52 protein-coding genes and 1 pseudogene (1 of these 53 only partly in view) are annotated in these 57,078 nt (G+C 59.6%); 29 read left to right on the forward strand and 24 right to left on the reverse strand.

The annotated features are described in order from the left end of the window. Window positions 1-140 precede the first annotated feature (140 nt). The 5 genes and pseudogenes from ACPF7Z_RS06825 to ACPF7Z_RS06845 form a co-directional block, all read right to left on the reverse strand. Window positions 141-314 (reverse strand): hypothetical protein, encoded by a 174-nt coding sequence (locus tag ACPF7Z_RS06825; RefSeq protein ID WP_425192488.1) that lies wholly within the window; start codon window positions 312-314, stop codon window positions 141-143. After that, a pseudogene (locus ACPF7Z_RS06830) lies at window positions 302-478 on the reverse strand (ISAs1 family transposase); the annotation flags it as partial. The gene ACPF7Z_RS06825 and the pseudogene ACPF7Z_RS06830, both read right to left, overlap by 13 nt. Window positions 479-595: 117 nt before the next feature. Next, on the reverse strand, window positions 596-859 hold the full coding sequence (locus ACPF7Z_RS06835) for a DUF2442 domain-containing protein (RefSeq protein ID WP_425192489.1): 264 nt from the start codon (window positions 857-859) through the stop codon (window positions 596-598). Window positions 860-1,889: 1,030 nt separating this feature from the next. Then, window positions 1,890-2,141, reverse strand: a complete 252-nt coding sequence (locus ACPF7Z_RS06840; RefSeq protein WP_425192490.1) for a hypothetical protein — start codon at window positions 2,139-2,141, stop codon at window positions 1,890-1,892. Between the two features lie 744 nt (window positions 2,142-2,885). Continuing rightward, window positions 2,886-3,263: a histone-like nucleoid-structuring protein, MvaT/MvaU family gene (locus ACPF7Z_RS06845; RefSeq protein WP_425192491.1), complete on the reverse strand. Its 378-nt coding sequence runs from the start codon at window positions 3,261-3,263 to the stop codon at window positions 2,886-2,888. 445 nt (window positions 3,264-3,708) lie between these two features. Between ACPF7Z_RS06845 and ACPF7Z_RS06850 the strand changes: the two genes are divergently transcribed. The 4 genes from ACPF7Z_RS06850 to ACPF7Z_RS06865 all read left to right on the forward strand — a co-directional run bounded on the left by ACPF7Z_RS06850 (window position 3,709) and on the right by ACPF7Z_RS06865 (window position 8,069). Then, window positions 3,709-4,908: a CaiB/BaiF CoA transferase family protein gene (locus tag ACPF7Z_RS06850; RefSeq protein WP_425192492.1), complete on the forward strand. Its 1,200-nt coding sequence runs from the start codon at window positions 3,709-3,711 to the stop codon at window positions 4,906-4,908. Between the two features lie 13 nt (window positions 4,909-4,921). Continuing rightward, the gene (locus ACPF7Z_RS06855; protein ID WP_425192493.1) at window positions 4,922-6,226 is read left to right on the forward strand and encodes a TRAP transporter large permease; all 1,305 of its coding nucleotides are present in this window, start codon (window positions 4,922-4,924) and stop codon (window positions 6,224-6,226) included. A gap of 278 nt (window positions 6,227-6,504) precedes the next feature. Beyond that, window positions 6,505-7,554: a TRAP transporter substrate-binding protein gene (locus tag ACPF7Z_RS06860; RefSeq protein WP_425192495.1), complete on the forward strand. Its 1,050-nt coding sequence runs from the start codon at window positions 6,505-6,507 to the stop codon at window positions 7,552-7,554. After that, entirely contained in the window at window positions 7,551-8,069 is a 519-nt protein-coding gene (locus ACPF7Z_RS06865; protein ID WP_425192497.1) for a TRAP transporter small permease subunit, read from the forward strand. Before ACPF7Z_RS06860 ends, ACPF7Z_RS06865 begins: the two co-directional genes overlap by 4 nt. 100 nt (window positions 8,070-8,169) lie before the next feature. Here ACPF7Z_RS06865 and ACPF7Z_RS06870 read toward each other — a convergent pair whose 3' ends face one another. Beyond that, entirely contained in the window at window positions 8,170-9,180 is a 1,011-nt protein-coding gene (locus ACPF7Z_RS06870) for an Rpn family recombination-promoting nuclease/putative transposase (protein WP_425192499.1), read from the reverse strand. 276 nt (window positions 9,181-9,456) lie between these two features. Here ACPF7Z_RS06870 and ACPF7Z_RS06875 point away from each other — a divergent pair, with 276 nt between their 5' ends. From ACPF7Z_RS06875 to ACPF7Z_RS06900, 6 genes are all read left to right on the forward strand, one after another. Further along, window positions 9,457-10,410, forward strand: a complete 954-nt coding sequence (locus ACPF7Z_RS06875; RefSeq protein WP_425192501.1) for a hydroxymethylglutaryl-CoA lyase — start codon at window positions 9,457-9,459, stop codon at window positions 10,408-10,410. A 38-nt stretch (window positions 10,411-10,448) separates the two neighbouring features. Continuing rightward, on the forward strand, window positions 10,449-11,456 hold the full coding sequence (gene dctP, locus ACPF7Z_RS06880) for a TRAP transporter substrate-binding protein DctP (RefSeq protein ID WP_425192503.1): 1,008 nt from the start codon (window positions 10,449-10,451) through the stop codon (window positions 11,454-11,456). Beyond that, the gene (locus tag ACPF7Z_RS06885) at window positions 11,453-12,013 is read left to right on the forward strand and encodes a TRAP transporter small permease (protein ID WP_425192504.1); all 561 of its coding nucleotides are present in this window, start codon (window positions 11,453-11,455) and stop codon (window positions 12,011-12,013) included. The genes dctP (ACPF7Z_RS06880) and ACPF7Z_RS06885 overlap by 4 nt, the downstream gene beginning before the upstream one ends. After that, entirely contained in the window at window positions 12,010-13,287 is a 1,278-nt protein-coding gene (locus ACPF7Z_RS06890) for a TRAP transporter large permease (protein WP_425192506.1), read from the forward strand. Before ACPF7Z_RS06885 ends, ACPF7Z_RS06890 begins: the two co-directional genes overlap by 4 nt. A 96-nt stretch (window positions 13,288-13,383) precedes the next feature. After that, window positions 13,384-13,920, forward strand: a complete 537-nt coding sequence (gene abiEi, locus ACPF7Z_RS06895; RefSeq protein WP_425192508.1) for a type IV toxin-antitoxin system AbiEi family antitoxin — start codon at window positions 13,384-13,386, stop codon at window positions 13,918-13,920. Continuing rightward, window positions 13,910-14,839, forward strand: coding sequence for a nucleotidyl transferase AbiEii/AbiGii toxin family protein (locus tag ACPF7Z_RS06900; protein WP_425192510.1), 930 nt, complete (start codon window positions 13,910-13,912; stop codon window positions 14,837-14,839). Before abiEi ends, ACPF7Z_RS06900 begins: the two co-directional genes overlap by 11 nt. Before the next feature lie 9 nt (window positions 14,840-14,848). Here the strand turns inward: ACPF7Z_RS06900 and ACPF7Z_RS06905 are convergent, their stop codons facing one another. The 9 genes from ACPF7Z_RS06905 to ACPF7Z_RS06945 form a co-directional block, all read right to left on the reverse strand. Continuing rightward, on the reverse strand, window positions 14,849-16,195 hold the full coding sequence (locus tag ACPF7Z_RS06905) for a Na+/H+ antiporter family protein (protein WP_425192512.1): 1,347 nt from the start codon (window positions 16,193-16,195) through the stop codon (window positions 14,849-14,851). Between the two features lie 335 nt (window positions 16,196-16,530). Next, window positions 16,531-17,469, reverse strand: a complete 939-nt coding sequence (locus tag ACPF7Z_RS06910) for a branched-chain amino acid transaminase (RefSeq protein ID WP_425192514.1) — start codon at window positions 17,467-17,469, stop codon at window positions 16,531-16,533. A 269-nt stretch (window positions 17,470-17,738) separates the two neighbouring features. Further along, window positions 17,739-18,929: a class II histone deacetylase gene (locus tag ACPF7Z_RS06915; RefSeq protein WP_425192516.1), complete on the reverse strand. Its 1,191-nt coding sequence runs from the start codon at window positions 18,927-18,929 to the stop codon at window positions 17,739-17,741. Beyond that, window positions 18,926-19,135: a Rid family hydrolase gene (locus ACPF7Z_RS06920; protein WP_425192517.1), complete on the reverse strand. Its 210-nt coding sequence runs from the start codon at window positions 19,133-19,135 to the stop codon at window positions 18,926-18,928. Before ACPF7Z_RS06920 ends, ACPF7Z_RS06915 begins: the two co-directional genes overlap by 4 nt. 25 nt (window positions 19,136-19,160) lie before the next feature. Beyond that, entirely contained in the window at window positions 19,161-20,195 is a 1,035-nt protein-coding gene (locus ACPF7Z_RS06925) for a histone deacetylase family protein (protein ID WP_425192518.1), read from the reverse strand. A 35-nt stretch (window positions 20,196-20,230) separates the two neighbouring features. Beyond that, the gene (locus tag ACPF7Z_RS06930) at window positions 20,231-21,508 is read right to left on the reverse strand and encodes a TRAP transporter large permease (protein ID WP_425192519.1); all 1,278 of its coding nucleotides are present in this window, start codon (window positions 21,506-21,508) and stop codon (window positions 20,231-20,233) included. Then, window positions 21,505-22,050 carry a TRAP transporter small permease gene (locus ACPF7Z_RS06935; protein WP_425192520.1) on the reverse strand — a complete coding sequence of 182 codons (546 nt, stop codon included), beginning with the start codon at window positions 22,048-22,050 and terminating at the stop codon, window positions 21,505-21,507. Before ACPF7Z_RS06935 ends, ACPF7Z_RS06930 begins: the two co-directional genes overlap by 4 nt. Before the next feature lie 7 nt (window positions 22,051-22,057). Next, window positions 22,058-23,137 carry a TRAP transporter substrate-binding protein DctP gene (gene dctP / locus ACPF7Z_RS06940; protein ID WP_425192521.1) on the reverse strand — a complete coding sequence of 360 codons (1,080 nt, stop codon included), beginning with the start codon at window positions 23,135-23,137 and terminating at the stop codon, window positions 22,058-22,060. Between the two features lie 227 nt (window positions 23,138-23,364). Next, window positions 23,365-23,535, reverse strand: coding sequence for a hypothetical protein (locus ACPF7Z_RS06945; protein ID WP_425192522.1), 171 nt, complete (start codon window positions 23,533-23,535; stop codon window positions 23,365-23,367). A gap of 255 nt (window positions 23,536-23,790) precedes the next feature. Between ACPF7Z_RS06945 and ACPF7Z_RS06950 the strand changes: the two genes are divergently transcribed. From ACPF7Z_RS06950 to ACPF7Z_RS06980, 7 genes are all read left to right on the forward strand, one after another. After that, on the forward strand, window positions 23,791-25,146 hold the full coding sequence (locus ACPF7Z_RS06950; protein ID WP_425192523.1) for an 8-oxoguanine deaminase: 1,356 nt from the start codon (window positions 23,791-23,793) through the stop codon (window positions 25,144-25,146). 56 nt (window positions 25,147-25,202) lie between these two features. Further along, window positions 25,203-26,561, forward strand: a complete 1,359-nt coding sequence (locus ACPF7Z_RS06955) for a uracil-xanthine permease family protein (protein WP_425192524.1) — start codon at window positions 25,203-25,205, stop codon at window positions 26,559-26,561. A 235-nt stretch (window positions 26,562-26,796) separates the two neighbouring features. Then, window positions 26,797-27,966 (forward strand): isovaleryl-CoA dehydrogenase, encoded by a 1,170-nt coding sequence (locus ACPF7Z_RS06960; RefSeq protein ID WP_425192525.1) that lies wholly within the window; start codon window positions 26,797-26,799, stop codon window positions 27,964-27,966. Window positions 27,967-28,083: 117 nt separating this feature from the next. After that, entirely contained in the window at window positions 28,084-29,691 is a 1,608-nt protein-coding gene (locus ACPF7Z_RS06965; RefSeq protein WP_425192526.1) for a carboxyl transferase domain-containing protein, read from the forward strand. A gap of 9 nt (window positions 29,692-29,700) precedes the next feature. Continuing rightward, window positions 29,701-30,555, forward strand: coding sequence for an enoyl-CoA hydratase-related protein (locus tag ACPF7Z_RS06970; RefSeq protein ID WP_425192527.1), 855 nt, complete (start codon window positions 29,701-29,703; stop codon window positions 30,553-30,555). Then, entirely contained in the window at window positions 30,552-32,606 is a 2,055-nt protein-coding gene (locus ACPF7Z_RS06975) for an acetyl/propionyl/methylcrotonyl-CoA carboxylase subunit alpha (RefSeq protein ID WP_425192528.1), read from the forward strand. Before ACPF7Z_RS06970 ends, ACPF7Z_RS06975 begins: the two co-directional genes overlap by 4 nt. A gap of 157 nt (window positions 32,607-32,763) precedes the next feature. Next, complete coding sequence (locus tag ACPF7Z_RS06980; protein ID WP_425192529.1) at window positions 32,764-33,663, forward strand: hydroxymethylglutaryl-CoA lyase; 900 nt, start codon at window positions 32,764-32,766, stop codon at window positions 33,661-33,663. Window positions 33,664-33,759: 96 nt separating this feature from the next. On the opposite strand, the gene ACPF7Z_RS06985 is transcribed toward ACPF7Z_RS06980, so the two are convergent. The 7 genes from ACPF7Z_RS06985 to ACPF7Z_RS07015 all read right to left on the reverse strand — a co-directional run bounded on the left by ACPF7Z_RS06985 (window position 33,760) and on the right by ACPF7Z_RS07015 (window position 42,500). After that, window positions 33,760-34,368, reverse strand: a complete 609-nt coding sequence (locus ACPF7Z_RS06985) for a class I SAM-dependent methyltransferase (RefSeq protein WP_425192530.1) — start codon at window positions 34,366-34,368, stop codon at window positions 33,760-33,762. An 87-nt stretch (window positions 34,369-34,455) separates the two neighbouring features. Continuing rightward, complete coding sequence (locus ACPF7Z_RS06990; protein ID WP_425192531.1) at window positions 34,456-36,969, reverse strand: CoA transferase; 2,514 nt, start codon at window positions 36,967-36,969, stop codon at window positions 34,456-34,458. A 14-nt stretch (window positions 36,970-36,983) separates the two neighbouring features. Then, window positions 36,984-38,672 carry a GMC family oxidoreductase gene (locus ACPF7Z_RS06995; RefSeq protein WP_425192532.1) on the reverse strand — a complete coding sequence of 563 codons (1,689 nt, stop codon included), beginning with the start codon at window positions 38,670-38,672 and terminating at the stop codon, window positions 36,984-36,986. Window positions 38,673-38,760: 88 nt separating this feature from the next. Further along, a complete protein-coding gene (locus ACPF7Z_RS07000) occupies window positions 38,761-40,950 on the reverse strand; it encodes an OsmC domain/YcaO domain-containing protein (RefSeq protein ID WP_425192533.1) in 2,190 nt (729 codons plus the stop codon). Window positions 40,951-41,131: 181 nt separating this feature from the next. Further along, window positions 41,132-41,434 carry a type II toxin-antitoxin system RelE/ParE family toxin gene (locus ACPF7Z_RS07005; RefSeq protein WP_425192534.1) on the reverse strand — a complete coding sequence of 101 codons (303 nt, stop codon included), beginning with the start codon at window positions 41,432-41,434 and terminating at the stop codon, window positions 41,132-41,134. After that, window positions 41,422-41,679: a type II toxin-antitoxin system Phd/YefM family antitoxin gene (locus tag ACPF7Z_RS07010; RefSeq protein ID WP_425192535.1), complete on the reverse strand. Its 258-nt coding sequence runs from the start codon at window positions 41,677-41,679 to the stop codon at window positions 41,422-41,424. Before ACPF7Z_RS07010 ends, ACPF7Z_RS07005 begins: the two co-directional genes overlap by 13 nt. A gap of 293 nt (window positions 41,680-41,972) precedes the next feature. Then, the gene (locus ACPF7Z_RS07015) at window positions 41,973-42,500 is read right to left on the reverse strand and encodes an O-acetyl-ADP-ribose deacetylase (RefSeq protein WP_425192536.1); all 528 of its coding nucleotides are present in this window, start codon (window positions 42,498-42,500) and stop codon (window positions 41,973-41,975) included. A 183-nt stretch (window positions 42,501-42,683) separates the two neighbouring features. On the opposite strand from ACPF7Z_RS07015, the gene ACPF7Z_RS07020 reads away from it, so the two are divergent. The 12 genes from ACPF7Z_RS07020 to ACPF7Z_RS07075 all read left to right on the forward strand — a co-directional run bounded on the left by ACPF7Z_RS07020 (window position 42,684) and on the right by ACPF7Z_RS07075 (window position 56,230). Beyond that, entirely contained in the window at window positions 42,684-43,589 is a 906-nt protein-coding gene (locus ACPF7Z_RS07020; RefSeq protein ID WP_425192537.1) for a cation diffusion facilitator family transporter, read from the forward strand. A gap of 70 nt (window positions 43,590-43,659) precedes the next feature. Beyond that, window positions 43,660-45,468, forward strand: coding sequence for an ABC transporter transmembrane domain-containing protein (locus ACPF7Z_RS07025; RefSeq protein WP_425192538.1), 1,809 nt, complete (start codon window positions 43,660-43,662; stop codon window positions 45,466-45,468). Further along, a complete protein-coding gene (locus tag ACPF7Z_RS07030) occupies window positions 45,465-46,361 on the forward strand; it encodes an NAD(P)-dependent oxidoreductase (RefSeq protein WP_425192539.1) in 897 nt (298 codons plus the stop codon). Before ACPF7Z_RS07025 ends, ACPF7Z_RS07030 begins: the two co-directional genes overlap by 4 nt. Before the next feature lie 216 nt (window positions 46,362-46,577). After that, window positions 46,578-47,402 carry a GGDEF domain-containing protein gene (locus tag ACPF7Z_RS07035; RefSeq protein ID WP_425192540.1) on the forward strand — a complete coding sequence of 275 codons (825 nt, stop codon included), beginning with the start codon at window positions 46,578-46,580 and terminating at the stop codon, window positions 47,400-47,402. A gap of 75 nt (window positions 47,403-47,477) precedes the next feature. Further along, window positions 47,478-48,335, forward strand: coding sequence for an AAA family ATPase (locus ACPF7Z_RS07040; RefSeq protein ID WP_425192541.1), 858 nt, complete (start codon window positions 47,478-47,480; stop codon window positions 48,333-48,335). A gap of 3 nt (window positions 48,336-48,338) precedes the next feature. Beyond that, entirely contained in the window at window positions 48,339-49,514 is a 1,176-nt protein-coding gene (locus ACPF7Z_RS07045; RefSeq protein ID WP_425192542.1) for a vWA domain-containing protein, read from the forward strand. A gap of 217 nt (window positions 49,515-49,731) precedes the next feature. Further along, entirely contained in the window at window positions 49,732-50,373 is a 642-nt protein-coding gene (locus ACPF7Z_RS07050; protein ID WP_425192543.1) for a hypothetical protein, read from the forward strand. An 11-nt stretch (window positions 50,374-50,384) separates the two neighbouring features. Then, window positions 50,385-51,122 (forward strand): DUF3307 domain-containing protein, encoded by a 738-nt coding sequence (locus tag ACPF7Z_RS07055; RefSeq protein WP_425192545.1) that lies wholly within the window; start codon window positions 50,385-50,387, stop codon window positions 51,120-51,122. A 68-nt stretch (window positions 51,123-51,190) separates the two neighbouring features. Then, complete coding sequence (locus ACPF7Z_RS07060) at window positions 51,191-52,060, forward strand: N-acetylmuramoyl-L-alanine amidase (protein WP_425192547.1); 870 nt, start codon at window positions 51,191-51,193, stop codon at window positions 52,058-52,060. Window positions 52,061-52,239: 179 nt separating this feature from the next. Continuing rightward, a complete protein-coding gene (locus ACPF7Z_RS07065) occupies window positions 52,240-53,961 on the forward strand; it encodes a proline--tRNA ligase (RefSeq protein ID WP_425192549.1) in 1,722 nt (573 codons plus the stop codon). Window positions 53,962-54,016: 55 nt separating this feature from the next. Further along, a complete protein-coding gene (locus ACPF7Z_RS07070) occupies window positions 54,017-54,565 on the forward strand; it encodes a lytic transglycosylase domain-containing protein (protein WP_425192551.1) in 549 nt (182 codons plus the stop codon). Window positions 54,566-54,718: 153 nt separating this feature from the next. Next, on the forward strand, window positions 54,719-56,230 hold the full coding sequence (locus ACPF7Z_RS07075) for a putative bifunctional diguanylate cyclase/phosphodiesterase (protein ID WP_425192553.1): 1,512 nt from the start codon (window positions 54,719-54,721) through the stop codon (window positions 56,228-56,230). Between the two features lie 103 nt (window positions 56,231-56,333). On the opposite strand, the gene ccoM is transcribed toward ACPF7Z_RS07075, so the two are convergent. Both ccoM and ACPF7Z_RS07085 read right to left on the reverse strand, forming a co-directional pair. Beyond that, entirely contained in the window at window positions 56,334-56,450 is a 117-nt protein-coding gene (gene ccoM, locus ACPF7Z_RS07080) for a cytochrome c oxidase subunit CcoM (RefSeq protein WP_425192555.1), read from the reverse strand. 130 nt (window positions 56,451-56,580) lie between these two features. Further along, window positions 56,581-57,078: the 3' portion of an FKBP-type peptidyl-prolyl cis-trans isomerase gene (locus ACPF7Z_RS07085; RefSeq protein WP_425192557.1), read on the reverse strand. It continues 12 nt past the right edge of the window; 498 of the gene's 510 nt are visible here — the last part of the coding sequence; the start codon falls outside the window, past its right edge; the stop codon is at window positions 56,581-56,583.

The following is a 57,078-nucleotide window of genomic DNA, read 5'->3' on the forward strand; positions in this document are numbered from 1 at the left end:
GGCTAAGTCGACCAGTGAAATTTCGTCATCCTGGTACCGAGTCGTCGGCGTATTTTGCTGGTTCATTGAATATCCATTGCAAAGAATTGAGGCTCAGTGTGCTTCTGGCACGCTACCGCTGGGAAAACGCATGAAAAGTTTCACATCGCGAGAATGTCTGCCAAATAGGTCTCATCCAGCGCGGCTTTCTTCTGCTTGCGCAGGATTCCTCCTTTGAAACGCTTCTCCCTTTTCAGATAATTCAAGGCGATATAACGGACCCTGGCGAGGTTTTCCGCCACCTGTCCGCGGTGATGGTGGTCTTCTCCTGGCAACCCATCGCATCGATCATCACCAGACAGCCTTGGAGATTGAGAAGCTTGAGCAGTTCGGGAATCGCCGTGATTTCGTTCGACTTCTCCGCCGTCTTGACCTGCCCCAGCACCACGCCATTCGCGCGGCAGTAGGAACCGCGCAGCGTCTTGCTATCTATGAGTAAAAACTTACTACGAACCCCGTCGTAGGGCGGTTTTTCATGCGTTTACCCTGGCCCATTATCAGCGAGATCGCCGGCGATTCGTTCTCAGTGAGCATTCGTGCCTTTCTCGCCGTGATTCTAAGTCGACTGCCGCGGGGAGCGGGCACCTTGGAGCAGCCCCTCAGTGCTTAGGTCTTCGTCAATATCAGGCCAATAGATGCCGTACCCAGCCCCGGCAATCTCCCAATGTTCACGCTGCGCCTGAGTAGCGTTGGCAAGGCGGGGGTACCATGCCAGCGGCACAACAACCACCCGTCCGTCCATCAGTTCAACCGCTAGGCGGTCATCGCCGATGCTGACGCTCATGACTCGGAGGTCGGTTTCAGGTACCAAAGAATGCATTCCACGTCTCCTCTAGCGATTGCTGAGTGTTCGGTCGTCCGGAGCGCCTAATTCATTGAATGATCAATGGAGAGGAAGCCGGCTAGCGTCTCAGGCAAGCACTTCGACCTCTAAATTGGTGTACGGCTTGAAGCGCCAGTTTCATTATTCTGGTATCGCGGCGCCGAGGTATCTTGCTGATTCATTGAATATCCATTGCAAAGGCTTAATGTTCAGTGTGGTGCAGGCACGCTACCGCCCGAGGATTGTTCCGGGCGCCTTCCCTGTCCCTGCGCTCGATCTCTATCGCTTCACAAGACCATGTAAAGCAAGATGTAAGCAAATGACGAAATGGTAGCATTTACCTACTACCATTGCTTCCACAGCAGGCTCACCGCACCGATGGGAGGGGTATGAGCAATGCCGTTTTTGTTGCACGCTTGTTATTTTCTGAGGTGGGTATTCTAGTGGACCGGTTCCGTGGCCTCTAGATGTCAGTCGTATGAATTTGTGTTGGATGTGTCGCTGATGACCGACAGATCGTCAAATCCTGAAGAGGGTCAAGAGCGATTGCCTGGTATCTTGCAAAGTGCATAAAAAAACTGCGTACCTATCTGTTTTGCGCAAAAAAAATTTGTTACGCGTAAAAAACTTGATAATTTGGGGAAACAAGCACGATAAGAGGTCTTTCATGACCCGCGTTGGCTATAGCCGTCTCGCAGCGCATCCCTCTATCAGCGCCTTTGAGCCCCGGGTGGTAGCAGAGGCTCGATCGGTTACAGCGATTTTCATATTCCAGCACTCAATGTAACTTGGATAACGGGATATATCCTCGAGGCTGAAAGGGAAATCGTTTCAGGTTAAGAATCCACCTGTAAATAATATTCATCTTAAGCGGTATCTTCCGGAAAGCGATAACCACCTGACCGCAGCAAGCCTGGCCAACTGTAGCGCCGGATGATCGATAGGACGAGGCACTGAACCAGCAGATCCAAGTCACCTCCTCGAGAACTATCATCGAGCCCTGAGGTTCATCAATATGTCGGTACGCTTAGGCAATCTTGCCCAGCTCCACCAAGGTACGCAGCAGCGTATCGACGCTGGTATCGCTTTGGCGGAAATCGCTCATCAGCGAGCGCAGGCGCTGCTCGAACTCGCGCTGGGCATCCTGATCACGCTCGAGCTGCTGGCGCTTGCTGGAGCCATCCATGTCTTTCAAGGCTTGGGCAAACGCATCATCAAGTTCGCGGAACTTGCGCAGCTTCTCTCTTTCATCCATTTGACGGGGTTTATTGGATTTCATGAGGTTAGTATCAATACCATAAACGAAGTTAGAAAAATGCTAGATAAGACCTTATTAAAACGCCGACAAGTAAATGTACAAAGACATCAGATATCTGAGTACTTCAGCATGAACATAGTAGCCGGCGTGACTGAATTACGTTTTGTGTCGCACTGCGCGGCATTTTGGCACACCCTTTAGCGACCACATTTGGACATACCGGTGCATCTGGCAATTTTGACTGCCTCCCGGATCAGTAGCCTACAACGTAGCCACGAAGAGCCTAGCGTTACAAATGATTCGTTTTCTAATGATGGTGTCGATGACTATTTAGCGTTTAGAAAAAGCGCATATGTATATATCGATCAGACACCTTGCCCGCTAGCCGTCCGGGCCTGGACCTAGGCAGCCATGATGACAAAGTTATGTACGTTCACGCAACAAAAAAAGCCCGATAAAGCAGACGGCATTAAATTTAACGCAGTCTATTTTAGCGGGCATCAAGAAACACAGGGAATATCTCGCCCCCAATGGACAGGATATTGACGATCAGCATACATTACATTTAGTTACTAAAATATATAAAACAGATACTCTCATTCTATTTTATTATCACATTAATACCAATAACGCTTGGTAGTCATAAAAAAGCCTTGCTGGAGGCATGATAATTTTTATTTAGTACATATATGATCGCCCAAGCACGCTGACGATGCCGGGTTAGGCTTCCATCAAAGCCTGAAAGCCTAACCTTGGCCGCGAGCCTCAACCTTCAGTGCGTACCAACCAGGATTCGACGGTATCGGTACCGTACTGATCTTTCCAGGCCTTGAGCGTTTTCTGGTTACCGCCCCGGGTTTCGACTACTTCACCGGTATTGGGGTTCTTGTAGATCTTCAGCTTGCGCTTACGCCGATTACTTCCGGTAGCAACGCTTTTAGCGGCACTAGAAGACTGATCCTTGGGTTGAAGAAGGTCGATGACATCGCCAGCGCTCTTACCAAACTCCTGCATCAGCGCTTCCAGGCGCTCCTTGAACTCGAGTTCGGACTTTAAACGTTGGTCACCTTCCATCTGTTCGAGCTCTTGCTGAATCTGCTTGAGCATTTGCTCTTTCATCATATATTCACTAAGCAGTGACATACGTTTTTGACCCTTATATTAAAAGTTAGCGTTTACGGTGCAATTATTAACGTTTTTAAGCCTTGTGCCAAGAGTTGTGGTATTTTTTTCTTGCAATCTAGAGTATTTAGCGCGTCACACCCTATGCTTTCGATAGGTGTAATCGTTAATGCTATCTATTTCAGCCTACTTTGCTCTTTGCGTTTTGTAGAGACCCCATCGAAGTTGCAGTTAGCATTATGCCAAGATGAGCGGGTTCTCTTTGCGTAGGGATAGGTACTATGCGGCACCTCCTAGCGAGAATCGGTGATCTCGACTCCATCACGTCCAGAGTGCGTTCACTTGAAACAAATTCGCGACGACAAAAGATCATGAGGAGTTGAGCTGACCTCCACTTTCAGGTCAAAGTGTCGGATAGTGACTGATCCGTCGCTTCATATCACCTGCCTCGAGGAACACAATAACAATGCTTCCCGACATACCACTTGACGATTTGAAGGTGCTCGAACTCGGTCAGCTGATTGCCGGCCCTTATTGTGGGCAGGTATTGGCGGATTTCGGTGCCAGCGTCATCAAGATCGAACCCCCCGGCAAGGGGGATGCCATGCGCCAGTGGGGCGAGGTCGATGCGAATGGCGAACCGCTGTGGTGGAACGTCATCGGGCGAAACAAGCAATCTGTGACGCTGGACCTGCGCCAGCCCAAGGGCCAGGAAATCCTGCGTGACCTGGCATCTCAAGCGGATATCCTGATCGAGAACTTTCGCCCCGGCACCATGGAGAAATGGGGCCTGGGCTATGAGGCGCTGGCGGCGGTCAATCCCGGGCTGATTATGGTGCGGGTGACCGGCTTTGGCCAGGATGGCCCCTATGCCTCGCGGGCCGGGTTTGCCTCGGTGTGCGAGGCGATGGGCGGGCTGCGCTATCTGAGCGGTTATCCGGATCGTGCGCCGGTACGCGTGGGCATTTCGCTGGGCGATACACTGGCCGGCCTGCATGGCGCCCTGGGCGCATTGGTGGCCTTGCATCAACGCGAGCGAACCGGCTACGGCCAGGTGGTGGACAGTGCGATCTTCGAATCGGTGCTGGGCATGATGGAGTGTCTGATTCCCGAGTACGCGCGTACCGGCAAGGTGCGTGAACGCAGCGGGAGTTTTCTGCCCCGCATCGCCCCGTCCAATGCCTACCCGAGCCGCGACGGTCGCGATGTGATCATCGGTGGCAATCAGGACACGGTCTTTCGGCGCCTATGTGCAGTGATGGGCCAACCCACCCTGGCCGATCATCCGGATTACGCCACCCATCGCGCCCGGGGTGACAATCAAGAGGCCATCGATGATCTGGTCGCTGCCTGGACCGCCCAGCACGATGCCCAGGATATCGTCGATTGGCTGGCGGAAGCCGGCGTGCCCGCGGGGCTGGTCTATCGTGCCCCGGAGATGCTCGACGATCCGCACTTCAAGGCCCGGGAGGCGATCGTCGAGGTTCCCGATCGTCGCGGCCAACCCCTTCCCATGCAGAACGTCTTTCCACGGCTTTCGAAAACCCCCGGCCGGGTACGTCATGTGGGGCCTGAACTGGGCGAACATACCGAGGCGATTCTCAGCGACTGGCTGGGGATGGACGAGGCTACTCTAGCCGAATTGCGCGATGTTGGCGTGATCTGAGCGGAGTAGCCTCATGTTATCGCCCATGCTCGATCCGATTCTCGTAGTGATCGCCCTGCTCGCGTTGATCGGCGTTGGTTTGCCGATCTTCCTGGCGCTGGGGCTTTCGGGTTTGTTGGGTCTTTACATGGCACGGGGCTCGATGGCGTTCTTCTTTGCGCCTTCATCGCTGTTCGGTCAACTCAACAGCTTCGAATTAATCGCTCTGCCGCTGTTCATTCTGATGGGTAATCTGCTCGGCGCTACGCCGGTGGGGGCGAGCCTTTTTCAGGCGGCGGTGCGCTGGCTCAACTGGTTGCGCGGCAGCCTAGCCATATCGTCGGTGGGCGCCTCGGCGATGTTCGGCGCGGTATCCGGGGTGAGTCTGGCCGGCGTTGCCGCGGTGGGCTCGATTGCCGTGCCGCAGATGCTGGAACGCGGCTATAGCCGCTCCCTGGCCGCAGGCTCGGTGGTGTGTGCCGGGGCCTTGGCGATGCTGATTCCGCCTAGCGTGCCGTTCATCATCTATGGGGCGGTCTCCAGCGTTTCGGTAGCGGATCTATTCATCGGCGGAATCGTGCCCGGCATCGTTCTGGCGTTGGCTCTGTCGCTATACATCTATATCCGCGTGCGCCTGCATCCAGAGGAAGCACCAGCCGCGCCGGAGCGATTCACCTGGCGGCAGCGCTTTGTCAGCCTGGCCAATATCTGGCATGCGGCCCTGTTGGTGGTGGCGGTGCTGGGCTCAATCTATTCGGGATTGGCCACGCCCAGCGAGGCGGCGGGAATAGGCGCGTTTGGGGCCTTTCTTATCGCGACGGTAGTCTTTCGTGCGCTGAGCTTGCGTAAATGCTGCGAGATCTTCGGGACTACTGCACGCATCAGCGGTGCCATCCTGCTGATCATCGGCTGTGCCAAGATCTTCGGCGATTATCTCAACATGGTGCGCGTGCCCCAGACCCTGACCGAGTTGCTGACCGCCAGCAGCTTGCCGGCCTGGGCCATCCTGCTGGCGATCATGCTGCTGTTGATCCTGCTCGGCATGATCGTTGATGCGGTGTCGTTGATCGTGGTGACCACCCCGGTGCTGCTGCCGCTGATCGAGGCGCTGGGTTACGACCCGCTGTGGTTCGGTATCGTGCTGGTGCTGAATCTGGAAATCGCCGTGGTCACACCGCCGGTGGGCCTCAATCTATATGCCCTGCGTGGGGTCTGTCCCGAACTCTCGATCGAGGAGATCATTCGTAGCGCCCTGCCCTTCGTGGGCGTGCAGTTTCTGGTGCTGATGCTGTTCGTGCTGTTTCCCAGTATCAGCCTGTGGTTGCCAAACCAGATGTAAAAAAGCAGAAAAGCAATATATGTGAGTAGGAACATGCTGAAAAACTCGTCGAGCGATGGTCAGGCAAGGCAAAAATTGACGACAAATCGGCAGGATAGCCGATTTGGGCAGCTCGGCTGCTCGAAGAGCAAGCGACATGGATGTCGCGAGTCCAAGACGGAGTTTACATGTTGTAAATGAGTACTTTGATCGGACTCGCGCACGAGTCGATTTTTAACGCCGCATGACCGAAGCGCAGACAGTTTTAACTGAAACAAGAACAAGCAAGGAGAAGCGACATGTCCATGACCCGTCGAGAACTACTCAAATACGGCACCTTCGCCAGCGCTAGCGCCGCCCTGCTCGGTGGGCAGAGTCTGTTTGCGCGCCGCGCCCAGGCCGCGACCACCCTGACCGGGGTGAACTACATCACGCCCTCCTACGAGGCGCTGAGCTATGGCTCCAACGGCTTCATCGACTATCTCAAGCAGCATGGCGGCGATGCGGTCAACGTCGACTACTACCACTCCGGTCAGTTGCTCAAGGCGGATGAGCAGTTACCGGCGTTGCGAGCCGGCAACATCGACTTCATGTTCCACACCACCTCTTACATCACCCGCTCGCTGCCGATTCTGGGCATCACCGGTCTGCCGGGTGTCGTCGGCGAGTTGTATCGAAACCCCGAACGCCTCGATCAGGGCAGCCCGTTACTGGCGTTGATCAACGAGGAGTTGGCCAAGGACAACCTGTACATGCTCACCGCCGGCGGCGGCATTCTCGAGCCGGAGTATATCTGGAGCGGCGATGCCAAGCCGGTGCGCTCCCTCGAGGATCTTCGCGGTGAAAAAGTGCGAGTGGTCAGCTTCGAGGCGACCAAGGCCCTCGAGCCTTACGGCATCGCGGCGGTGCGCATTCCTTCCTCGGAGACCTATATGGCATTGCAGCGCGGCACCGTGGACGCCGGTGTCTTCAATATCTCCACGATCATCGGGCGCAGCCTGCAGGAACAGCTCGCTTATTGCTACAAGCTGCCGACCACCGGCTTTACCGTTGCGCCCTTCATGCTGCGGGATCGCTGGGAGGCCCTGGAGGATGACATCAAAAAAGCACTGCAAGGAGCCGCCGACTGGTATGACGACAACTTCGCCAGTTACTGCAATGACACCATCTATCCTGAACAGTACTGGCCCAAGGTCGAATCCGCCGGTATCGAGGTTATCCAACCTTCCGAGGAGGACATCGCCACCTTCAACGAGGCCACCCAGTCTGTATGGGAGCACTGGAAGGGTGAGGTCGGCCAGGAGGTCGGTGAACGGGCCATTGCCCTGGCGATGGGCGAATCGCAATGATCTCGTTTGCCCTGCGCGGTTGGGACGGTCTCTTGGCCGTCCTGCGCTGGACCTCCATGGCGGTGTTGGCCTTCATGATGCTGACCATCTGCTACGACGCCACCATGCGCTATGTGTTCACCGCGCCGACCAGTTGGAGCCTGGAGATCAACTCCTTTCTGATCGTCTATCTGGCGGTGATCGCGGCAGCGGAGGCTCAGCGTCACGACGCGCATATTCGCATCACCTTCTTCCAGAACAAACTGCCGCAACGACTACAGGCGCTGATCGCCATCGCCACCGGCTTGCTGGGTGCGCTGTTCTGCGCGATTCTGGTGTGGCGAGGGGGGTTGTTGGCTTTGCAGGCCTTCGAGTACGGCGAGCGGGTGTCGAGCGCCTTCGGCACACCGATGGTGCTGCCCTATGCATTGATACCGGTGGGCTTCACCGCCCTGGGCTTGCAGTTTTTGATCGATGCGCTGAACGCGGGCCAGCGCTTGATTCATCCCGCTGCGGAGGAATCATCTCATGGGTGATCATGGCCATCGGGGTGGAAAGAGCCCGATTTATCGGGCGATTGCTAGCGGCGTTCGGGCTGTGCCGCTGAGCCGACAGGTGTACCCCCGCTTCCCCCATTTACTCTGAAAAAAGCTCGTCCAGGGTTTCTGCCGTCAGCAACCGAGTGCCCCAGGAGCTCAGTTGTGCATCCGTTGCAGTGTCAAGTTTTTCGTCTACCCAAGACGGCAATTCACCGAACTTGAATGCAAGCTGCGTCCTTAAAAGGCCGGAAAGACCTTCCGTGCGGCCTTCCGTGCGGCCTTCCGTACGACCTTCGGTACGGCCTTCGGCACGGCCCTCCTGCCGCTCCTTTTTCGCCCAGTTTTCCAGAGTATCGGCCAACATGTCTTTATCCTCCACCAAACTATCAAGACGGTCCAGATTGACCCCAGCGCCAAGCCGCTGCAAGTGCCGTTTGAGCCATCGGGTAATGATGGCGTCAATGCGCGCCTTGTCGGGATCGGCCTGAATAATCGCCACAACCCGATCCACCGCTTGCTGCAGGGCTTCATAGCCCTCGGTGGCGTTTTCAATACTGAACACGCCGCTCAGCGGGGTATGCCGCCTTGCCAGGTCTTCGTCACTGTAACGCCCTTCGTCGATTAGGCAATAGCGCAGGTGGGGCTGATAAGGCCACAGGAATTGCGGTGGTTCCGGCTGCACCATGGCGTAGATGTCCTGCTTCGCCGACCAGCGATTCGTCCCGTTGTAGAGCACGATAGGGAAAACGGGCGGCAGGCCTTTCTGCGGCGTTGTTGCACGTGTTTTGAGCAGGTGGTCATAGAAACAGGCGACATAGTGCATCATCCGTAGCGGCATGCGCTGATCTACCCTGGACTGAAACTCTAGCAAGATGTACAGATACACTCGCTGAGTGGTGCCCTGCCAGGTAGCCTCTACCGACCACACCACATCCTCGAACTTTTCCTCGAACAACGGCGTGATGTAGTTGCCACTGTGATTCTTAAGCGTCGAGAAGTCCATCAGTGCAGCGATGTCATCCGGAGCAAAGCCGTCGATCAGCTGCTCGACAAACTCGGGATGGCTGAATAGCTCCTTGTACCCAGTGTCGTGGTGGTTCGTTGCCATGCGCGCTCCTATCTCGACGCTTGAAGCGTACCATTTTAGCGACTGTCAAGCATTTATGCGCAGTGCCTCCGGGGTGAGGGAGCCCGACTTATCGAGCGGCTGATATTGGAGCCTCACAAGTGAAGGATTGCAAAGCGGAGCTCAAGACGCTATTGCTTGACAACATCAACAACAAGACCCGAAGAAACATCATGAACTCAGCGCGCATCAGTAAGCTATTCTCGATGTGGGCGGCGTCATCAACTGGCGGAACATGTCATCTCAGGAGGCTTTCGCATGAGTTCGTTCACTCCCCTTGAGCAGGTCGATATCGTAGAGGTCGCGCCCCGAGACGGCTTCCAGTCGATCAATGATCCGCTGCCCACAGCGGACAAGATTCGCTGCATCCAGGCGCTGCTCGATGCCGGCATCACGCGGTTGGAGATCGGCTCCTTCGTCAGTCCCAAGGCGGTGCCACAGATGGCGGATATTGGCGAGATCGTTGCGGCCTTCGTCAATCGTCCGGATCTGCGCCTGGCAGCGCTGGTGCCCAATCTCAAGGGGGCGGAGATGGCACTGGCCAGCGGTATTCGCGAGCTGGTGTTCGTGGTCTCGGTCTCCGAATCCCATAACCAGAGCAACGTACGTCAGAGCGTCGCCGATTCGCTGGCAGGCTTTGAAACCATCATCGAACGGCTACGTGCTTTGGGTGACCAGGACAGCCTTCGTTTGCGGCTGGACCTGGGCACGAGTTTCGATTGCCCCTATGCGGGGCGCATCGATTGGCAGCAGGTCGAGGCGGTACTCGCTCCGGCACTGGAAATGGCCCGGGGCATCGAGCTGGAAGTCGCCCTCTGCGATACCACCGGGCGTGCCACGCCCTACCAGGTCGCCGAGCACTTCAGCCGACTGGGTGAGCGCTGCCTGAATGATCGTTTGAGCTGGGCCTTTCACGGCCACGATACCTATGGCATGGGGGTGGCCAATGCGTTGTTCGCTTTGCACCACGGCGCTACAGCCCTGGACGCTTCATGTGCCGGGCTGGGCGGCTGCCCCTTCGCGCCGGGTGCGACCGGCAATACTGCCACCGAGGACCTGATCTACGCGCTGCAGGGAGGAGGGATAGATACCGGCATCGATCTGCCGCGTTTGCTCGAGGCTGCCGACAGGATCGCTGCCCTGCCCGGTGGACAAACCGCCAGTCATTTGCGCAATGTACCCCGTGAGAAAGTGAAATCGGAACGCCAATAACCAGCAATGTCCACGCAATAAAAACCACGGAGAACAATATGAACAAACTGCTGACATCTCTCACTACGGCTACCGCCCTGACCGTCGCCCTGGGCATGACCGCGTCCCCAGCCCTGGCGGAGCGCACTCTGCGCCTGTCATCCCAGATCCCCGAGAACCACCCCATCGGTGAAAACCTCAGCTTCTTCAAGGAGCGGGTCGAGAAAATCTCCGACGGCGAGATCCAGGTGCAGATCTATCCCTCCGCCCAGCTCTACAAGGGCAGCGAGATCCCTCAGGCGGTGAGCTCGGGCGCGATTGACATGGGTTTGGTGCTGATCGATGAATACAGCGGCACCCTGCCCGCCACCGGCCTGTTCAGCGTGGCCTTCCTGTTTCCGGATTACGACGTGCTGGCCAAGGCAGCGGGGCCGGACAGCCCGGTGCGCCAGCAGCTCGATGAGATGATTCGCAAGACGGGCACCAAGGTGCTGTGGTGGCAGGATTACGGCCCGGTACAACTGCTTGCCAACGATAAACCGCTGGTCGATCCCGCGGACATGCAGGACAAGAAGGTGCGGGTGCTGGGCAAGCCCTCCGGTGATTTCATCGAGGCGCTCGGGGGTAATCCGGTGAAGATCAGCGGGTCGGAGCAGTTCATGGCCTATCAGCGCGGCACCGTGGACGTGGGCATGACTGGCACTACCGCCACAAAGTCGCGCAAGCTGTATGAGGTAATGGATTACATCACCATTACCAACCATGCCCAGGTGGAGTTCCTGATCGTCATCAACGACGAGTTGTGGAACGAGCTCTCCGAGCAGGAGAAGGCCTGGATGAGCGAAGCGGCACTGGCTGCCGAGAAGAAGATGCGTGAAGAGACCAAGGCCAAGAATCTCGAGGCCCAGCAGTACCTCGCCGAAGAAACCGATATGCAGGTGCAGGAACTCAGCGAAGAACAGCTGAACGCCTGGCAGAAGGCCTCGGAACCCGCGGTGCAGGCCTACATCAAGGCCGCCGGTGAGACGGGGCAGGAACTGGTCGATCAAGTCCGCCAGATGCAATGAGCGGTTCCACGCATCCGGCCTCAAGGCCGACTCTATTGACCTGGGTGGATCGCCTGGCCGAGCTGCTGGCGCGGCTCGGCGATCTATTGGTGGTGACCATCGCCCTGCTGTTGTTCGGCGAGGTGGTGGCGCGCTACGTGTTTCACGCCCCTACCATCTGGACCCAGGATATTGCCGTTACGCTACAGGTCTGGTTCACCTACCTGGGCATGGCTTATGTGCTGCGCGAACGTCAATTGATCCGCATCACCGCGATCGTGGCGCTATTGGGGCCACGATCGCGCCAACTGGCGGAAGGGTTTGCGCTGGTGGTGATCCTGCTTTTCAGCCTGATGGCGACGGTCTATGGCTTTGATGTTGTCAGCGAGTCGATTCGCTCCGGGCGGCGCCAGCCGACCGTTCTGGAACTGCCTAACTGGATCGCCGAGCTGCCGGTGGTAGTCGGCTTTGCGCTTCTTGCTCTGCAAAGTCTGGCGGAAGTGGTTCGTCTGCCCTTTCGTCCTGCCCCGACCTTTAATCCGGGCGGTGAACACGCCGCGAAGGACAACGAGTCATGACCCTGGTGATGATATTCGGCGCGCTGCTGTTACTGCTGTTCAGCGGCTTGCCGGTGGCCTTCGCCCTGGCGGCGCTGGGTACGCTAATGCTGCTGGTGGAGGGATTGCCGCTGGTGATGGTGGCGCAGAATCTACACGGCGCCCTGGATAACTTCGTGCTGCTGTCGGTGCCGCTATTTCTACTGATGTCGAACATTCTACTCAAGGGCGGCGTGGGGCGTGACCTGTTCGCCGCCGTGCAGAGCTGGGTCGGCCACTGGCCAGGCGGGCTGGGCATCGCGGCGCTGCTCTCCTGCGGGCTGTTCTCGGCGATCTCGGGCAGCTCCGTGGCCACGGCGGCCACCGTGGGTACGGTGGCCATTCCCGAGATGACCCAGCGTGGCTATGCCAAGTCCTTCACCTTGGGCTTGCTTGCTGCCGGCGGCACCCTGGGCATTCTGATTCCGCCCTCTATCCCTCTGATTATTTACGGCGTGATCACCGAGGAGAGCATCGGCAAGCTGTTCCTCGCGGGCATTGGACCAGGCTTGCTACTGCTGGCGCTGTTCTGCGTCTATGCCGCGCTATATGCCAAATTCACCTCCGCCCATCAGCCCACGCCCAAGGCCACCCGCGAAGAACGCCGACGTGCCACCTGGCGGGCGCTGCCGCCCACGGTCCTGGCGATCATCATGATCGGCGGCATCTACACCGGCGTATTCACGCCCACGGAGGCCTCGGCGGTGGGGGCGGTGCTGGCGTTTGTCTTGACGGCATTCTTGCTGCGCACCCTGACCCGGGAGACCTTTGTCGCGGCGGTGCGCCAGACCCTCTCGACCACCATCGTGCTGTTTCTGGTGATCATCGGCGCCAAGATATTCGGCAAGGCGGTCACGCTGTATCAGGTGCCAATGATGATCTCCCAACTGGTCGATACCCACCTGGAATCCGTGGCGATGTTCCTGCTGGTCGTGGCCCTGATATTGCTGTTCATCGGGCTCTTCCTGGAGAGCCTGTCGATGCTGCTGATCATGGTGCCGATGCTCATTCCGTCGGTGCTGGCGCTGGGCATCGACCCGATCTGGTTCGGCATCTTCTTCGTGGTGCTGATCGAGGTGGCACTGATCACCCCACCGGTCGGCCTGAACCTGTTCGTGATTCAGGCCGTGGCAGGTACCAACCTGGGCACCGTGATTCGCGGGGTGAGTCCGTTCATCATATTGATGCTGCTGGCGGTGATCGTGCTGTGGCTGGTGCCGAGCATCGTATTGTATGTGCCCTTCGAGTTGAATTAGGGGCGCCTCAACTTTACCGATAGCCTAAAAATACTCTTGCCAGACCATAAGTGGACGCATAGACTATTTTTTTATAGCCTTTATGTCTACTTACACATGAAATCACAAGATGCACAAGCGATCTTCACCCATTGGAACCAGCAAGGTCGCTCCGTATTCACGCTGAACGATCTCGCCAAACTGTTCCTTGACGATAGCCCCAAAACGCTGAAGGAAGGTATCAACCGACTGGTACGCCAAGGCGTGCTAGAGCGCGCGGCGCGCTCGGTCTATGTCTACAAGCGTGCATACCAGCGCGACCCCAACCTACTCGAACAGATCGCCAAGGCCATGCGCCGGGGCGAGTATAGCTACGTCAGCCTCGAGTCCGCTCTCTCGGAATATGGCGTCATCTCGCAGATTCCGGTCGACCGGCTCACCATCATGACGACAGGCCGCAAAGGCACCTATCGTACTCCCTATGGGACTTTAGAATTCACGCATACCAAGCGTCCGGTGAAGGAGCTTTTAAAGCGCATGAAAGATGTTGGACGGCCTCTGCGTCTTGCCACCCTGGAGGCCGCTTGGGCAGACCTGAAGCGCGTTGGGCGTAATACCCACCTGGTCAACCTTGGGAATATTGATGATGATTGAGCGTGCCGATTTCGATGATCTCGTCAACCAGGCGATGCAAATGCCTGGTCACCAAAGTATGCGCCCCGTCATCGAAAAGGAACTGTTGCATTTCGACATCTTGTTCGCACTAGAACGAGAAAGACTTCTCGATGAACTGGTCTTCCAAGGTGGTACCTCGTTGCGCCTATGCCACGGTTCTTCACGCTTCAGTGAGTATCTGGATTTTGTGGGTGGACCGGATTTCAGCAGTCATAGTGTTTCGGATATCAAGACTTGCATCGAGCATTACGTGGCGCGCCGATACCAATTGGCGGTCAGCGTCAAACAACCCAGCGAATTGCGCGCCGATCCCTACTATGCCGGAATCAGGGTCGACAAATGGCAGATCTCTGTGGTGACGGCGCCTGAGCGCCGCGATCTTCCTAAACAGCGGGTCAAACTCGAGATCGCCAACGTGCCGGCCTATACTCGCGAGCCTCACACCCTCAACGCAAACTATCCGTTTCTACCCGATGGCTACCGCGACTTGCTGATAATCACCGAGTCTCTGGATGAAGTGATGGCCGATAAATTGATTGCCTTGGTCAACAATGAAAAATACGTGCGCCATCGTGACATCTGGGATTTGCAGTGGCTGTCCCAGCAAGGCGCAAGTCCGAATATTGAATTAGTAAAAAAGAAGCTCATCGATTACAGCGTGGAGGGCTATACCAGTAAGGCCCGCCGACTACAGGAAAGGCTACCCGACATCATCGCAGGGCAACCATTTCGGAACGAAATGCGGCGCTTTCTTCCTGCATCGGTGCTAGAGCGAACCCTGGACCAGCCGAAGTTTACGCACTTCCTCATACGAGAAACGCACGCTTTGCTCGGTCAGGTCGTCGACACCCTCGATGGCCAAGCATCGACTGGACCGGAACATGACTTCACTCTTTAGGACCCTGTATTACAACCACATGGCCGCCAGCCATCCAAATGCGATCAGCGGGATGTTGTAGTGGATGAAGGTCGGCACCACCGAGTCCCAGATGTGGTCATGCTGGCGGTCGACGTTGAGGCCGGAGGTTGGCCCCAGGGTCGAGTCCGAGGCCGGCGAGCCGGCATCGCCCAGCGCGGCGGCGGTGCCCACCAGGGCGACCGTCGCCAATGGCGAGAAGCCGAACTGCACCGCCAGCGGCACGTAGATGGCGGCAATGATGGGGATGGTCGAGAACGACGAGCCGATCCCCAGCGTGATGAACAACCCCACCAGCAGCATGATCAGCGCCGCCAGGCCGCGGTTGTCACCGATGATATCGAAGGCGTTGTCGACCAGCAGCTCGATTTCGCCGGTGGCGTTCATCACCGCCGCAAACCCGGAGGCGGAAATCATGATGAAGCCGATCAGCGCCATCATGCGCATGCCGCTGGTGAAGAGATCATCGGCCTCGCGCCATCTGAACACGCCGCCCACCGATAGCAAGGCGAAGCCCACCAGGCCGCCCAGGATCATCGAGCCGCTGTAGAGCTGAATACCCAAGGCCGCAACGATGGCCACTACCGACATCGCAAGCCCGAGGGTGTGAATCTCCACGCGCTCCTGGTGATGGGGCAGGTTGCTGGTGCTCACATCCAGCGCTTCATAGTCGCGTGGCTTGCGATAACTCAGGAACAGCGCCACCAACAGGCCCAGCGCCATGCCCCCGACCGGCACGCTCATGGCCAGCGGTACCATTCCTCGACTGATCTCTAGGCCCAGAGGCTGCCCCGCCTCGTTGATGTTGGTCAACAGGATGTCATTGAGAAAGATCGCCCCGAAGCCCACCGGCAACAGCATATAGGTCGCGGTAAGCCCGAAGGTCAGGGCGCAGGCCACCGCTCGACGGTCCAGGCGCAACTGGTTCATCACCTTGAGTAAAGGTGGAATCAGGATGGGAATGAAGGCGATATGGACCGGGATCAGGTTCTGGGACGACACGGCCACCAGCAGCACTGAACCGATGAGCGTGTACTTGACCGCGGCCTGGCGTCGCGCCGAGGCTTCCTGGTTCAGCAAACCGATCAAGCGCTGCGCCAGCAAATCCGGCAATCCGGCCCGGGAGATGGCGACGGCGAAGGCGCCGAGCGTGGCGTAGGCCAGGGCGACCTTGGCGCCGCCGCCCACGCCGTCATTGAAGGCCGCCAGGGTATCGCCAAGCGAGAGGCCGCCGACCAGACCGCCGACGAGGGCCCCGACCACCAGGGCGAAGACCACCGATACCCGAGCCAGGGACAGCCCGACCATGACCAGAACGGCCAGAATTACCGCATTCATGCTTTATTTCCTGTTCCAGCGTAGAGGGACATGCGTGAAAGCGGGAGATTCTAACAGAGCCGTTTATTTCATGGGGTCTCGCTTGCTTAAACGAATTGCCATGTCGTTGTCATAAGCCATCGCCAATATGGGCATTGCCGACGGCCTCAGCCCTCTCAGACAAGGGACAATGTCGTTCAGCGTATAAGGAGAAGCCACCAAGAAGGCAAGAAAGAGGGCAAGCGCTGGCGCAGGATGCGCCCTATGGAGAACTGCAGCAGCTTGAGTGCTGCTCAAGGATGAACTGGAAAATTTACGTCGCGGGGACTTCCCGTGGCGTTTTTTTTCAGACGATCTCAGACAACGGGCAGCAGCCACTCCCGATAGGCCTTCAAGTCATCCCCGAGTTCGGCTCGCACCAAGCGATGATAGAGCCGTTGCAGCTCTCGGGTGATCGGGCGCTCGCCCCGCCCTACCCGGCGCCCGTCCAGCTCGCGAATCGGCAATATCTCCGCCGCGGTACCGGTGAAGAAGGCCTCGTCGGCGGTATAGAGCTCGTCCCGGGTGATACGCCGCTCGTGAACGGTCATGCCCAGTCGTTCGCGAGCCAGCACGATGATGGTATCCCGGGTGATGCCCTGCAGGCAGGACGTCACCTCGGGGGTGTGCAGCACGCCATCGCGCACCAGAAAGACGTTCTCCGCCGAGCCCTCGGCGACATAGCCCTCCGGGTCGAGCATCAGCGTCTCGTCGAATCCGGCCTTGACCGCCGTGTTCAGCGCCAGCATCGAGTTGACGTAGTGGCCGTTGGTCTTGGCCCGGCACAGGCTGATGTTGACGTGATGACGACTCCAGGAAGAGGTCAGCACGCGCAGCCCCTCCTCGGCGGCCTCCGCAGAGATGTAGTGAGCCAGGTGCCAGGCGGGGATCATCACGTTGACGCTCAACCCCTGGGCGCGCAGCCCCATGCCCTCGGCACCGAAGAACACCGTGGGCTTGATGTAGGCATCTCCCAGGTCGTTGCGCCGCAGGGCCTCGCGCTGGGCCTCGATCAGCGCATCGGCGGTGTAGTCCAATGGCATGTCCAGGGAATGGGCGCTGTCGAGCAGGCGCCGGGTGTGCGCCTCGGCCCGAAACAGATGGGCGCCTTGCGGGCCGTCATAGGCACGCACACCCTCGAAGCAGCCCATGCCGTAGTGCAATGTATGGGTCAGCAGGTGCCCCCTGGCCTCACGCCAGGGTATGAACTCGCCATTGAGCCAGAACCAGCCATCGCGGTCACTGATCGATTGCATATGCTTTCTCTTCTCTTGATCATCCATTGCATGCCGACTGTCGATGACTAGCGGCGCGCTTCAACGTGCGAAACGCCCGGGGCGAAACGCCTCGAGGTTCACCGCGGGCTCGTCGTTGTCCACTAGCTGGCCGATCAGTTCGGCACTGGCGGCGGACAACGTCCAGCCGCAGGTGCCGTGCCCCGTGCTGAGATAGAGATTGTCGCGTCTCGCCAGCCCTGATGATCGCGATCTGCATGAATGCCCTCCTCCGGTACCCTTCGAAATGATCAGAATGTCGCCAACGGCAACGCCGCGACCTGTTCATCGGCCTCATCCAGCGCACCATGCTGCATCCAGCCCTGCCGCCACTGCTCGATCAGCTCGTGTTGATGAGGCTGCAGCGACTGATAGCCCCAGGCGGCGATCTCGTCGTTCTGCGGGTCGTGAACCCGGGTGCCGCTGCTCGCCAGGGTGGCGATCGCCGCATGGCCGCACAGGGGAACGTAGCCCTCGGAGTAGCCGCCTTCGTGGATCATCACCAGCCGACCGCCGCACAGATGTTCAGCCAATGCCCTTAGCCGAGCGGTCATCTCGGCGAACATGGCGCTGTTGAGCAGCATCTTGCCCAATGGGTCCTTGGCGCAGGCATCGTAGCCGCAGGCGACAACGATCAGCTCCGGGCGAAAGGCGGCCAGGGCCGGCAGCACCAGTCGCGTGAATGCATGCCGATAGGCCCCGATGCCGCATCCCGGCGGCAGGGGCAGGTTGAGCGTGGCGCCCTGCCCGGCGCCCTCGCCCTGCTCGTCGAAGCCGCCGGTTTCCAGCGGAAAGTTGCCGGCCTGGTGAAGCGAGACGCTGAACACCTCGGGGTCGTCGTAGAAGGCGTCCTGGGTGCCGTTGCCGTGGTGAACATCCCAATCGAGGACGGCGACACGGCGCACCTGGCCCAGCGCGCGGGCACGCATCACCGCAACGGGAATGTTGCCCAGCAGACAGAATCCGCGCCCACGATCCGCCTCGGCATGGTGGCCGGGCGGGCGACACAGGGCATAGGCGTTGCGATGGCGACCGCTGGCGACATCCTCGACGGCGGCGACGGCGAGCCCCGCGGACTGCTTCGCCGCGGCCAGGCTGCCCGCCGTATAGGGCGCGCAGTCGCCCGCATCACCGCCGCCCCGCCGGCTGCCGGCTTTTAGTTCCGCCAGATAGCGTTGGGTATGGAACCGCGCTAGATCTTCTTGCGTTGCCGCGGGCGGCTTGACGACGGTGAGTTCGTCGATCAACCCCGAGACTTCCAGCAGGTTCTTCAGGCGCCGCTTGCTCTCAGGACTCTCCGAGGCTGGCTGCGGCTGGAGGAATTCCCCCGGGGCCGAGAATACGCCGATCGCCCCGGGATCGTGCCAGAAGCAGCGCTCGTGCCAATAGAAGGCCGTGGCCTTTGTCGTCGCTTCACCGAGCATCTCGAACGCTTCCGTCATGCGCCTTTGAGCGCCGCCACGACCATGATCTCGATCTTCCATGCCGGATTGGCCAGACGCTCGTCGATGGCCTCGAGCACCTGCTGGGTCTGCCCCTGCATGTCGGCACCGGGATCACTCGGTACCTGGCTGGAAAGGTAAACAAGGTCGTTGTGCATGACGACCTGGCTCATGCGCTGGCTGGCGCCGAGGTAGTTGATGCTCATGGTGTTTCCTTTGCTTGATCATGGATTATCGACGGAGAAAGCCACGCAGGAAGGCGGCAAGGTTGGCGCCCAGGCTCTCGGTAGGGTAACCGCCCTCCTGCACCACGACGCTGGGCAATTTCAGCGCCGCCAGCCGCGCGCCGATACGCGTGAAATCCTCGGTCTCCAGCGCCAGGCCTGCCAGAGGATCGTCCTTGTGGGCATCGAGCCCCAGGGCGATGACCACCGCCTGGGGCGCGAACTCCTCCATCCTGGCCAATAGACGCTCGAGGTTGTTCATGAAGAGAACGCCATCGCTGCCCAAAGATAACGGTATATTTACATTGTATCCCTCTCCCTCTTCCTCGCCACGCTCGTCCTCGCCGCCCCAGAAGAACGGGTAGAACTCGCTGGGGTCGGCGTGCAGCGAGCCGGTCCACACATCGTTGCGAGCATAGAAGATGTCCTGGGTGCCGTTGCCGTGATGCAGATCGACATCGACGATGGCGACCCGCTCGAAACGCTCGCGCAGGATACTGGCCGCCAGTGCCGAGTTATTGAGAAAACAAAATCCCCCGGCCCGTTCGGGGCCGGCATGGTGGCCCGGCGGCCGGCACAGGGCATAGGCCGACGGCTCACCGTCGAGCACCGCCTCGGCGGCGGCCTCGGCGCTTGCCGCACTGGCCAGGATGCCGGCGAAGCTGTCCGCGCCGATCGGACAGGCCATGTCGTGCAGATGCCAACCCGCCTGCCCTACCGGATGGTTCGGGTAATGATGCCCGCCCCCGGTGGGATGCACGTTGGGCGCCACCAGCTCGGAGGCACCAGGCATGGCCTGCCAACGCGCATGAATGGTCTCGAGGAAATGCAGATAGCGTGGCGAATGGATCGTCGTCAACCGCTCGCGCAGCCGGGGCGAATCGATGTCCGCAGGCGCCTCGAGCGAGAGCCCGAGACTGGCCAGGGCATCGGCCAGGCGTTCGGCGCGCTCGGTGCGCTCCGGTGACGGCGCCGGGGCGCCGCGCAGCAGGAAGGTCGAAGGCGCATGACGATCCTGCTCGGTGGAATAGAAAAACTTCATAAACTCCTCGATATGACTTCTGACAATGACTCCTCTCAATCCAGCAGGCCGGGTATCCAGGTCGACAACGCCGGGAACAGTGCCAATAGAACGATGACCGCCAGGAAGGCGAAATAGAATGGCAAGGAGGCAATGATCGCCCGCTCATAGGGCACCTCGGCGATGCGTGCCGCGGTCATCAGGGTCATGCCCACTGGCGGTGTGACATTGGCGATGTTCAGGGTGACGATCATGACGATGGCGAAATGCAGCGGATCGAAGCCCAGGCTGACCATGGCCGGCACGATCACCGGCCCGATGACCACCAGCGCCGGCAGCACGTCCATGACCGTGCCGATCACGATCAGCAGCAGGCAGACCAGCATGATCTGCACGAAGGGGATGTCGCTCAGGGTGGTGATCAGTTCCGCGGCGTCCCGGGCAATCCCCGAGCGGGTCACGAACCAGCCGAGCACCGCCGAGGTGGCGAGCAGAAAGAACACCACCCCGGAGAAGCGCGCCGTGGTGACCAGGGCATGCCAGACCTTGCGCAGGGTCAGGTTACGATAGAACACGAAGCCGATGACGATGGCGTAGACCGCGGCGAAGCCGGAGGCTTCGGTGATGGTGGTCATGCCTGAGAGAATGCCGCCGAGGATGATCAAGGGCACCAGCATCGCCGGCATCGCCGACAGAAACGCCAGCACCGCCACCTTGATCGGCGTGGCGCCCTGCTTGGGATAGTTGCGCTTCCAGGACAGCACGAAGCTGGTAACGAGCAGTGTCAGCGCCATCAGGATACCGGGCAGGATCCCGCCGGCGAACAGATCGATCACCGAGATGTCGCGCAGCAAGGTGGCGTAGACCACCATCACTACGCTGGGCGGAATGATCGGCCCAATGATCGACGAGCAGGCGGTGATCGCCGCGGCGTATTCGGCGTCATACCCCTGCTTCTTCATCTCGGGAATCATGATCTTGCCGATGGCCACGGTATCGGTGATCGCCGCGCCTGTGAGCCCGGCGAAGAACAGCGAGACGGTCACATTGACGTGACTCAGAGCCCCACGCACCTTGCCCAGCAGGGCATTGTTGAAGGTGATCAGCTTCTGGGTCAGGCCGCCCTGGTTCATCAGTTCGGCGGTGAAGATGAAATACGGCACGGCGATCAGCATGTAGCCCGATACGCCGGAGAACATGCGATCGGCGATGATGCCGACCATGCGTTCGCCGCCCAGGGAATAGACGCCGGCTACGCCGGAGATCGCCATGACCACGGCCACCGGGGCGCCGATCAGCAATACGATGATAAAGGCGATGATGGCGGCACTCATGAGCGCGTCTCCTGGTCGTTACTGGAGAGCACTTCGTCGATCAACGCATTCTCGTCGGCGAAGTGCTCCAGCAGGCTGAAGCCCTGCACCAGATGCAGCAGGAAGATCGTCCCGGTCAATGGCACGGTGATGGCGGTCCAGCGATAGGAGATCTGGATGTTGTCCGACACCATGTAGACCTGAGTGGCGTTGGTGAAATAGCCCCAGCCATACCAGATCATCAGCAGCGCGAAGAACGCCATCACGGCAAGCGTGGCCACGGCGGCGGCCTTTACCAGGGGCATGGGCAGCAGGCGCACCAGCAGCGTCATGGCCACATGCTCCCCGGAATGCAGGGCGATGGTGATGGATACCAGACCGATCCAGGGCAGGAACAGCCGCGCCAGGGAATAGGTCCAGCTCAGGGCATCGCCGGTGAACAGGGTATAGAGGAAGCCGGTGAAGGAGATCGCCAGCATGGCCAGCACGCAGGCCACACAGAGCACGATGGCCGCCTGGTTGACGGCATCGCTCACCCGCCGGGCATTATCGAGTATCGACATGAGAAACCTATTGACCGTAACGCTGATAGGCCTCTTCCGGCAGCGACTCACCCAACGACGCCACTTCGGCCAGCAAATCGTCAATCAATTGGGCATCCAAGCCATAATCGTTGACGATCCACTCCTTCCAGGCAGGACGCGCGATCTCGGCCATTCGGGCGCGCTCCTCGGCGGGCATCAGATAGCACTCCTCGAATAATTCGCAGGACTTCTGCCAACTGGCCGTGGCCAGCGCACCCGAGGCGCCGTGGCTGAGAGTGATCGCCTCGCGAGCGGCTTCGGTGATCACCCGCCGGTACTCTTCGGGTAGCGATTGGTACCAGGCTTCACTCACCATCCAGGGAGCGCTGTTGTAGACATGGCCAGTCAGGGTGGTGTAATCCGTGACCTCGTCGAGCCCGAACGTGGTGTTGATCACCGGGGCATTGAACTGACCGTCGGCCAGGCCGGTTTCCAGCGCCGTGATCAGCTCACCCCAGGGTAGCGGAGTGGCCGAGGCACCCAGGGCCCGCATGACCGCGACGTGGGCCGGATTCTCCTCGGTGCGGATGTTGAGCCCCTCGAGATCCTCGACGGTCTTGATCAGTCGCTCGTTGTTGGTGAATGCCACGAAACCACCGCCATCATCGAAGGTGCCCAGATAGCGCATATCGGCGGCCTCGATGGTGCCGTGCATGAAGTCGGCAAACCATTCACTGTCGAAGAAGGCCCATGCCTGACGCCAGTCATCGAACAGGAAGGGCGCGGTAACGGCCTGGTAGTCCTGATAGAACGAGGACATGGCCCCGGAGGTGAGAATGGTCGATTGCAGCGCCCTGCCACCGGCCTGGACCTGGGAACCGGTCTCGACCTCGGAACCGAGTTGCCCACCCCCGAAGATGGAGACCACCACCTCGCCGTCGGTGCGCAATTCTACTAGATTCTTGAAGTGCACCAGGGCGGGATAGATGCTGTTGTTGGAGAGGTTCTCGGGAATCAGCGTGGCGATGGCCATCTCGTATTCCTGAGCCTCGGCGCCAGGCGTGGAAAACGCCAATGGCAAAGCCGCAGCGATCGCCGTGACGGTCGCGAGTTTATTGAAACGCATACTGTCTTCCTTGTTGTTATGTCTTCGTGTTGTCGTTGTTGTATCGACCCGAAACGAGAGGCCCTCAAGGTAGCCGTCTCGCACAGTACCCTCCTAAGTAGAACAACCTGTTTGCGTATTGAAGTCTAGTCAGACTTCTCGGAACTTGCTTATCGGAAAACTAACGGTGCGATGGAAAGGCGGACAGAGCCACGAACACCGACGGTACCCATGACCTGTGGTGAGTCTCAGCAACGCCCTTTCTTTGCCTGCCCAGGGGGACAGAAGTCTCCGCCATTCCGATGATCATGGTGACCGTCGCCGATCTCGATTACCGGCTCGGGATCGATGCGTGCCGGCGTATAGCTACAGCCAGCCAACAGCAAAAGTACCAGACTCAATGATCCAAAAGCGCGCATATTATTTCCTTCTTCTAGTATTAAAAGACCGCCCATTATCAATACTACCAGCTTAAAGAAAACACTACCTCGACGTAAGTCTCATAGGATGTAGACAGTAAACGCTTGACAGTGACACCACTATCGATGATTTTGGTATACAACAACGGTACACAAAACAATCACCGGCTCCCAGAGCAAGGCACCTGAACCACACTGATGTGGGTAACCCTTCGGTTAGTCCAGTTGCCGGTTGCTATCGCTGAGGAGAGCCCCATGACCGACACAGTACGAACGCTCTGGATTCGCAATCCGCTAGCCTGCGCCGACCCCGACGCAGCAGGTGGCATCGTCATTCAGGGCAGACGCATTCTCGAGAAGATTGCCGCGGGCGCTCAGCCTCGCCAGCCAGTGGATGAGACCTTCGATGCGTCTCGGCATGTGCTATTGCCCGGGCTGGTCAATACCCATCATCACTTCTATCAGACCCTGACGCGTGCTTATTCCCCTGCGCTCAACAAGGAGCTCTTCCCCTGGCTGACAACGCTCTACGATGTCTGGGCGAATCTCGACGAGGAGCAGCTCATTCTGGCCAGCGAACTGGCCATGGTCGAGCTGCTGATGTCGGGCTGCACCACCGTGGCCGATCATCACTATGTCTTTTCCGGGGCTCTGCTCGGTGCCATCGATTGCCAGGTGGAAAGTGCTCGGCGGCTTGGCGTACGCGCTGCCTTGACTCGCGGTTCGATGAGCGTGGGCCAGGAAGATGGCGGATTGCCGCCCCAGTCGGTAGTGCAGGATGAACGGACCATCCTCGACGACAGTCAACGCCTGATCGAGCGTTACCACCAGCGCGGTGACGGCGCCATGACGACCATCGCCCTGGCGCCCTGCTCCCCTTTCTCGGTCAGTCGCGAACTGATGCTCGAAAGCGCGCGACTCGCCGAATCCCACGACGTACGTCTGCATACACATCTCGCCGAGACCGAGGACGAGACCGCCTACTGTCAGCGCCTTTTCGGCATGCGTCCGCTGGATTATCTGGAAGAGTGCGGCTGGTTGACGAACAGAACCTGGCTGGCCCACGGCATTCATTTCAATGACGACGAAATCAGACGCCTGGGACAGGCCGGTACCGGCATCGCCCACTGCCCCTCGTCGAACATGGTGCTGGGCTCCGGCATGTGCCGCACTCTGGAGCTCGAAGCCGCCGGAGCTCCGGTAGGACTTGCGGTGGACGGCTCGGCCTCCAACGACCATTCCAATCTTGCCAATGAGATGCGCCAGGCCCTGTTGCTGGGCCGGCTGCGTTATTCGCCTAGTGATGTCACCCATGAAGACGTCATCCGCTGGGCAACACAAGGATCGGCGCGCTGTTTGGGACGAGCTGATATCGGTGGGCTGGAACCCGGGCAGCAGGCCGATCTGGCGCTGTTCAAACTCGACGAACCGCGCTTTTCCGGTGCGGAGAATCCTTTGGCTGCGCTGCTGTTGTGTGGCGCCCAGCGTGCCGACCGCGTCATGGTCGCCGGGTGCTGGCGGCTGATCGATGGCCTACCCTGTGAAATCGACCTGGGTAGCTTGATGGCCCGGCACGACGAAGCGGCCAGGCGACTACGCAATGCACTATAACGAACACCCCTGATCCCCTAGCTATCTGACAACAACAAGCAGGAGCACTACCGACAATGACCACGTCTACGACCACGACGCCGGGACAGCCCCAGGATAACCCGCATCACGTGCGCAGCACCCATGACGTCAATGCCATGCCGCCACTGGGGCGCGCCATCCCTTTGGGTATTCAGCACGTGCTGGCAATGTTCGTCGGCAACGTTACCGTACCGATCATTATCGCCGGCGCGGCCAACCTACCCGAGGCTCAAACCGTCTTCATGATTCAGGCGGCCATGTTCGTCGCGGGGGTCGCCACCCTATTGCAATCTCTGGGTATCGGTCCGATCGGTGCGCGTTTGCCCATCGTCATGGGCACCAGCTTTGGTTTCGTGCCGGTGCTGATTCCCATCGCCGGTGACATGGGGCTACCCGCCGTGCTGGGCGCCTCATTATGTGGCGGCATTGCCATGGCATTAGTGGGGTTATTCTTGCCCTGGTTTCGCTTTCTATTTCCACCGGTGGTCACGGGCACCTTCGTCATCATGCTGGGTGTGCTGCTGATGCCGGTGGGCTTCGCCTATGTCGGTGGCGGCTTCGGCGCCCCGGACTTTGGCGCTACACACCATCTCGGCTTGGCTGCGCTGGTATTCGCCGTCACCCTGGGACTGCATCAATATGGTCGCGGCATCTGGTCGGAAGCCGCACCCTTGGCGGGCCTATTGGTAGGTTATGCGGCTGCCGTTGCCTTCGGCTATGTGGAGTTCGGCAAGATCGGCAGCGCCGAATGGGTCTCCCTGCCCGTTCCCATGGCCATTGGCCTGGAATTTCATCTGGCAGCGATCGTGCCGGTGGTGCTGCTGGCCCTGGTGACCTGTGCCGAGTCCATCGGTGACATCGTCGGCACCACCGCGGGAGGTCTGAATCGCGAACCGACCAAGAAAGAGCTCTCCGGAGGTGTCATGGCGGATGGTATCGCCAGCGTTTTCGCTGCCATATTCAACGCCTTCCCGCAGATCAGCTTCAGCCAGAACGTCGGCATGGTCGCCTTGACCGGTGTCGTCAGCCGCTATGTTGTCGCCATCGGCGGTGGTTTCCTGGTGCTGGCGGGCCTGCTGCCCAAACTGGGTGCTGTCATCTCTAGCATTCCCAACTCGGTGCTGGGGGGCGCGGTCTTGATCATGTTCGGCATGATCGCCAGCGCCGGTATCAAGATGCTCAGTAACGTCGACTTCAACAAGCGCAACATGGTGGTGATCGGCGTCTCGTTATCGCTGGCCATCGGCTTGCCAGCCCAGGAAGGCCTCTACGCCAACCTGTCCACGAATATGCAAGCCATCATCGAGTCCGGCTTGATTCCCGGCGCTATCGCCGCCATCGTGCTGAACCTGATTCTGCCCAAGCATGAGCACGCCATGCGCGACACCGTTTGAAGTTGTCAAGCGTCATTCTCTAGAACGCTTGCCTTGGCTGTTATCCTTCCATGCCCTCACTCATTACTTGAGTGAGGGTTTTTATGTCTGTGCACGCAAAGAGTCTGCGACCAAAGCTCTACTTTACGTAAACGTCAACCCTATCTATTCTGCCATTATTATCTTCGATGCCGAGCCATCGCGTGCTCGGCGTACTCCTATAAATAAACGCCCAGATACATCCAGGAGCCACGCCATGTACTCCCCCTACACGCCTCTCGACTTCGGCCTAGATGAAACGCAGACCATGCTGCGCGATCAGGTCAACGCCTTTGCTCGGGACGAAATCGCGCCACGGGCCGCGGACATCGATGCCGAAAACGCCTTCCCCAATGATCTATGGCAGAAGTTTGGCGATATGGGCTTACTTGGCATCACCGTCTCCGAGGAGGATGGCGGTAGCGGCATGGGCTATCTCGCCCACTGCATTGCCATGGAAGAGATATCCCGGGCCAGCGCCTCGGTAGGGCTCTCTTACGGGGCCCATTCGAACTTGTGCGTCAATCAGTTGAAACTCAATGGCAACGCCGAGCAGAAGGCCAAGTACCTGCCCAAGCTGATCAGCGGCGAACACGTCGGTGCCTTGGCGATGTCCGAGCCCGGCGCGGGTTCCGACGTGGTATCGATGAAGCTGCGAGCGGAAAGGAAAGGCGACAAGTACGTCCTCAACGGCAACAAGATGTGGATCACCAATGGTCCTGAAGCCAGCGTGCTGGTGGTCTATGCCAAGACCGATCCCGAAGCCGGTTCCAAGGGCATCACCGCCTTTATCATCGAACGAGATTTCCCCGGCTTCTCCACCGCCCAGAAGCTCGATAAGCTCGGCATGCGCGGCTCCAATACCTGTGAATTGGTATTCGACAACTGCGAGGTGCCCGCCGAGAATGTGCTGGGTGAAGAGAATCGTGGCGCCAAGGTATTGATGAGCGGCCTGGACTTCGAGCGTACCGTGCTAGCCGCCGGCCCCATCGGCATCATGCAGGCGGCACTCGACGTAGTGCTGCCCTACATCCATGAGCGCAAGCAGTTCGACCAATCCATCGGCGAATTCCAGTTGGTGCAGGGCAAGGTGGCGGATATGTACACTACCCTCAACGCCTGTCGCGCCTACCTGTATGCCGTGGCAGCGGCGTGCGATCGCGGTCAAACGTCCAGAAAGGATGCCGCCGGGGTGATCCTGTACTGCGCCGAGAAGGCCACCCAGGTGGCGCTGGATGCCATCCAACTCCTTGGCGGCAACGGCTATATCAACGAATATCCCACCGGGCGCTTGCTACGCGATGCCAAGCTCTACGAGATCGGTGCCGGGACCAGCGAGATACGGCGGATGTTGATTGGCCGCGAACTCTTCAACGAGTCGGCCTAACACGGCAGGAGCCCAATTCATTGGGCGGTAAATGGCGAATCAAGCCATCCATCGCTCGGTAGACCAAGCTCCTGCACCTGGAGACTCAATGTTGATAGCCGAATTCAAGGAATTGCCATGGCCATCCTGCACACCCAGATCAACCCGCGTACCGAGGCGTTCCAGGCGAACGCCGACGCCCTGCGTGCCGAAGTCGACAAGCTGCACACCCTGACCGCTTCGATTTGCCGAGGTGGCGGCGACAAGGCCCGGGAGCGCCACGAGTCTCGGGGTAAACTGTTTGTCCGCGATCGCATCGATCATCTGCTCGATGAGGGCGCACCCTTTCTCGAGATCGGCGCCCTGGCAGCCCACGACGTCTACGAGTCACCGGTACCCGCCGCCGGCGTGGTTGCCGGGATTGGCCGGGTATCCGGCGTCGAATGCGTGATCGTCGCCAACGACGCCACGGTCAAGGGCGGCACCTATTACCCGCTGACGGTAAAGAAGCATCTGCGCGCTCAGGAGATCGCCCGCAAGCATCGTCTGCCCTGCATCTATCTGGTGGATTCCGGCGGTGCCTTCCTGCCCCGACAGGACGAGGTGTTTCCCGACCGCGATCACTTCGGCCGCATCTTCTACAACCAGGCCACCCTCTCCGCCGAGGGCATCCCGCAGATCGCGGTGGTGATGGGCTCCTGCACCGCTGGCGGCGCCTATGTGCCGGCCATGGCAGATGAATCGATCATCGTGCGAGAGCAGGGCACCATCTTCCTCGGCGGCCCGCCCCTGGTGAAGGCCGCCACCGGCGAAACCATCAGCGCCGAGGATCTGGGCGGCGCGGATGTGCATGCCAAGATCAGCGGTGTGGCAGATCACTACGCCGACAACGACGCCCACGCTCTTCAATTGGCCCGCCGAGCGGTGTCGCGGCTCAACTGGCAGAAGCGCGGACAACTGGCGATGAAGGAACCCAAGCCGCCGCGCCTGGATCCCGAAGAGATTTACGGCATCGTCGGCACCGACCTGCGCAAGCCCTATGACGTGCGCGAGGTCATCGGCCGACTGGTCGACGACTCGGACTTCGACGAGTTCAAACGCTACTACGGTGACACCCTGGTCACCGGCTTCGCCCATCTGCACGGCCATCCGGTGGGCATCGTCGCCAACAACGGCGTGCTGTTTTCGGAATCGGCGCAGAAAGGCGCTCACTTCATCGAATTGTGCGCCCAGCGCAAGATTCCTTTGGTCTTTCTGCAGAACATCACTGGCTTCATGGTCGGCTCGAAGTACGAGCAGGAAGGCATCGCCAAGCATGGCGCCAAGCTGGTTACCGCTGTGGCCTGCGCGAAGGTGCCCAAGTTCACGGTACTGATTGGTGGCAGCTTTGGCGCCGGCAACTACGGCATGTGCGGTCGTGCCTATGAACCCAACCTGCTGTTCATGTGGCCCAATGCCCGCATCTCGGTCATGGGTGGCGAACAGGCCGCCAATGTGCTGGCCCAGGTCAAGAGAGAACAGCACGAGCGCCACGGCAGTGAATGGAGCGAGGAGGATGAGGTCGCCTTCAAATCACCGATCCATGAACAGTACGAACACCAGGGGCATCCTTATTACGCAAGCGCTCGATTATGGGACGATGGTGTGATCGACCCCGTTCAAACCCGGGATGTATTGGGGCTGGCGCTGTCCGCTGCCATGAATGCTGAGATAGAAGATACCCGCTTCGGCGTATTCAGAATGTGAGGCCCCATCATGCCTGAGACAACGAGCTATTCCCGACTGCGCATCGACGATCGTGGCGTCGCTTGGCTGACCCTGGATCGCCCCGAGGTGCACAATGCCTTCGACGATGCCCTGATCCACGAACTCAACGATCATCTCGATCGGCTGTTCGAGGCCATCGAGCGCGACGAGGTCCGCGCTCTGGTGCTTGGCTCAGAGGGCAAGCACTTCTCCGCCGGGGCCGACCTGAACTGGATGAAGCGCATGGTCGACTACAGCTTCGAGGACAACCTGAGCGATTCCCGGGAGCTTTCGCGGCTGATGCATCGGCTCGACACGCTGCCCTGCCCCACGTTGTGCCGTGTCCAGGGGGCTGCGTACGGCGGCGCAGTGGGGCTTGCCGCCTGCTGCGATATCGTCGTCGCCTCCGAGGCGGCGCGTTTCTGTCTTTCCGAAGTGAGAATCGGTCTCTCGCCGGCAGTGATCAGCCCTTACGTGCAGCGCGCCATCGGCGAGCGTCAGTTGCGCCGCTATGCGCTCACCGCGGAGGTCATCGACGTCAGCACCGCCCAGGTACTGGGGCTCGTCCACGAGGTGACCGCCAAAGACAAGCTGGACGAGCGCATCGACACTCTTATCGATACGCTACTCGCCACCTCTCCCCAGGCCAGCCGCGCCACCAAGGCATTACTGGCCGACGTTGCCCGGGAACGTGACTCTGACGCCACCCGAGAGCGATGCTGTCAGACCATCAGCGAACTGCGTGTCAGCCGCGAAGGGCAAGAAGGCTTGGAGGCATTTTTCGCCAAGCGTCCGCCGGACTGGAAACCGAGTAACGATCGAAATGAGCAGGACGACAAACAACACAAGGAGCCGCGTTCATGAGCCTTGCCAATGCACCGCTGCCGCTTTCCACGGTGTTGATCGCCAATCGTGGCGAAATTGCCTGCCGGGTGATTCGTACCGCCCGACGTTTGGGCCTGAAAAGCGTGGCGGTCTACTCGGATGCAGACGCCCTGTCCTACCACGTTCGTGAGGCGGACGAAGCAATACGCATCGGCCCTGCTCCTGCCCGGGACAGCTATCTGAATATCGAGGCAGTGATCGAGGCTGCGCAGCGCACCGGTGCCTCGGCCATCCATCCTGGCTACGGTTTCCTCTCCGAGAATGCACAATTCGTAGCAGCCTGCGAACGCTCCGGCATCGTCTTCGTCGGCCCTCCAGCCAGTGCCATCGCCGCCATGGGCGACAAGTCTGCGGCCAAGGCTCGCATGGAAGCCGCCGGCGTACCCCTGGTGCCGGGCTATCATGGCGACAATCAGGACGACGCTGCGCTCAAGGCCGAGGCCGATCATATCGGCTATCCGGTGCTGCTCAAGGCCAGCGCCGGCGGGGGCGGCAAGGGCATGCGGGTGGTCGAACGAGCCGAGGACTTTCAGACTGCCCTCGAGGGTTGCCGGCGCGAATCCCAGGCCGCCTTCGGTGATCAGCGCATGCTGATCGAGAAGTATCTGACCCAGCCCCGCCACGTAGAGGTCCAGGTCTTCTGCGATAGCCATGGCCGCGGTGTCTACCTGTTCGAGCGTGACTGCTCGGTGCAGCGTCGCCATCAGAAGGTCCTCGAAGAAGCGCCGGCACCGGGCATGAACGAGGAACTGCGTCGTGAAATGGGAGAAGCCGCGGTGCGCGCCGCCAGGGAGATCGGCTACGTCGGCGCCGGCACCGTCGAGTTTTTATTAAATGTAGATAACAGCTTCTATTTCATGGAGATGAACACCCGTCTTCAGGTGGAGCACCCGGTGACCGAGATGATCACCGGCGAGGATCTGGTCGAGTGGCAGCTACGGGTGGCCGCTGGCTTGCCACTGCCCAAGAATCAGGAAGAACTGACGATCGATGGTCACGCCTTCGAGGCCCGGCTCTATGCCGAGGACCCTGAGCAGGATTTCCTGCCCGCCACCGGGCGTCTCAAACGCTTCGGCCTGGATCTAGCCGGTGCGGGTCTTGCGGCTTCGCAGGTGCGTCTGGATAGCGGTGTCGAAGCCGGCGACGAGGTCTCGATGCACTACGATCCTATGCTGGCCAAGCTGATCGTGCATGGCGATGACCGCGACCAGGCCCTGGCCACGCTCAACCGCGCTTTGGCGGCGCTGGACGTTTCCGGCGTCACTACCAACCGCGCCTTCCTGCAGCGCCTGGCCAGCCATCCGGCCTTCAAGAAAGCCGAGTTGACCACTCGCTTTATAGAACAGCACGAAGCAGAACTGTTTGCTGCCTCTGCACTCGACGACGAAGCCTATGGCAGCGCCGCCCTGGTCGCCCTCGATCTGTTGCGGCGTGAGTCCCAGGCGGGTTCCCCCTGGGATCGCCGCGATGGCTGGCGATTGAACGCTCCGACTCAGATCCGCATTGCCCTGACGGATTCGGCCCATGCCACCGACGAGGCCGATAGTGCGGCCATCGTTACCGTGTTGGCTGAACGTCACAAGGGCAGCGCCTGGCAATTGCACCTGAATGGCCGCATTCTTGAGGGGCAATTGCAACCCGTGGAAGGTGATGGTGTCGCCATCACCCTCAACGGTCATCGCCGCCGCTGGCTAGCCCGCCGCGACCGTGCCGAGCACGGCGAGGTGCTGGTACTGGGCGATGCCGAGAAGGAAATACGCCTGTTCTGGCGGCGTCTGGACGCCGTCGATCACGGCCATCACGAAATCGACGCCACCCTGACCGCGCCGATGCATGGCACCGTGGTAGCGCTGTTGGTCGAACCGGGTCAGCAAGTGGAAAAAGGCACACCACTGATGGTCATGGAAGCGATGAAGATGGAACACAGCCTGAATGCCCCTGCGAATGGCGTCGTTGACACCTTCCATTTCGCCGCCGGCGATACCGTGGGGCAAGGTGATGAGTTGCTGACGTTCAATGCCGAAGAATGACATGCCACCACGCTAAGCGGCGCCAGGCACAGGTTGAAGCGGAGGTCATTTGCCAGGGAAGGCAAATGTAGCGCCCAGGGAAGGGTTTACAGCGCCTCCGCGAAGACCTGTACCTGGGATAGCCGCCAAGCAAGTCCGACATGATTGGAGATGAACAATGGATTTCCCCCAATCCGTACGGCTGGTCGAAGTCAGCCCGCGGGACGGTCTACAGAACGAGTCCGAACCGATCGATACCGCCACCAAGCTCGAACTGATCGATCGGCTGGGCGCCGCCGGCATTCGCCATATCGAGGCGGCCAGCTTCGTCTCACCCAAGTGGGTGCCGCAGATGGCGGATCATCGCGAGGTGATGAACGGCCTCGAGCGCCGCAACGACGTTACCTACTCCGCCTTGACCCCCAACCTCAAGGGCCTGGAAGCGGCCTTGGAATGCGGCGTCAAGGAAGTCGCAGTGTTCGGTGCCGCGAGCGAAACCTTCTCGCAGAAGAACATCAATTGTTCCGTGGCAGAATCGCTGGAACGCTTCGCTCCGGTGCTGGAACGCGCCAAGGATGTCGGCGTGCGTGTGCGCGGTTATGTCTCCTGCGTACTGGGTTGCCCCTATGAAGGCGAGATAGCGCCGGCCAAGGTCGCGGAGGTCTCGAAGGCCTTGTATGCAATGGGCTGCTACGAAGTATCGCTGGGCGACACCATCGGCACCGGCACCCCGCTCAAGGCCAAGCGCATGCTCGAGGCGGTGGCCAGGGAAATACCCATGGACAAGCTGGCGGCCCACTTCCACGACACCTACGGCCAGGCCATCGTCAATCTCTACGCTGTGCTGGAGGAAGGTGTCGCGGTCATCGACAGCTCCGTCGCCGGTCTGGGTGGCTGCCCCTACGCCAAGGGCGCCTCCGGCAACGTGGCCAGCGAGGACGTGATCTATCTGCTCGATGGGCTGGGAATAGAAAGCGGCATCGACCTGGATCTGCTGGCCGAGACCGGGGATTGGATCACGCAAACCATCCGGCGGCCCAATCGCTCGAAGGTAAGCGTGGCACTGGCCGCCAGGTAATCGCACCGCTGAAAACATCGGCGGGAGAATAACGCGCCCGTCCTCTTTCATCGTGCCGGTTCTGAGTGCCAATAAGGCGGCAAGGCAAGCAAAAACTTAACTCACTATCGGCCTGGCCACGGCCAGACAGGACGCTCGGTTGCCGTGATGAGACAGGAAGACGAACTCCTCGAGTTCCAGGCCGGCGGCACGAAGCTGGGCCTTGAACGCCTCTTCGTAGGTCACGCGTCCAAAATCGATGCTCGTCACTCGCTTGAGTACGGGCTTTAAACGTTCCATCCAGCGAGAAGGTCGCTTCTGGATGGTTTGCGTGAAGAATATCCGCCCGCCCGGGCACAAGAGCCCCCGGCAATGCCGCAACGCCCGACCGGGTTCGGGCAGCAGCATGAAGCTTGCCGAGAAGTAAACGGCATCATAGGGCCCGCCATGATGATCGTAGATCGACTCGAGTCGCACCTCCGCGTGGTCAGACAAGGCGGAGGCTGTCAGCCTTCGTCTGGCGCTTTTTATGTAATCGGCGTCTATATCGATGCCCGTCACCTGTAGGTCTTTACGCTTGACCGTCGCGGCATTGGCAGCCAGCGCGCCCGCCGTGCCGATGCCCACATCCAGCACGGTGGTACCTTCAGGCATACGCATCAGCACTTCCGCGTACCACCGGGAAGTGAGCTTGAGGATAGGGGTGTCGTATATAAAACTGCGCATCACGGTTCCTCGACCGTTTCAATCCAGACGTGGCGCTCCGCTCGGTCGACGGTCGCGAGGGCTAGCGTAGTCCATGGCTCTACCCTCTCAGCTCGGCAGATACTCCCGACTCCAGCGTTCACTGACGACCCCGGACGCCATCATACTGTCGATCGCGGCTTCGTCGTAGCCCAGTTCGCGCAGCACTTCCCGGGTCGAAGCGCCATACTGCTGCGCCGGCTCGAGCGCGTAGATCTTGCCGCGCGTGGGGCGAATCGCATAGGGATCGAGTTGGGTGACCACGTGGCCGCTCGGATGATCCTCGAAGACCGAGAAGGAATAGCTGCCCCGATCGGTGCCTGGCGTGCCATCGGCAGGATGGCTGTTGTAGGCGCGAATCGTGTCCAGGTTCTCACACACCGCCGCAGCGACGCCGCACTGCTGCAAGCGGTGGACCCAATCCCCGGCATCCGCGCCGATAAAGGCATTGGCCAGAAAGGCCGCCCGGCCTTCCTTGGGGACTTCGGCGAACCCTTCCAACCCCTCGACCCTGTCGATGTGCTCGACATCCGCTTCATAGGCACTCAGCAGGACATAGTTGCCGGATGAGGTGTAGTAGAAGCGTGACAGCTCATCGAAGCCGTTGCACTCCCGCCCGGCCGGCTCATCGAACAGCCCGCGCCGCTCATAGTCGTAGCAGAAGGGCATTTGCGCGAGGCCACTCAGCGCCGCCAGAGAGGTGCGTGGCCGTCCGACCCGCCCGGTCTTGAGCTTCTGGTAAAGCGCGGCGGCGATGCCCAATGAGCCGCCGAAACCACACATCACGTCGATCGTGCCGACATGAGCATGTTCCTCCGGGGTGTCCATCTCCCCCCCGAAGCGCAGCATGATGCCGGTGGTGGCCTGCACCAGGTCATCGTAGCCCAGGTAGTTGGTACGCGGCCCCGGGCGAACGCCACTGAAGCAATCCAGCTGGCAGAATATCGCCTCGGGATTGAGCGATCGTAGCCCCTGGGCATCCAGGCCCGTCGCCTTGACCTGACGGTCGGTGGCATTCCAGACGATCACATCGGCGGATTCGACCAGCTTCTCGAAGATCTCGCGGCCCTCGGGGGCGTTGATATCGGTCAGCACCGAGCGCTTGCCGCGCAGGTGCGACATGCCGAAGATCACCGTGTTCCAGCAATCATAGAACGGCTTGGAGGGGTCGAGCTTGATGACCTCCGCCCCGAAGCGGGCGAGATAGGCCACCGAATGCGGGCCGGCGATCACGTTGCACAGATCGAGAATGCGCACCCCCTGAAGCCAGCCGTCCCGGGCATTCTTGGCGCGCACCCGCGGCAGCTTGGTCTCGATGGCCGTGAGACTTCTCAGCGCCGTGTCGAAATCCACCCAGCGTCGCGGCTGCGGCGCCAGCATCTCTTCGCCGCTCTCCTCGAGCCACACCATCGGACCCGGCTGAATCATCGTGCCGAACTCCGGGTCCTCGACCTCGATCATCAAGCCTGCCGTCTCGGCATGATCGTCATGCATCCATTCCTGCAGCCAGCGCTGAGGGGCACCGGGAAACTTGCCGCGCCCGAAGATGCGCTCCCACTCCTTGGCGGTGCGGGTGATGAAGACCTCCTTCATGCGCGCGGCGATCCTGTCGGCCCAGAACTTGGGCAGCGGATAGACGCCGAGCGATACGTCGGAGGTCCACTCGCTGACCGGCAGGTAAGTGTCCTCCTCCTCGCGCAGTCCCTCGGCAACCAGCTCGTCGTAGATACCCAGGGTCTTGAGACAGCGTTTGGCGTGGGACTTGTGGCTCGGGCAGACGACATAGAACTGGCGCCCATCCTTGCACTTGTAGCTGCGGTAGAACGGGTCGAGCAGTTCCTGCAGCTCGTCGTAGCTCAGGTTCATCGGCAGACCCTCGATCCGCCGGCGCTCGATCTCCTGCTCGCGCTGGGTCTTGTAGCGCTCCGGGTAGTCGTCGATCTTGATCGAGTTGTAGCAGAGTCCTTCCATGACCGCCGCGACCAGCGGCACCTCGACCTGATCGCCAAGGCCGGTGCGCTCCCGTGCCTGCAACGCCAGCACCACCGCCGAGGCGGCCAGCATCGAACCATAGGCGGAGGCCAGGGGCAGCGGCGAGAAGGAAGGATTGACCCCCATCAGCACCCGATTGAGGCCCATGTCGGTGAAGACGCCCGAGTTGGCCGCAATCACGCTCTCGAAGGCTCGCCAATCGCGGCGCAACTCGTCATTGGAAGCAAACCCCGGGATCGAGAGGGTAATCAATTCCGGTCGTGCCTCTCGCAGTTGATGGAAGTCGAGGCCGAGTCGCGCCATCACCCCCGGGCGAAAGCTCTCGATCACGATATCCGCTTCCTCGATCAGGGCCTGGGCCTGCTCGAGACCTTCGGCGGTCTTGAGATCGATCGACACGATCAGCTTGTTGCGGTTCAGCGTGGCATTGGCGGGCGTCGTCCACAGGGGCCCATCGGGTGAGTCGACATGAACGACCGTGGCGCCAATATCCGCCAGGATCATCGCCACGGCGGGCCCGGCCATGTACTGGCCGAAGTCGATGACCTTGACGCCTATCAGCGGCAGCGTGGAGTGAGGGTTGCCAGGCATATGTCTCTCCATTGTCATCCGTCCGCGATGATCCAGCGCGCGGCCTTTTCCGCGATCATCAGCGTGGGCGAGTTGGTGTTGCCACTGGTGATCGTCGGCATGATGCTGGCGTCGACCACCCGCAGACCTTCAATGCCCCGCACCTTCAGTCGCGGATCGAGCACGGCGAAGGGATCGTCGTCACGGCCCATCTTCGCCGTGCCCACCGGGTGGAAGATGGTGCTCGCGATATCACCGGCCAGCTTGGTCAGTTCCTCGTCGGTCTGATACTGGATACCCGGTCGCCATTCCTCGGGCTTGTATTTAGCAAGCGCGGGCTGGGCCACGATCTCGCGCACCTGGCGCAGGCTGGCGGCCGCCTCCCGGCGATCCTCGTCGGTGCTCAGATAATTCGGCGCGATCAGTGGCGGATCGTCGCAGCGGTTCGAGCGAATCCGCACCGTGCCGCGGCTGGTGGGATTGAGGTTGCATACGCTGGCGGTAAAGGCGGGGAACTTGTGCAGCCCCTCGCCGAAGGCGTCCAGGCTGAGCGGCTGGACGTGATACTCCAGGTTGGCATGCACAAGACTCGGGTCGGAGCGGGTAAAGGCGCCAAGCTGGCTCGGCGACATGCTCATCGGCCCGGATCGACGCAGCATGTATTCAAGGCCGATCCTGGCCTTGCCGAACAGGCTGCTGGTGAGCACATTGAGCGTCTTTACGTTTTGCACCTTGAACACGGCGCGGATCTGCAGATGATCCTGCAGGTTCTCGCCAACCCCCGGCGCGTCAAGCACCACCTCGATGCCCTGGGCCTCGAGCAGCGCCGCCGGACCGACACCGGAAAGCTGCAGGATCTGCGGTGATCCGACGGCCCCGGCAGACAGAATGACTTCATTGTTGGCCCGCACGGTCACCGCATCGCCGCTTTTGCCACTCTCGCCGCTCTTGCCACCCCGACGCACGATGGCACCCACGCAGCGAGTACCGCCTTCTCCCGTCGACTCGAACACTAAACGCTCGACCTGGGCACCGGTCCAGACGGTCAGATTCGACCTGTCTCTGATCGGTCGCAAGAACGCCTTCGAGGTGTTCCAGCGCCAGCCCGAACGCTGGTTGACCTCGAAATAGCCTACACCGGTATTGTCGCCCGTGTTGAAGTCCTCGGTGCGCTCGAAACCTGCTTCACCGGCGGCGGCGGCAAAGGCTTCAAGAATCTCCCAGCTCAGCCGCTGTTTCTCGACCCGCCACTCGCCGCCATTGCCATGCAACGCCGAAAAGCGATCGCCATTCTTCGTTTCGGGGGAAGCCCCTCCATCCAGGCGGTAATGATCCTCATGCGCCATGAAATCGGGCAGTGAGTTTTGCCAATTCCAGGCGTCATCCCCGGTCAGTTTGGCCCACTGGTCATAGTCCCGAGCCTGGCCGCGCATGTAGATCATGCCGTTGATCGAGGAGCAACCGCCCAGGGTCTTGCCGCGCGGATAGCGCAACGAGCGTCCGTTGAGCCCCGCATCCGGCTCGGTCTGATAGAGCCAGTCGGTGCGCGGATTGCCGATGCAATAGAGATACCCCACTGGAATGTGAATCCAGGGGTAATTGTCTTTCTGGCCAGCTTCAAGCAGCAGGACTCGTTTCGAGGAATCCTTGCTCAGCCGGTTGGCCAGCAGACAGCCGGCAGTACCGGCCCCCACGATGATGTAATCGAAGGCATCGTGTGGCATGGCATTGACCTCCGTCAGCGGGACGCCCCGAGTCAGGCGGCTGCTGACTCGGGAGTATTGTTATTGCAATCGAATGGAGGCCGTTGGCTCACTGCTTTGCGGCCCAGGCAGCCCGTGCAGCGTGCAGCTTCTTGTAGCTCTCGATCAGCCGCTGATGCCGGTCGATGCCCTCCAGCTTCATGCTGGTGGGGGTCAGGCCAGAAAAGCGTACCTCGCCGCTCACCGACCCCACCACGGCGTCCATGGTCTCGTCGCCGAACATGCGCCTCAGGTTGTAAAGGTAGTCGTCCAGCGTCAGGTCGTCATCCAGGGTAATTTCCAGCACGGCCTGCATCGCCTGATAGAAAAGCCCCCGGGCGACGGTGTTGTCGTTGAACTGCAGGAACATCTCGACCCGCTCAAGCGCTTCCTCCAACTGCTGCAGTGCCAGATCGATGAGCAGCTTCAACTCCAGGATGGTGAGCTCGGACCACACGGTGTTGTCGTCGAACTCAATGCCGATCAGGGTCACGATCTTCATCTGTTCGTCGAGTTCGCTTTCCTCCAGACGCTCGAGCAACGCGGCCAACTGCGCATCATCCAGCGCGTGCAGATTGAGGATGTCCTCGCGGAAATTCAGCGCCATGTTGGTGTTGTCCCAGACCAGATCCTCCACGGGATACACCTCGGAATACCCCGGCACCAGGATACGACACACCGGCGCGCCCAGGTCTTCATGGACGGCCATGTAGGCTTCCAGGCCCATCTCCTCGAGAATGCCGAACAGGGCTGCGGCTTCTTCCTCGTTGGTGCCCGTGAAGTCCCACTCGCAGAACTCAATATCCTGCTTCGCACTGAAGAAGCGCCAGGAAACCACCCCGGAGGAGTCGATGAAGTGTTCGACGTAGTTGTTCGGCTCGGACACCGCCTGGGAGTTGAAGGTGGGCGGCGGCAGATCGTTCAGGCCTTCGAAGCTGCGCCCCTGCAGCAGCTCGGTGAGACTGCGCTCTATCGCCACCTGGAGGCTGGGGTGCGCACCGAAGCAGGCAAAGACGCCGCCGGTCTTCGGGTTCATCACGGTGACGGAGGCCACCGGGAACCGCCCCCCGAGGGAGGCATCCTTGACCAGCACCGGGAAGCCCTGGGCTTCCAGCGCCTCGATGCCCTCGACAATGTCGGGATATTTCGCCAGTACCGCCGGAGGCACGTCGGGTAGCACGATCTCTTCTTCGATGATCTGCTTCTTCACCGCCCGCTCGAAGATCTCCGAGAGGCACTGCACCTGGGCCTCCGCCAGGGTGTTGCCGGCGCTCATGCCGTTGCTGAGGTAGAGGTTCTCGATCAGGTTGGAGGGAAAGTACACCGTTTCGCCGTCGGACTGGCGCAGGAAAGGCAAGGAGACGATGCCGCGAGCCACCTTGCCGGAGTTGGTATCGATGAGATGCGAGCCGCGCAGCTCCCCGTCCGGATCATAGATCGCCCGGCAATGGTCATCGAGAATACCCGCCGGCAGCTCGTCCTTCGGCCCGGGCTGGAACCACTCCTCGTTGGGATAGTGAACGAAGACACTATTGGCGATCTCCTCGCCGAAGAACTGATCGTTGTAGAAGAAGTTGCAGCTCAGGCGTTCGAGGAACTCGCCCAGCGCCGAGCACAGCGCGGCCTCCTTGGTGGCGCCCTTGCCGTTGGTGAAGCACATTGGTGAGGCGGCATCGCGAATATGCAGCGACCACACGTGGGGCACGATGTTGCGCCAGGAAGCGATCTCGATCTTCATGCCGAGGGCCTCGAGCATCGCCGTCATGTTGGCAATGGTCTGCTCCAGCGGCAGGTCCTTGCCTTCGATCCAGGTATTTTCACCCTCCACGGTGCCACTCATCAGCAGCGCCTGGGCATCCTCGTCGATGTTATCGACTACTTCGATCTGGAACTCCGGGTTATTCTGGATCACCCGCTTCACCGAACAGCGCTCGATGGAGCGAAGAATGCCGGTGCGATCCTTGTCGGAGAGATCCGCGGGCAGCTCGATCTGGATCCTGAAGATCTGGTTGTAGCGGTTCTCCGGGTCGACGATGTTGTTCTGGGACAGCCGGATGTTCTCGGTGGGAATGTCCCGGGCGTTGCAATAGACCCGCACGAAGTAGGCGGCACACAGCGCCGAGGAGGCCAGGAAGTAGTCGAACGGCCCCGGCGCGGAGCCGTCGCCCTTGTAGCGGATCGGTTGATCGGTGATGACGGTGAAGTCGTCGAACCTGGCTTCCTGGCGCAGGTTGTCGAGATAATTGACCTTGATTTCCATGGAGAAGAGCCGGGTTGGTGACTGTCGGCGCCGTAGGCGAGTGGCCGGCCATTATCCCGGTTTTGTCGCCCGGCGTCTTGGGTGGCGGGCGAAAATCCAGTCGATTCACAATGGTCACGTCCGCCCCGAGCAATGCAAACTCCAAAGACGTGCAGACAAAGGCACCCGCAGCTGCGCCTGGCTAGCTATTCTCCAGCATGTAAGCCCGAAGCTGTCGTTCCTCTCTCATGACGTAGAGGATAAGCACACGGCTCTCATCTTCACGATAAAAAATGCGACAGGGCGGCACGACCACTTCCCTGTAAACGGACTCAGGCAGTTCCGGTGGGATTCGTCCAGACAGAGGAAAATCTTCCAAACGCTCAGTCTTGTCGAAAACTTCCTCGACCAAATGGCTGGCCGCTGCAGGGTTATCCAGCGCAATGTACTCAGCGATGGCGTCCAGTTGCTGAAGGGCTGGCTCCGTCCAGACTACGTCAGCCATTTACGCATTTTCACCCTGGCTTCACTCTGGGTGCACGTTCTTCCCTCGAGTACGGCACGCTCCCCTCGTGAAAGCCCTTCCAGCAGCTCAAGCCGACGTTGCATGAACTCGTAATCTTGAACATCAACGAGATAGGCGGAAGGCTGACCGTGCTCAGTAATCAGCACCGGCTCTTTCGACGAATGCAGGTCTGCCAAAATTTTTGTGGCTTGACGCTTGAGGTTCGTAACAAGCTCAACTTTCACGGCTCACCCTGAATCAGACTAGTAGTGATACTATAGTATCACTCTTTAGGTGGAGCAATGACAGCTTATAGCGCCCGATTCACACGCCAATTTGCGCCGATAATTATCGGGCGCTACGTAAAAAGAGGCATTACGACCAGAAAAACCGCTGACTTAATCATCGCAACGTTGTTAATTGGATTGTTAAGTTTTCAACACTCGTTTCTAGCTGCATCAGGTTATTTCTAAATTCTCTGTACTCATTCGAACCCTTACTTCCCTTAAGGAAGCTCAGCGAATACTCAAGACACCTCTCACATGACTTTCTTGAACGCCTCGGCGTCCTTGTCGCTGAAGAAGCACAGGGTCACGTCAAGCTCGTGTCGCGGTAATTCCTCTGCCAGCACGCTGAGCACCACCTTCGCCGCCTCGTCGAAGGGATAGCCATAAATGCCGGTGGAGATCGCCGGGAAGGCGATGCTGCGACAGTCATGTTCGTCGGCCAGCGCCAGGGCGTTGCGGTAGCAGTTGGCGAGCAGGTGCGACTTGTCCTTGGTCTTGGCGTAGACCGGGCCCACGGTGTGGATCACGTAGCGCGCCGGCAACTTGAAGCCGTCGGTCAGGGCGACCTCGCCGTCCGGCAGGCCGTCGGGCCAGTCGGTGTTGCGCAAATGCTGGCAGGCCTGCTTGAGTTCGGGGCCGGCGGCGCGGTGAATGGCGCCGTCCACGCCCCCGCCCCCCATCAGCGAATGGTTGGCGGCATTGACGATGGCGTCCACCTCGAGCTGGGTGATGTCGCCGACGATCACGCTGACCCGGCGCGTGAGCAGATCCTTATCCATCGTTCCTCCTGATATTTGCCCGAATCATGTTTACTTACCATCGAGCGTAGCAGCTGCGACGCGCGGTGATTACTCGATAATCGGCGACCCGACGCGTCCAGTGGATCAACAACCTTCGGGACGCTGGTGAACCCGGATCGGCTGACCTATGATCGTCGGTTTCGATTAACCTCTGGACCGGCCATGCAAGCCCATCTCGAACAACGCGCCCTGAAGATTTCCATCGCCATGACCCTGGTAGTGGCCGGCCTGGGTATCACTCTCGGCTTGCTGGCGGGCTCGCAGTCCATCTTGTTCGACGGCGTGTTTTCCAGCATCGACGCCACCATGTCGGTGCTGGCGCTCTGGGTCTCGCGACTTGCCCAGCGCGAGGTCAATCAGCGCTTCCAGCATGGCTACTGGCATTTCGAACCGATGGCAGCGGCATTCAATGGCGCCATCCTGATGCTGCTGTGCTTCTATGCCTTTCTCAATGCGGTGCAAGGACTGATGGAAGGTGGACGCGAACTTGCCTTTGGCATGGCGATTGCCTATGCGGTGCTGGTGGCAACGGCCTGCTTCTCCATGTATGTGTTCGAGAGTCGCCTCAATCGAGAGGCGGATTCCGAGTTCGTGCGTATCGATATCCAGGGCTGGCTGATGGCCGCGTTGATCACCTCTGCCCTATTGGTGGCTTTCGCCATTGCCTGGCTGCTGGAGGGTACCGCTCTCTCGCACTGGACTCCCTATGTGGATTCGCTGCTCTTGGCGGTGCTGACGCTATGCTTCATGCCGGTCCCTATTGGTATTGTGCGCCGCGCCCTGAAAGAGGTGTTTCTGATTGCACCGAGTCACCTCGACCGGGAAGTTCACGACGCCATGCAACAGGTGATGCAACGCGACGGTCTACTCAACTACTACAGCCATGTCGCCAAGACCGGCCGGGGCTACTTCATCGAGATTCACATCGTCACTCAACCGGACTTTGCCAGTGGGCGCGGAATGAGCATGCTCGACGAAATCCGTGAGGAAATCGCCCTGCAGTTGAGCGCCCCTCCGGAACGGCGCTGGTTTACCGTGGCCTTCACCGCCGATCCACGCTGGGCCTGAACATGCTCTTTTAGACGAGCACTGGTAATGTCCTTATTCAGTACGCCCTTTTCGTTGCCCGAGAGACATGATGACCCCTCGTCCCAATCCACGTATCCTGCTGCGCCTACTGGCGCTACTGCGCCCCTATCGATGGCGGCTAGTAGGTGCCGGCGCCGCCCTGCTGGTGGCCTCGGGCAGCGTGCTGTTGCTGGGTCAGGGGCTGCGCCTGGTCATCGATCAGGGTTTCATGGCGGAAGATGTCTCCAGCCTCAATCAGGCCTTGGCCGGGCTCCTGGGTGTGGTCGTCGTGCTGGCGATCGCCTCGGCGGCACGTTATTACCTGGTGACCTGGATCGGCGAACGCCTGGCGGCGGATCTACGTCGTCAGGTGTTTGACCATCTTCTGACCCTGGAACCGGACTTCTTCGAAAACAGCTTGAAGGGAAGCGGCGGTGCCGGCGAGATTCAGTCGCGCCTGACAGCGGATACCAGCGTGTTGCAGAGCCTGTTCGGTTCTTCCCTGTCGGTGGCCCTGCGCAATCTGCTGATGCTGATCGGAGCGGTTATCTTGATGCTGATCACACAGCCCTGGCTCAGTGCGCTGGTGTTGTTGGGCATTCCCGCCACGGTGCTGCCGATCCTGTGGTTCGGCCGTCGCGTACGCCGGCTCTCGCGCCATAGTCAGGACCGTATCGCCGAGCTGGGGCGTTACGCCGGTGAGGCATTGGGTGGCATTCGCACCCTGCAGGCCTTTGGCCACGAAGACGAGGACAGGCGTGTCTACGGACAGCGCGTGGAATCGGCCTTCGCGGTGGCCGTGGCGCGTACGCGCCAGCGCGCCTGGTTGACCGGCATCGCCATGCTGGTAGTGTTCACCGCCGTCGCTTTCATGCTCTGGCAAGGCGGTCATGCGGTGCTGGCGGGTGAAATGAGCGCCGGCGAATTATCGGCGTTCGTATTCTATGCGGTGCTGGCGGCCGGCGCCGTGGCGGCGCTCGCGGAAGTGGCCGGTGATGTTCAGCGAGCCTCCGGCGCTGCGGAGCGTTTGCTCGAATTGCTGGATGCGACGGCGAATATACAGGCGCCTGCAACTCCCCGCACCCTAGCGTATCCACTACGCGGCGAGATCGTCGCCCAGGGCCTGTGTTTCGCCTACCCCAGCCGCCCGGACACACCGGTTCTTGCAGACATCGACATTCATATTCGCCCCGGTGAACGCATCGCGCTGGTCGGCCCCTCTGGTGCCGGCAAGAGTACACTTTTGCAACTGCTGCTGCGTTTCTATGATCCCAGTGAAGGCCAGCTATTTCTCGATGGGGTGGATCTTCGCGATCTCGATCCCGCCGAATTGCGCCAGGCCATCGGATTGGTCGCCCAGGAACCGGTGCTGTTCAGTGGGAGCGCTGCTGACAATATTCGCTATGGGGTGCCGGAAGCCAGCGATACGGAGGTCATTCAGGCCGCTCGGGATGCCAATGCACTGGAGTTCATCCAGGCCTTGCCCAATGGCTTCGACAGTTATCTGGGGCCGGGTGGCGTACAGCTGTCCGGTGGCCAGCGTCAACGCCTGGCGATCGCTCGGGCACTGCTACGCGATCCCGCCGTGCTGCTGCTCGACGAGGCGACCAGTGCCCTGGATGCGGAAAGTGAGCGGCTGGTACAGGAGGCGCTGGATCGACTGATGGTGGGTCGTACCAGCCTCGTGGTGGCCCATCGTTTGGCGACCGTAGTCGCCGCGGATCGTCTGCTGGTCTTCGATCATGGTCGACTGGTCGGCGTCGGCACTCATGCGCAATTACTCGAGAGCAATTCGCTCTATCGCCATCTGGCCAGCCTGCAATTCGACCTCGAGGCACGCAACACCGATAGTTACCCGAATACGGAGACATACCAATGACCTCACCTCGCCTCGGTTTCATCGGTATCGGCCTGATGGGCGAGCCTATGACGCATCGCCTGCTGGAGGCCGGCTTCAGCGTCACGGTATTCAATCGTAGCCTCGACAAGACCCGCAGAGTCGAGGCCGCCGGCGCCCGGGTGGCCGCCTCGATTGCCGAACTCGTCGATGAGGTCGACGTGATCATGCTGTGTCTGGCCAATACCGCCGTGGTCGAGGAGGTCGTATTCGGCGAGGAAGGCGTCGCCGCCCATGCCCGCCACGGCCAAACGATCGTGGATTTTTCCAGCAGCGATCCCGCCGCGACCCGGGATTTCGCCTCACGCCTGCAAACCGAATGCAACATACGCTGGGTCGATGCCCCGGTCTCTGGGGGCGTGGCCGGTGCCGAATCGGGAAGCCTTGCGATCATGTGCGGCGGCGAGACCGGCGATATCGAGGCGCTGCGTCCACTCCTCGGCTCCCTGGCATCCCGGGTGACCCACATGGGGTCGGTGGGCAGCGGCCAGGTGACCAAGGTGTGCAATCAGATGGTCGTCGGCTGTAATGTACTGGTGATCGCAGAGATGATGGCCCTGGCGGAGGCCAGCGGTGTCGATGCCGCACGAATTCCCGAGGCGCTCGGCGGCGGTTTCGCGGATTCCAAACCGTTTCAGCTTCTTGCGCCGCGAATGGCTGCGGCTAATTTTGCCGCACCCCCCTGGCATGTGCGCACCCTGCTCAAGGATCTCGACATGGCGGTGGCTCAGAGCCAACGTAGCGCCAGCGCCGTTCCCATGAGCAGCCTCGCGGTGCAGCTGTTTCGACAGCATGCCGGTCAGGGTTATGCGGAGTGCGATCCGGCAACCTTGATCGAGCGCTATCGCCTCTCATCGACGAAATCGAGTGAGTGATCGATGCGACTTTTATGATTTTTTGCGTAACAAGTATTCAAGACGGGTTAGTCGAGGCCGATAATAGCCTCGAAAACGACAACAGCGATGCTTGTTCATTCCGTTCGACAGCGATGGATCATGCGGCTCATACCATTCAAGATTCTTTTTTATCGACATACACTTTCGATTCTGGCATGCCTGCTATTCATTGCAGGTGTTGTGCTCTGGCGGCAGATGAGCACTTTCCTCGCCAAGCAGGACATTCCGGCATCGAGCACCGACCTGCTGAGCATCGCCCCCTTGATCGCGGTGATTTTTCTGCTGCTCCTCGCCATCGTGGTCATTTTGGTGCAGCGTTACCTGCTGCATCGGGTGCATCTACTCGTGGATTATGTGAAAGGCCAACAGCAGGGACACGTTAGTCAGCCACCTCCGACATTACTGAAAAATCGCGATGACATCGCCCTACTCACCGGCGAGATTTACTCACTGCTGGAAACGCTCAGGAAGCAGAATGAGACATTGCGCGAGCAGTCCCTCATCGATCCCCTGACTGGACTCGGCAATCGACGCCTGCTGGAGCAGCGTCTGGAGATCGCGCTGCCCATGACGCGTCGTCGCATGGCGCCCTTGTCGATCCTCATGATCGATGTCGATCACTTCAAGGCCTACAACGATCATTACGGCCATCCCGCCGGCGATACGTGCCTGGTCGAGATCGCCAATGTCCTGCGCGATATCTTTCGGCGCGAAACGGATATCCTCATCCGCCTGGGAGGAGAGGAGTTTCTGGTCGTGCTTCTCGATAGTGACGAAGGCCCGGCCCTGGCGCTGGCCGAAGCCATGCGCAGCATGTTGCAAGCGGTCGGCATTCCCCACACCTCATCACCCTCGCATTCGATGGTGACCGTGAGTATCGGCGTGGCCACCGCCAAGCCCGGCACCCGGATCGATGCGGACAGCCTGATCGCCTGCGCGGACGCCGCGCTTTATGAGTGCAAGTCTCAAGGGCGCAATCGTATTCTGGGCCGAACCGTGGAAGGCGTGTTGTCTCGATAGACCCTGTAACGCTTGAATTGAGATGCCATAGCCACTCTCGTACACTCGTTCGACGTCTTTCAACAGGGAAACATCATGGCTTTCGCAGGAACGTCGAGCTACATCGCCACGGATGCGCTACGCCTGGCCGTCGATGCTGCGGTGATGCTGGAACGGCCACTGCTGATCAAGGGCGAGCCGGGTACCGGCAAAACGCTGCTTGCCGAGGAGTTGGCCCATTCATTAGGCACTCGCCTCATTACCTGGCACATCAAGTCCACCACCAAGGCCCATCAGGGGCTTTATGAATACGACGCGGTCAGTCGTCTGCGGGATTCCCAGTTGGGTGTGGAAGGCGTAGAGAACGTTGCCAACTACATCCGGCCCGGCAAATTATGGGAAGCCTTCGAGGCGGATCAGCGTGTGGTGTTATTGATTGATGAGATCGACAAGGCGGATATCGAGTTCCCCAACGATCTACTGCAGGAACTCGATCGCATGGAGTTCTATGTCTACGAGACCGATCGAACCATACGGGCTCGCCATCGGCCGATCATCGTCATCACCTCGAACAACGAAAAGGAGTTGCCGGATGCTTTCCTGCGTCGCTGCTTCTTTCACTACATCGAGTTCCCCGACCGCCAGACGCTGAAGCGGATCGTCGACGTGCACTTTCCCGACATCGAATCCCGTCTGGTCGCTCAGGCCCTGGAAGTATTCTTCGATCTGCGCGAGGCGCCGGGGCTGAAGAAGAAGCCCTCCACCTCGGAGCTGATCGACTGGCTCAAACTGCTGATGGCCGACGAGTTGTCCCAGGAAGCGCTGTACCAAACCGACCCGAGCCAGGCATTACCCCCACTGGCCGGCGCCCTGATCAAGAACGAGCAGGACAGCACCCTGCTGCATCGACTGGCCTTCATGATGCGTCGCCAACGCTCCAATCAAGGCCGCTGAGCCATGTTTCTCGGCCTGTTCGATACCCTGAAACGTGCCGGTGTACCGGTGTCCTTGCGAGAGCTGCTTGATCTGCATGCCGTGCTCGAGCAAGGCGTCGTATTTGCCGACAGTGAGGCCTTCTACCGACTGGCGCGTCTGGTTCTGATCAAGGATGAGCGCTACTTCGATCGCTTCGATCGCGCCTTTGCCGCCTGGTTCAAGGGCATAGAGGATCTTGATTCGGCCATTGAAGCATTGATTCCCGAGGAGTGGTTACGGCGTGAATTCGAGCGCTCCCTGTCCGAGGAGGAGAAGGCCGAGATTCAATCCCTGGGCGGGTTGGAGCAGTTGATCGAGACCTTCAAGCAGCGGCTCGAGGAACAAAATGAGCGTCACGCCGGTGGCAACAAATGGATCGGTACCGGCGGCACCAGCCCCTTCGGCGCCCATGGTTACAACCCCGAAGGTATCCGCATCGGCCAGGACGGCTCACGCCACCGGCGTGCGGTAAAGGTATGGGACGAACGTCGTTTTCGCGATTACGACGACTCCCTCGAACTCGGCACCCGCAACCTGCAGATGGCATTGCGCCGCTTGCGGCGTTTTGCGCGCACCGGCGCCGGGGAAGAGTTCGATATCGAGGCCACCATCGAGGCAACGGCTCGAGACAATGGCCTGCTCAATATTCGCCTGCGTCCGGAGCGCCACAATGCGATCAAGCTGCTGTTATTGCTCGACGTGGGCGGCTCCATGGACGATCACATCCGTGTCTGCGAGGAGTTGTTCTCTGCCTGTCGCAGCGAATTCAAACATCTCGAATACTTCTATTTCCACAACTGCATTTACGAGGGGTTGTGGCGAGACAATCGCCGTCGCGACAAGCGTATCAGTACCCAGGAAGTGCTTCGCACCTTCGGCGCCGACTACAAGGTGGTGATCGTCGGCGATGCGGCCATGTCGCCCTATGAAATCACCCATCCCGGTGGAAGCGTCGAGCACTTCAACGAAGAAGCTGGCGCTACCTGGCTCAAACGACTCACGGCCAAGTTCGACAAGCTGGTCTGGCTCAACCCCTTGCCGCCCCACGCCTGGGAGTACACCCATTCGACTCGACTGATCCGCCAACTGGTCGATGAGCGGATGTATCCTACAACTCTCGAAGGCCTGGAAGCCGCGATCCGCGAGCTTTTACGTTAGCTCTTTCGTTACAGACCGACACAACAAAGTTGGGGCGGGGAATTGCCAGCCTCTTTTTACTGTATATAATTACAGTATCAATTCATCGAATAGCAAAAAAATAGCTAAATAAGACTATAAAATATATTAATAGTGATTTTTAGCGATTATTGCTATAGCTATTTAATGCTATAAAATGTATTTATAGCTTTAAATAACAATCATGGATTGATACAGGATGACGGCCAACATTGGTGTACTGACCGGTGATGTGGTGGGGTCTCAGCGAATCACGGACAAGGATCGTCTCAATCGAACGCTGGATGACGCCTTGACGCTCATCGAAGAGCGCTTCAAGGCCCGGGGTGATCGCTATCGCGGCGATGGTTTCCAAGTGGTCATCCCCGATCCAAGCGACAGCATGACGGCAGCGATACTGATTCGCGCGGCATTGATTCAGCAGTCTCCATCGCGTCAGAACATGTGGGATGCGCGTATTGCCATCGGTATTGGCAAGGGGGACGTTCCTGAGCCTCAGCGTTTCGCTCAGGCCGATGGCGAAGCGTTCGTGCTCTCGGGGCAGCGTCTGGACGCGCTGAGCGACACCGCAGATCGCCTGGCCATCGTCACGCCGTCAGCCGAACTCGACGAGACGCTGGCGCTGGTGACCCGTTTTGCCGATGACATCCTGAGCCATTGGTCGCGTTTCTCCGCGGAAGTTGTGGCGCTGAGTCTACTCCATGAGGAATCCCAACAGGCTCTGGCCCAACGACTCGGACGCGCCCAGCCAACCATCAACCGTCGCCTGGCGGCGGCGCGCTGGTCCTTGATTCGGGATTATCTGATCTACACCGCCTCGAAGCTGGCCCAGGGCGTTTGAAAGGAACTGCCATGCAATCGACGGTATTTTCGTTACTGTTACTGCTGTTGCTTGCCCATCTTGCCGGCGACTTCCTGTTGCAGTGCAAGGCCTGGGTGCACAGCAAGCAGCGTCTTGGTTACCGCTCTCCAGCGGTCTATCTGCATGCCGGCGTGCACGGGCTGCTGGCGCTGAGCGTCCTGCTGACCGGTCAATTGACGTTTGCGACCGCCGTGCTGGCGGCATTGACCATCGCTCTGAGCCACTTGATGATCGATATCCTCAAGAGTTACACCCCAAAGCAGGTCCGTTATTTCCTGATCGATCAGGCCCTGCATCTGGGGGTGATCCTGCTGGTCTGGAGCTGGCTGATTCATCCCTGGCCGCTACCGCTAATCGGGCATTGGCTGCTACGCCCCGAACCATTGGCAATACTGCTGACCTATGTACTGATCACACGGCCGCTTTCGATACTTATCGCGCTGGTCATGCAGCGCTGGAGCGCCCAGGTCGATAACCGCGGCACCCTGGCGGACGCGGGGGCCAGGATCGGTATTCTCGAACGCTTTCTGGTGCTGACCTTCGTGCTGAGCGGCGAATTCACCCCCATCGGTTTCCTGCTGGCGGCCAAGTCGGTCTTGCGCTTTGGCGATCTGCGCGAGGACCGCGACCGCAAGCTCACCGAATACGTGCTTCTCGGCACCATGCTCAGTTTCGCTTTGACCCTGCTGCTGGGATTGGCCCTGCGCTACGTCCTCCAGACACTATGACCTTGGCTGCCTACTTTTCACGAAGACGACTCCCGAAATGCAGGGTATGCCCTCCACTGCTGCTGATCATGGCAATCACCCTCGTCATGGCAAGCTGCAGCGGCCTGGAGCAACGCCCCGGCTATATCGTCGACCAGCGGCACGTATCGCCCTCGCATTCAAGCCGTATACGTCATCTGGTGATTCACTACACCGACGGTAACGAGTCACGTTCGCTGACAACGCTGACCGGCCCTCGGGTGAGCGCCCATTACGTGCTGCCGCTACCGGCCCGGCGTTCCCGGGGCCAACCCCTGGTCTATCAACTGGTGGACGAGTCCCGCCGCGCCTGGCACGCCGGCGAAAGCGCCTGGAAAAAACGCAGTAATATCAACGACACCTCGATCGGCATCGAGATCGTCAACGAAGGGCCAAACCGACCCTATGGAGAGATCCAACGGCTTCTCGAGACCCAGCCTTCATATCCGAATGTCATTGACTGGGCGCCCTATCCGGATGCCCAGATCGACACTCTGATCCGGCTCGCCCGGGACATCGTCGCCCACTACGACATCGACCCCACCAATGTCGTGGGGCACGCGGATATCGCGCCCTCACGCAAGATCGATCCCGGGCCGCTCTTCCCCTGGTACCGGCTGCATCAGGCCGGCATCGGTGCCTGGCCCGAGGCGAACAGGGTAGCCGATTACCTCACCCGTTTTAGCCAGCAACCGCCATCGCTGACGGAGCTTCAGACGGCGCTTGCGGATTACGGCTACCCCGTGGAGGTGACCGGTCAGTACGATCCCCAGACCCGCCAGGTGCTGCGAGCCTTCCAGATGCATTTTCGCCCCAGGGACTATCGCGGCCTCCCGGATGCGGAAACCGCCGCGATCGTCTGGGCGCTGCGGGATCGTTATCGTCCCGAATCGCTATCGTCGGATAGACCGCCCTTGTAGGAGTTCGCTGCAGCGAACTCCCAGGAAAACCAGCGATTTTGTCTATTGAGGTGGTTTCTGCTTGCGCAATCACTCCACCATCTTTTGCTGCAATGGGGGCTTGCCCGTACAATGCAGCGATATTGTCATCGCTGCCATGAGCAGTCTCGCCGACCAGATTTCAAGGAACCAGCCGACCCATGCGCGCCAGTCAATTATTGATCGCCACCCTCAAGGAAACGCCGGCGGACGCCGAAATCATCAGCCACCAACTGATGCTGCGCGCCGGCATGATCCGTCGTCTGACATCGGGGCTCTACACCTGGTTACCCATCGGCCTGCGCACCCTGCGCAAGGTCGAGCGTATCGTGCGCGAGGAAATGGACCGCGCCGGCGCCCAGGAAGTGCTGATGCCCGCGGTGCAACCCGCTGAATTGTGGCAGGAATCCGGACGCTGGGAGCAATATGGCCCGGAGCTGCTACGCGTGATCGATCGTCATCAACGCGACTACTGCGTCGGCCCGACCCACGAGGAAGTGATCACCGACCTGATGCGTCGCGAGATCGGCAGCTACAAGCAGTTGCCCGCGAACTTCTATCAGATCCAGACCAAGTTTCGCGATGAAATTCGCCCGCGTTTCGGCGTGATGCGCTCCCGGGAGTTCATCATGAAGGATGCCTACTCCTTCCATATCTCGGAAGACTCCCTCAAGGGAGGTTACCAGGTGATGTATGACGCCTATGTACGCATCTTCACCCGGCTGGGCCTCGATTTCCGCCCGGTACTCGCCGACAACGGCGCGATCGGTGGCACCGGTTCCCATGAGTTTCATGTGCTGGCGGATTCCGGCGAGGACGACATCGCCTTCTCCAGCGATTCCGACTACGCCGCCAATATCGAAATGGCCGAGGCCTTGCCCGCGCCGCGCGGCGAAGAACCGCAGCGCCCAGCCCCAACCGAGGAACTGCGGCTGGTCGATACTCCGAACGCCAAGACCATCGCCACGCTGGTCAAACAGCACGGACTGCCCATCGAGAAGACAATCAAGACCTTGATGGTACACGCCGAGGAAGGCGGCCTGATCGCACTGCTGGTGCGCGGCGATCATGAGTTGAACGAAATCAAGGCCGAACATCTGACGGAGGTCAAGGCACCTCTGACCATGGCCAACGAGGACGAGATTCGCGCCGTAGTGGGTGCTGGCCCAGGATCGCTGGGCCCGGTCGATCTCGACATGCCGGTCATCATCGATCGCAGCGTGGCGTTGATGAGCGACTTCGGAGCCGGAGCCAATATCGATGGCAAGCACTATTTCGGCATCAACTGGGAGCGTGACGTGGCCCTGCCCAAGGTGGCCGACCTGCGCAACGTGATGGCCGGCGATCCATCCCCGGATGGCAAGGGAACCCTCTCGATCAAGCGCGGTATCGAGGTTGGGCATGTCTTTCAGTTGGGTACCAAGTACAGCGCGGCGATGAACGCCACGGCCCTCGACGAGACCGGCAAGGCCGCCCAGCTCTGGATGGGCTGCTATGGCATCGGTATCACCCGCGTGGTGGCCGCCGCCATCGAACAGAATCACGATGAAAACGGCATCATCTGGCCCAATGCCATCGCGCCCTTCGAGGTGGTGCTGGTACCGATGAACGCCCACAAGTCTGAACGCGTACGGGAAACCGCCGAACGCCTCTATGGTGAGCTCAGCGCTCAGGGTATCGACGTGCTGCTCGATGATCGCGATACCCGGCCAGGGGTCAAGTTTGCTGATCAGGAGCTGATCGGCATTCCTCATCGCGTGGTGATCGGCGATCGCGGCCTCGACAATGGCGAGTTGGAGTACAAGGGCCGTCGTGACGATAACAATACTATGATCCCCGCAAACGAGCTGATCGACTTCTTACGTGAGCGTTTACAAGCCTAAAATTCTGGCAGGACTCCTTGCAGCCCTGTTGTCCCCAGCGGCAACAGGCGCTGCAGTGACTCCCCAGCATATCCCAACCACACTGATCGATACCCTGTCGACCACCGTCAGCGCGTTGCGACAGGCAAACCGCGATGCACAAGCCCAGCGCTGGCTGAGTGTCATGCAGCCTCGGCTGGCACCATTTACTGCCCAGAAAGAAGGTCTCGGCCTGCTCGAGCGCATCCGCCTGGAAGCGGCCCTGGCCGGCCTGCCGGCGGAACTCGTACTGGCGCTCATCCAGGTGGAGAGTGCGTTCGATGCCCTGGCAATATCCTCCGCCGGTGCGCAGGGGCTCATGCAGATCATGCCTTTCTGGAAAGACGTCATTGGCCGCCCCGAGGACGATCTTTTCGATCCTGACCTCAATCTGCGCTATGGCTGCACGATCCTGGCGCACTATCTGCGCGTGGAAGATGGCGATCTGACCCGCGCCCTGGCTCGCTACAATGGTAGCCTCGGCCAGACCTGGTATCCCGAACGCGTGATGAAGGCCTGGGCAACACGCTGGCGTCTCTCATCGGATGAAGAATCGAACCACCTGACTAGACGCCATCAGGAATGAGCGTCATCGTTTACTGATCTAATTGGCACCAACGCAAGTACATGTTGTCTGATACAGCATATTCGTTTTCATCGACGCCGCTTTGCGATATCGAACATTGCTCGATGCCTTACGAACAATTGTAACCATCACCTTGGCATTATCGAGAGTCTCTTGAATGCGCTCAGCTCCTACATGGCCTGGTATTCGAAACGCTACCTCACCGTAATCGTCACCACACTGAGTCGTTGCCTTGGTCTTGCCTTGTTGTTTCTGGCCCTCGGTGCCAGTCGCGGTGCCGAACCGCTATTGCGCTCGACATGGCAACATCCGCACCAGGAAAAGCGGTCTAGGCGACTGCACACTCGCCTGCTCGCCTTGATGACGCGTCTGCATCGTCAACAAACCGATCCCCTTACGGGTATTGGCACACAAGGCGCAGCCAAGAATGAAATACGTAAACTAATAGCTGCCGATCGATCTTTTCTGGTGATTCGGCTCAGCATCGACAACATCATGCGCATCAACAAGACCCTGGGATATGATGTCGGCGATCAGCTATTGGTGGCACTGACCCATCGTCTCATCCGCCTGCAGTATCATCATGGACGCCTCTATCGTCTGGATGGTAACGAGTTCCTGCTGTTGGTAGCGCCGCCTTTTGTTGACAACACCTTGCTCAAACGTCTGCGTGAGCAATTGAGCCAGCCGCTCAAACTGTCGGGCACTTCGTTGATTCCTACCATCGCCCTGGCCGTACTGCAAAGCCCCGACAATGGTCAGGACGCACAACAATTGCTACACCGTTCTTCCATCGCTCTCATACAGGCACGACATTCTCGGGAAGGCTTCCATGCCTATCATACGGGCCTCGATCACCATCACGCCCGGGAAAAACAACTGCTGGGGGACCTGGTCGATGCCGTTCGGGATCAGCAGCTCAAGATGGTATATCAACCCAAGATTCGACTCGAAGATGGCGATGTCATCGGCTTCGAAGCCTTGCTGCAGTGGCAACATCCCGAGCTCGGATTGTTGCATCCCGACGAGTTTCTGCCCCTGGCCGTGCATTCCGGGCACATGGCGCTGGTGGGAGAATGGATGATCCAGCAGGTAATGGATCACATGGCGGCTTGGCAGGCCCAAGGCCATACTGTTCAGGTCGCGATCAATCTCTCCGCCATTGATCTCGACGACCCCCTACTCGCCCAGCGCTTGCTGACCGGGCTGCATCGCAGGCAACTCGCCCCGGCACAACTGACATTGGAAATCACCGAACAGACGATGATGCTCGATCCGGCATCCGTTGCGGAACTGCTCGCCGAACTTCGCGATGCGGGTGTCACGATAGCCATCGACGACTTCGGTACCGGCTACTCCTCGCTGACACAATTACGCTGCCTGCCTCTGGATGTACTCAAGATCGATAAGTCCTTCGTGATGAACCTTGCTCAGCAGCGCGAGGATGCAACGATCGTCCTGTCGAACATTACCCTGGCTCATGATTTCGGACTGGAAGTGGTTGCCGAAGGCGTGGAAACCCCTCAACAGCTGGACTTGCTGATCAAGGCCGGTTGCGATCAAGCCCAGGGCTATCTGATTGCTCGTCCCATGGATATGGACCAGGTGCTTGACTGGCTCGCGGAATATCGGGCCGCCATGCCCCCGAGTTTCATGCCGGTATGATGCAGTATGAATAGCGCGCAGAAAAAAGCCGACCCGGAGGTCGGCTACAAGGGGGCAGAGCCCCCTCCCCTGACGACAATCTTGCGTTACCGCATCACCATGGTTAACGCTTGCCCTTGCGTTTCTGATCGCGAATGATGAAGGTAGCGAACCCGCCCATAAAGACAAACATCATTGCGACGGTCACCAGCCCGAAAATGACGGCATCATCCCAGTACATGGCGTGTCCCCCCCTTCCTCATCGTCGTTAGAGTTACTTTAAGGGGCGGATGACTTGCACTTCTTGATTACAATCAAGTTTTTTACCGAGGTTGAACGAAGGCGTAACAAAAATTGACTTAAGTCATGTTTCAGGGAATCTTGCGATCTTCCACTTGCACGTGCGTGATGTCGTCGCTCAATGGATGCCCCTTGACCAGTTCTGCGCGGGTCGCCTCGCGTATATCCAGAATCTCGATGCTATAACTCAGCGCTTCCCCCGCCAAAGGATGGTTGGCATCCACGGTCACCATACTATCGCCGACGGCCATCATCGTGACGATGCGTAGCCCCTCAGGCCCCTGGGCCTGAAAACGCCTGCCGGGTACCAACATATCGACGTTCTCGAAGGCGTCCCGGGACACTTCCTGCACCAGCGCCTCGTCCCGGAGCCCATAGGCATCGGCCGGGGCGAGGGTGATCGTCGAACAGGCGCCTTTGGCGAGCCCCTCAAGGCAACGCTCGAGTCCTGGAACGATGTTGTCGTGACCATGCAGGTACTCGAGCGGCGCGTTGCGCTGACGAGAGTCGTCGAGTACGCTGCCGGCGGAGTCGCGTAAGATGTAGTGAAGAGTGACGACGCAATGGGG

This window comes from Halomonas sp. GXIMD04776 (genome assembly GCF_049808615.1).
GTDB lineage: Bacteria > Pseudomonadota > Gammaproteobacteria > Pseudomonadales > Halomonadaceae > Modicisalibacter.

Bases quoted from the DNA above. Each gene is read 5' to 3' on its own strand.
- ACPF7Z_RS06835 (WP_425192489.1), bottom strand. From the start codon at position 859: ATGCATTCTTTGGTACCTGAAACCGACCTCCGAGTCATGAGCGTCAGC.
- ACPF7Z_RS06945 (WP_425192522.1), bottom strand. From the start codon at position 23,535: ATGCGCGCTTTTGGATCATTGAGTCTGGTACTTTTGCTGTTGGCTGGC.
- ACPF7Z_RS06970 (WP_425192527.1), top strand. From the start codon at position 29,701: ATGCCTGAGACAACGAGCTATTCCCGACTGCGCATCGACGATCGTGGC.
- ACPF7Z_RS07015 (WP_425192536.1), bottom strand. From the start codon at position 42,500: ATGGATAAGGATCTGCTCACGCGCCGGGTCAGCGTGATCGTCGGCGAC.
- ACPF7Z_RS07020 (WP_425192537.1), top strand. From the start codon at position 42,684: ATGCAAGCCCATCTCGAACAACGCGCCCTGAAGATTTCCATCGCCATG.
- ACPF7Z_RS06870 (WP_425192499.1), bottom strand. From the start codon at position 9,180: ATGGCAACGAACCACCACGACACTGGGTACAAGGAGCTATTCAGCCAT.
- ACPF7Z_RS06865 (WP_425192497.1), top strand. From the start codon at position 7,551: ATGATCTCGTTTGCCCTGCGCGGTTGGGACGGTCTCTTGGCCGTCCTG.
- ACPF7Z_RS06985 (WP_425192530.1), bottom strand. From the start codon at position 34,368: ATGCGCAGTTTTATATACGACACCCCTATCCTCAAGCTCACTTCCCGG.
- ACPF7Z_RS06975 (WP_425192528.1), top strand. From the start codon at position 30,552: ATGAGCCTTGCCAATGCACCGCTGCCGCTTTCCACGGTGTTGATCGCC.
- ACPF7Z_RS06930 (WP_425192519.1), bottom strand. From the start codon at position 21,508: ATGAGTGCCGCCATCATCGCCTTTATCATCGTATTGCTGATCGGCGCC.
- ACPF7Z_RS06990 (WP_425192531.1), bottom strand. From the start codon at position 36,969: ATGCCTGGCAACCCTCACTCCACGCTGCCGCTGATAGGCGTCAAGGTC.
- ACPF7Z_RS06960 (WP_425192525.1), top strand. From the start codon at position 26,797: ATGTACTCCCCCTACACGCCTCTCGACTTCGGCCTAGATGAAACGCAG.
- ACPF7Z_RS06900 (WP_425192510.1), top strand. From the start codon at position 13,910: ATGATGATTGAGCGTGCCGATTTCGATGATCTCGTCAACCAGGCGATG.
- ACPF7Z_RS06980 (WP_425192529.1), top strand. From the start codon at position 32,764: ATGGATTTCCCCCAATCCGTACGGCTGGTCGAAGTCAGCCCGCGGGAC.
- ACPF7Z_RS07065 (WP_425192549.1), top strand. From the start codon at position 52,240: ATGCGCGCCAGTCAATTATTGATCGCCACCCTCAAGGAAACGCCGGCG.
- ACPF7Z_RS06950 (WP_425192523.1), top strand. From the start codon at position 23,791: ATGACCGACACAGTACGAACGCTCTGGATTCGCAATCCGCTAGCCTGC.
- ACPF7Z_RS06925 (WP_425192518.1), bottom strand. From the start codon at position 20,195: ATGAAGTTTTTCTATTCCACCGAGCAGGATCGTCATGCGCCTTCGACC.
- ACPF7Z_RS06860 (WP_425192495.1), top strand. From the start codon at position 6,505: ATGTCCATGACCCGTCGAGAACTACTCAAATACGGCACCTTCGCCAGC.
- ccoM (WP_425192555.1), bottom strand. From the start codon at position 56,450: ATGTACTGGGATGATGCCGTCATTTTCGGGCTGGTGACCGTCGCAATG.
- ACPF7Z_RS06845 (WP_425192491.1), bottom strand. From the start codon at position 3,263: ATGTCACTGCTTAGTGAATATATGATGAAAGAGCAAATGCTCAAGCAG.
- ACPF7Z_RS06920 (WP_425192517.1), bottom strand. From the start codon at position 19,135: ATGAGCATCAACTACCTCGGCGCCAGCCAGCGCATGAGCCAGGTCGTC.
- ACPF7Z_RS06855 (WP_425192493.1), top strand. From the start codon at position 4,922: ATGTTATCGCCCATGCTCGATCCGATTCTCGTAGTGATCGCCCTGCTC.
- ACPF7Z_RS06890 (WP_425192506.1), top strand. From the start codon at position 12,010: ATGACCCTGGTGATGATATTCGGCGCGCTGCTGTTACTGCTGTTCAGC.
- ACPF7Z_RS07025 (WP_425192538.1), top strand. From the start codon at position 43,660: ATGACCCCTCGTCCCAATCCACGTATCCTGCTGCGCCTACTGGCGCTA.
- ACPF7Z_RS07000 (WP_425192533.1), bottom strand. From the start codon at position 40,950: ATGGAAATCAAGGTCAATTATCTCGACAACCTGCGCCAGGAAGCCAGG.
- ACPF7Z_RS06955 (WP_425192524.1), top strand. From the start codon at position 25,203: ATGACCACGTCTACGACCACGACGCCGGGACAGCCCCAGGATAACCCG.
- ACPF7Z_RS07035 (WP_425192540.1), top strand. From the start codon at position 46,578: ATGAGCACTTTCCTCGCCAAGCAGGACATTCCGGCATCGAGCACCGAC.
- ACPF7Z_RS06965 (WP_425192526.1), top strand. From the start codon at position 28,084: ATGGCCATCCTGCACACCCAGATCAACCCGCGTACCGAGGCGTTCCAG.
- ACPF7Z_RS07040 (WP_425192541.1), top strand. From the start codon at position 47,478: ATGGCTTTCGCAGGAACGTCGAGCTACATCGCCACGGATGCGCTACGC.
- ACPF7Z_RS06840 (WP_425192490.1), bottom strand. From the start codon at position 2,141: ATGAAATCCAATAAACCCCGTCAAATGGATGAAAGAGAGAAGCTGCGC.
- ACPF7Z_RS06905 (WP_425192512.1), bottom strand. From the start codon at position 16,195: ATGAATGCGGTAATTCTGGCCGTTCTGGTCATGGTCGGGCTGTCCCTG.
- ACPF7Z_RS07050 (WP_425192543.1), top strand. From the start codon at position 49,732: ATGACGGCCAACATTGGTGTACTGACCGGTGATGTGGTGGGGTCTCAG.
- ACPF7Z_RS06915 (WP_425192516.1), bottom strand. From the start codon at position 18,929: ATGACGGAAGCGTTCGAGATGCTCGGTGAAGCGACGACAAAGGCCACG.
- dctP (WP_425192521.1), bottom strand. From the start codon at position 23,137: ATGCGTTTCAATAAACTCGCGACCGTCACGGCGATCGCTGCGGCTTTG.
- abiEi (WP_425192508.1), top strand. From the start codon at position 13,384: ATGAAATCACAAGATGCACAAGCGATCTTCACCCATTGGAACCAGCAA.
- dctP (WP_425192503.1), top strand. From the start codon at position 10,449: ATGAACAAACTGCTGACATCTCTCACTACGGCTACCGCCCTGACCGTC.
- ACPF7Z_RS06875 (WP_425192501.1), top strand. From the start codon at position 9,457: ATGAGTTCGTTCACTCCCCTTGAGCAGGTCGATATCGTAGAGGTCGCG.
- ACPF7Z_RS06885 (WP_425192504.1), top strand. From the start codon at position 11,453: ATGAGCGGTTCCACGCATCCGGCCTCAAGGCCGACTCTATTGACCTGG.
- ACPF7Z_RS07005 (WP_425192534.1), bottom strand. From the start codon at position 41,434: ATGGCTGACGTAGTCTGGACGGAGCCAGCCCTTCAGCAACTGGACGCC.
- ACPF7Z_RS06935 (WP_425192520.1), bottom strand. From the start codon at position 22,050: ATGTCGATACTCGATAATGCCCGGCGGGTGAGCGATGCCGTCAACCAG.
- ACPF7Z_RS07045 (WP_425192542.1), top strand. From the start codon at position 48,339: ATGTTTCTCGGCCTGTTCGATACCCTGAAACGTGCCGGTGTACCGGTG.
- ACPF7Z_RS07055 (WP_425192545.1), top strand. From the start codon at position 50,385: ATGCAATCGACGGTATTTTCGTTACTGTTACTGCTGTTGCTTGCCCAT.
- ACPF7Z_RS06850 (WP_425192492.1), top strand. From the start codon at position 3,709: ATGCTTCCCGACATACCACTTGACGATTTGAAGGTGCTCGAACTCGGT.
- ACPF7Z_RS07060 (WP_425192547.1), top strand. From the start codon at position 51,191: ATGGCAATCACCCTCGTCATGGCAAGCTGCAGCGGCCTGGAGCAACGC.
- ACPF7Z_RS06910 (WP_425192514.1), bottom strand. From the start codon at position 17,469: ATGCAATCGATCAGTGACCGCGATGGCTGGTTCTGGCTCAATGGCGAG.
- ACPF7Z_RS07030 (WP_425192539.1), top strand. From the start codon at position 45,465: ATGACCTCACCTCGCCTCGGTTTCATCGGTATCGGCCTGATGGGCGAG.
- ACPF7Z_RS06995 (WP_425192532.1), bottom strand. From the start codon at position 38,672: ATGCCACACGATGCCTTCGATTACATCATCGTGGGGGCCGGTACTGCC.